Below are 45,526 nucleotides of genomic sequence, written 5' to 3'. Positions count from 1 at the left end.
TCCCCGATTTTGCCTTACAGCCGCCGGATTTCGCACTAGAAGATCTGTGCCGGATCAAGTTGGCTGTGCACTTGCCTTCGCTCCTGCCGAATCGGGACTCGAACCGGGCGCAGATTTGACAGATGACTGAGTGCAGGGCACATCTGCATCTGGCGTTCCCGTCCAGTGCCGAAAGCGCGGCCGGACGGTACTGTGAACTTGGAGGACCAATGCCAAACGACGACTTTCTCGCACGGCAGATGGGCGATCAACCGCCACTGCTGGCCGGTGGCCGCAAGCCGCCCGACAAGCGCGAGATCTCGTTGCGTTGGCTCTCCGGCACCTTCATGACCGGCATCACTTCCAGCCTGCTGATGGGCGTGGCGCTGTTCGGCGCCATGGAAGGGCGCGAGCAGCTGGCAATTCCCGCTGAGGCCCTGGCTTCGACCGACCTGAATTCAGGCGGCATTGGCGTCGTCGAGAAAGGTGACCGGCTGGTTCCCTCCGTGGTCACCGCCAAGCCGGCCGACAAGAGCATCATGGAAGTTTCCACCATGGTCCGTGACGGCGACCGTGACGTCGTCCGCAGGCAACCTTTCGCCCACGTCAAGATCGCACTTGCCGCCAACCATCCCAACGCCACGGCCAAGTCCTATCCGCGCTTCAATCCGCTCAAGATCTTCTCGGCCGGCGACGCGGAAGCTGCATCAAGCGTAAGGACCGGCGTCATCTACGGTGCCGAAGTCGATTCGGAAATCAGCCTGCGCACCATCGATTTCCCGCTTGAAGCGCCCGGCCATCCCTTTGCGGCCTCCATGTCGCTCGATGAAGCCGAGGAAACGGTCCGCACCAACGGGTCGGTGCTGACCGACGGTTCCGTGCAGTTTGCATCGCTCAACTATGTCGATCCACGCCGGTTCGGGTCCAACCGTCTCGAGCTCGACTTCAGTGCCAGCCTGAATGCCCGGGTCATCGCCGAGAATGTTTCTATCGCGTCCTACTCGCCGCAGGCCCAGCAGCGAACGGACTATGTCGATGACATCATCCCGGTGCGCAAGGCAGCAGCGCTCTCCGACATTCTCGACGGCGCGGGTTACACTGCGGAACAGTATCAGGCCGCACTCGACATGCTGGCGCAACAGATCAAGACCGACGAGGTTCCCACGCGGGCCGTCATCCGTGTCGGAATGGAACAATCCGGCGACAGCACGCGGATCATCCGCATGAGCGTCTACCAGTATTCGAGCCACATGATCACCGTTGCGCTTTCAGACAGCAACGGCTTTGTCATCGGCAACGAGCCGCCGCCGACACCGGCAATCCGCTCGGCCTTCGACGAAACCCAGGCACCGGTTGCCACCGCCCGCGACCTGCCCAACATCTATGACGGCATCTACCGCTCGGCCCTGTTGTACGGCATGTCTGCCGACATGGTCGGCCAGATCATCAAGATGCTGGCCAGCAATGTCGACTTCCAGTCGCAACTCCGCCCCTCCGATACGCTCGAGGCGTTCTTCTCTGTCACCGACGACAGCGGCATCGCGACGGAAGATTCCGAGTTGCTCTTCGTCAACGCCAGGTTCGGCGGCAACTCCATCCGGCTCTACCGCTTCCAGCACCCCGAAGACAATTCCATTGACTACTATGACGAGGAAGGCCGAAGCGCGCGGCAATTCCTGATCCGCAATCCGGTGCCGAACGGCAAGTTCCGTTCCGGTTTCGGCATGCGCCGCCATCCCATCCTGAAATACTCGCGCATGCATACCGGTGTCGACTGGTCCGCGCCAAGGGGCACACCGATCATTGCCTCGGGCAATGGCGTGGTCGAGAAGGCGAGCTGGGATTCCGGCGGATATGGCCGGCAGACGATCATCCGCCACGCCAATGGTTACAAGTCGAGCTATTCTCACCAGAACAGCATTGCCAAGGGCGTGGTTCCCGGCGCGCGCGTGCGTCAGGGCCAGGTCATCGGCACCGTCGGCTCCACCGGACTTTCGACCGGACCCCACCTCCACTACGAGCTGATCGTCAATGGCAACAAGGTTGACCCGATGCGGATCCGTCTTCCCGACGGCAAGTCGCTCAAGGGGGAGGCCTATGCCATGTTTGCCCGCGAACGTGACCGGATCAATGCCCTGCTCGACATCGAGATGTCCAACAAGGAACTTGCCAGCCGCTGAGTCCGGCCCATGCGCCCGTCAGGCAGAGGGCGGGGACTGAAACGACATCCGTTTCGCCTTGCTCAACCCATCCATCGCCATGGCATGGGACCGGCGCACGTAGTTCTCGCAATGCCTGCCTGTCCAGCGTCGACTCATCAAGCCCTTGCAGCCATTTCAATCCGCGGGACGCGAGATAGGGCGCAGGCCGCATTCCGGGGACGGATTTCAGCATCTCGAAACTCATAGGCGAGGCCTTGAAGGTTACCCGCATCTGGCCATCCGGATCCCTGATGAGAATGGCAAAGACCTTGCCGCCGACCTTGTAGACGTCGGAGCCGCCCCATTGCACCACATGTGTTGCCCCGGACAGGGACATGCAGAACGAATGCAGGTTGGATGCTTCCTCCTCCAAGCGGTCTAGGCTCCATTGCTCGATGCGCCACTGGCTGGACCGCAACATCGATCCCTGCCTCAACAAAAAGGCGGACCCGAAGATCCGCCTTTTCCGGCATTTGCATAGCTTAGGCGGCCTCGCCCTGGGGAGCCTCGGCCTCGGCCGGTGTCTCGTTCGAGACAGAGAACACCAACCGGTCGGAACCCGCGCTGACGGTGACATGAGCACCTTCGCCAACCTCGCCGAGAAGGATTTTCTCGGCCAGCGGATCCTGCACGTATTTTTGCACGACCCGCTTGAGCGGACGCGCGCCATAGGCGGGATCGTAACCCTTGTCGGCGAGCCAGACGCGGGCTTCCTCGTCAAGCGCCACATCGATCTTGCGGTCAACGAGCAGCTTGCCCAGCCGCTTGAGCTGGATATCGACGATCGCGCCCATTTCCGACCTGCGCAAGCGGTGGAACAGGATGATCTCGTCTATCCGGTTCAGGAACTCTGGACGGAACGACGCGCGCACGACGTTCATCACGTCATCACGAGCGGCATCCGCGTCCTGATCGTCGGTCAGCGCCGCCAAATATTCCGAGCCAAGGTTGGATGTCATGACGATCAGCGTGTTGCGGAAGTCCACAGTACGCCCCTGGCCGTCGGTCAGGCGGCCGTCATCAAGCACTTGCAGAAGCACGTTGAAGACATCGGGGTGCGCCTTCTCGATCTCGTCGAACAGGATCACCTGATAGGGCCTGCGCCGTACGGCTTCCGTCAGCGCACCACCCTCGTCGTAGCCGACATAGCCCGGAGGAGCACCGATCAGACGGGCCACCGAATGTTTTTCCATGTATTCCGACATGTCCATCCGGATCAGCGCGGTTTCATCATCGAAGAGAAACTCGGCCAGTGCCTTGGTCAGTTCGGTCTTGCCGACGCCGGTCGGGCCCAGGAAGATGAACGAGCCCATCGGCCGGTTCGGATCCTGAAGACCGGCGCGGGCCCGGCGGACAGCCTTGGAAACCGCCTGCACCGCTTCGCCCTGACCGACCACGCGCTTGCCGATCTCGTCCTCCATCCTGAGCAGCTTGTCGCGCTCGCCTTCAAGCATCCGGTCGACCGGAATACCGGTCCAGCGCGACACGATGTGAGCGATATGATCCGGCGTCACTGTCTCTTCGACCATGCCCGCCGCATCGGCTTCGCCATGGGCTTCGGCCTCTTGCAACTGGCGTTCGAGAGCCGGGATTTCGGCATAGGCAAGTTCGCCGGCACGCTGGTACTCGCCACTGCGCTGGGCGATGGCAAGATCGTTGCGCGCCGCTTCAAGCTTGAGCTTGAGATCAGCCGCCAGGCCGAGCTTCTGCTTCTCAGACTGCCAGCGTGCCGTCAGTGCACCGGATTTTTCCTCGATGTCCGACAATTCCTTGTCCAGCCGCTCGAGCCGGTCCTTCGATGCCTGGTCGGTCTCTTTCTTGAGTGCCTCGCGCTCGATCTTGAGCTGCATGATCCGGCGGTCGAGTTCATCGAGCTCTTCCGGCTTGGAATCGACCTGCATTCTCAACCGCGCCGCGGACTCATCGACCAGGTCGATCGCCTTGTCGGGCAGGAACCGGTCGGTGATGTAGCGATTGGACAGGACGGCAGCCGAAACCAGCGCCGAATCGCTGATCCGCACCTTGTGATGCTGCTCGTATTTTTCCTTGAGCCCGCGCAGGATCGAAACTGTATCCTCGACCGTGGGTTCTTCCACCATCACCGGCTGGAAACGACGGGCCAGGGCCGCATCCTTTTCAACATGCTTGCGGTATTCATCGAGCGTGGTTGCGCCAACGCAGTGCAACTCGCCGCGCGCCAGCGCCGGCTTCAAGAGGTTGGAGGCATCCATGGCGCCGTCGGCCTTGCCGGCGCCGACCAGCGTGTGCATCTCGTCGATGAACAGGATAATCCCGCCATTGTTGGCCTGGATTTCGGACAGCACGGCCTTGAGCCGCTCCTCGAACTCGCCGCGATACTTCGCCCCGGCAATCAGCGCGCCCATGTCGAGCGCCATCAGCTGCTTGTCCTTGAGCGATTCAGGGACGTCGCCATTGACGATCCTGAGTGCCAGGCCCTCCGCGATGGCGGTCTTGCCGACGCCGGGTTCGCCAATCAGAACCGGGTTGTTCTTCGTCCGGCGGGAAAGCACCTGAATGGTGCGGCGGATTTCGTCATCCCTGCCGATCACCGGGTCAAGCTTGCCTTCGCGTGCCGCCTCGGTCAGATCCCGGGCATACTTCTTCAGCGCATCGAAACCCTGCTCGGCGCCGGCGCTGTCGGCGGTACGGCCCTTGCGGATGTCGTTGATGGTCTGGTTCAGGGCTTGCGCGGTGACACCGGCATTCTTCAGGATCTTCGAGGTTTCCGCCGACGCCTCGATGACCAGCGCCAGCAGCAGCCGCTCGACCGTGACAAAGCTGTCACCGGCCTTCTTTGCAGCCTCCTCGGCGGACTGGAATACCTTGGCCACCGGCTGAGACAGGTAAAGCTGACCGTTGCCCCCCGTCACCTTTGGCAGTTTTGCAATTGCTGCGTCATTGGCGAGCCGCACATCTGCAGGGCGCCCGCCGGCGCGCTCGATCAGCGATGAGGCCATGCCCTGATCGTCATCCATCAGCACCTTGAGCAGGTGTTCAGGCATGAACTGCTGATGTCCTTCGGCAAGCGCATGGGATTGCGCTGACTGGATGAAACCGCGAACGCGTTCCGAGTATTTTTCAATATTCATGGTCTTCTCCTTTACATGTCCCACCCATTTGTGGCGCGGGACAGCGGGTCCGGATGAGCTCCCGATTGCGGCAAGCCCGATTAGATAAACCAGATATGGGTATTCACAGTTGCGTGAAAAAGGTCTTGTTCAACAATAAAAACCCCGGCTGCGACCAGCCGGGGTTTTCAGTCATTCGTTAAAGAGCGTCGCCTATTCGGCCGCAGCCGGCTCCGTCTGCTTGTCGGCACCGGAGGCCGCTTCCGCGCTTTCATCGGAGCGAACCCGCTTTGGTCGGCCGCGGCGGCGGGGAGCCGGACGCGGGCTTTCTTCCCCAACGGACGCGTCTTCTCCGATCGCAACTTCCGCCGGAACGCCGCTTATCTCGGGCTGTGGTGCATCCGCATCGAAGACGGGCTTGGGCTGCTGTTCCTGGCGCGGCTTGCGTTCTTGCCGTTCGCCGCGATCCTGGCGCTCGGTCCGGTCGCCACGTTCCTGGCGTTCAGACCTGTCCTGGCGTGACTGGCGTTCGGACCGGTCCTGCTGCTCGCCCCGATCGCCACGCTGGTTCTGTGCATTGGTGTCGTTGTCATCATCCGAATCGCGATCATCATCGTCCTGATCCTGCGATTCGCGCGCTTGTGACGAGCTGTCATCGCGCTGGAAGCGCTCCTGCATCTGCGCCTGCGCTGTCAGGATGATCCGGTTGTAGTGCTCGGCATGCTGCAGATAGTTCTCTGCCATCACGCGATCGCCCGAACTCTGCGCATCCCGCGCAAGGTTCATGTACTTCTCCGCCACGTGCTGGGCGGTTCCGCGGATCTTCACATCGGGACCGGAGCTGTCGTAGGAGCGCGACAGCGGGTTCTGGCCTTTGCGGTTGCCCCCACCGTTATTATTGCTTCCGCTGCGTCCGCGACCGCGCTTGTTTTGCTGTCCTGGCCTCATTCGATAGTCACCTGGTTGTTTTCCTGAAAAATCTGTTGGGCGCTTTGGCCAGAGCGTCTGGCTCGCAGGTTGCGCCGCGACATAGGATCATCCACTGATCCCGTCACCGTTATGGGTTCAAATTCAGATACCCGCGCCAGAGGCTTTCCTGCGAACCAGCGGCCAAAAATTTGGCGGGTTCCTAGAGCCGAGCCACATCGGATCGAATCTGTTTCAAGACTTGCTATCCGGCGCTGATCGGGAAACTAGCCATGTTTGCCTGTAATTCCAAGCCTTTTCTTGAAACGACGCTCAAAAGTCCCTGGTCACGGGTTTTGGTTCACCTTGCATCGTGAACAAGAGGACCCTTTCAACACCTCCGAGATCGCGAAACATCCCGGCTTCGGCAAAACCGTGCGCGGCAAAAATCATCGACACGGAGGCCCCCTGGCCTATCCCGAACTCGACAGCGAGATACCCTCCTCGAACAAGCCGATCGCCTGCCTGCGAGGCAATCGCCCGGTAGGCGTCAAGCCCGTCGGTCCCGCCATCGAGCGCTTGTACCGGGTCGTGTTCAGTCACCTCCCTCGAGAGGCCAGACAGATCAGCGGTCGGAATATAGGGCGGGTTGGAAACAATCAGGTCAAACTGTGCATCTATGCCCGACAGCCAGTTACCCTCGATAGCCCGGTAACGCATCGAAAGCCCAAGCTGACGTGCATTCTCGAGCGCCGTCTTCACTGCATCTGCAGAAACATCGACGCCGAGGCAGGTTGCTTGCGGGCATTCCGAAAGCAGCGCCAGCCCAATTGCGCCGGTTCCGATCCCCAGGTCAGCTATCGAGCAGGAGCCCGTTGCCGCTGCTTTTTCCCGGACCAGCGGCAGCACGGCATCGATCAGCGTTTCGGTGTCGGGCCTCGGCTCCAGCGTCGCGGCCGAAAGCCCGAGCGAGAGACCGTAGAACTCCCGGAAACCCAGGATGCGGTGCACCGGCATGCCTGCAAGCCTGTCATCCAGGGCTTTGGCCAGACGGCCACGCACCGTCTCTCCAAGCGGCGCATCGCCGCCTGTCACCAGTTGATGCGGCTCGACCCCCGCCAGCTTGGCCGTAAGCAACCGGGCATCGAGATCCGCGGTTTCGAGGTCTGCGGATCGGAACGCGCTGCGCAGCATCAGCCAAGCCTCGCCAAGCGTGGCGGCATCAGCCAGGTCAGGCCTTGCCATTGTCGCCAAGTGTGGCCAGCTGGCCGGCCTGATGATCCGAGATCAGGGCATCGACGACCTCGTCGATCTCACCCATCATCATCCGGTCGAGCTTGTAGAGCGTCAGGTTGATCCGGTGGTCGGTCACCCTGCCCTGCGGAAAATTGTAGGTCCGGATCCGTTCGGACCGGTCGCCCGAGCCGACCTGGCTGCGCCGTGACTGGGAGCGCTCGTCGTCGGCCCGCTGCCGCTCCATGTCGTAAAGCCGGGCGCGCAAGACCTGCATCGCGCGCGCGCGGTTCTGGTGCTGAGACTTTTCCGACGAGGTGACCACAAGCCCGGTTGGCAGATGGGTGATACGCACCGCCGAATCGGTGGTGTTGACGTGCTGGCCGCCCGCGCCCGACGCCCGCATCGTGTCGATACGGATATCCTCCGCACGGACTTCGATGTCAATGTCCTCCGCTTCGGGCAGCACCGCAACGGTTGCCGCCGAGGTGTGGATGCGGCCGCCGGATTCGGTTTCGGGGACCCGCTGCACCCGGTGAACACCGGATTCGAACTTGAGCCGCGCAAACACGCCCTTGCCCGACACGGTGGCAATGATTTCCTTGTAGCCGCCGGCTTCGCCCTCGCTTGCCGACAACACCTCGACACGCCATCCCTGGGAGGAGGCATAGCGTTCATACATGCGGAAAAGATCACCAGCGAACAGCGCCGCTTCCGAGCCGCCGGTTCCGGCGCGGATTTCGACAATGGCACTGCGCTGGTCGGCGGCGTCCTTGGGCAGCAGCATGATCTCGATCTGCTGTTCAAGCTTCTCGATCCTGCCCTTAAGCGCCTTCAGTTCGTCCTCGGCCATCTCCCGCATTTCGCGGTCGGTCGAGCTGTCTGCCAGCATTGCCGTGAGGTCGGCGCGCTCGGCCTCGGCTTTCGAAAGCGCCCTTATCTCGGCCACCAGCGGCTGCAATTCGGAGTACTCCGAGGCCAGCTTCACATAGACGTCCGGATCGGGGCCGGCCGACATACGCGCCTCGACCTCGTCGAAACGGCGCTCCAGTTCGCGGATTTTCTGGGTCGGCAATCGTGCCATGCTTGATCCTAGAGGCTCACACCATTGGCGTCGGCAAAGTCCATCAGGAACTCGCGAACGGTTTTTTCACTTCGCGTATCGGCAATGACCGGCAGCAGGGCTTCCTCAAGCTTGCCCAGATCCAACGACAGCAACATCGACTTTACCGGCCCGATCGCAGCCGGGGACATCGAGATGTTGCGGAAACCGATCCCGAGCAACGCCATCGCCGAGAGCGATTTTCCGGCAATCTCACCACAAAGGGTCAACGACGTGTTGGTTCGGTTGGCAGCTTCGACGATCTGGCGCAGCACACGCAGGAATGGCCGCCCCAGCGTATCGAAACGATCTGCCACGCGGGAATTACCCCGGTCGACCGCCATGACGAACTGGAACAGGTCGTTGGAGCCGACGGAGACGAAGTCGACTTCTTCCATCAACTCATCGAGCTGCCAGAGCAGGCTTGGCACTTCCAGCATGGCGCCAAACTGCAGGCTGCGCGGCAACTGGTAGCCGAACCGGGAAAGATGCCGGACTTCCTTGTTGAGCAGTTCGCGCGCCAGGCGAAGCTCATTGACCTCGGTGATCATCGGCAGCATCAGCTTCAGTTCGGCGCCGGCTGCTGCCTTCAGCAATGCTCTGAGCTGCGTGCGCAGCAATCCCGGACGGTCCAGCGAAAGCCGGACGGCGCGCCAGCCAAGCGCCGGATTCTCCTCTTCGGCGGAGCGGAAATACGGCACCACCTTGTCGCCGCCGATATCCAGAGTCCGGAAGGTGACCGGCCTGCCTCCCGCCTGCCGCAGCACGCTGCGATAGAGATTTTCCTGCTCGTCGACCTTGGGCATGGTCGAGGCGATCATGAACTGCAGCTCCGTCCTGAACAGGCCTATCCCGCTGGCCCCGGATTCGCTCAACTGCGGAAGGTCGACCAGAAGCCCCGCGTTCATCTGAAGCGTCACATACTGCCCGTCCCGGGTCCGCGGCTCGACCGTTCGCAGTGCCTGGTACTGTTCCTGCCGCTTCGCCCGGAACCTCACCTTGTCGGCATAGGCATTCTGCACATCGGTAATCGGACGCAGGTGAACAATGCCATCCTCGCCATCGACGATGATCGAATCTCGGTTTTCCGCCAGCGAGGCAATGCCGGGCACCTGGCCCACCACCGGAATGCCCATGGCGCGGGCAACAATCACCACATGGCTGGTAACCGCCCCTTCTTCAAGCACGAGACCGCGGATAGCCTCACGCGGATAATCAAGCAGTTCCGCAGCCCCCATGGCGCGTGCCACGATGATCGCATCCTGTGGCAAACCCTTGCTGCCCGGAACAAATCCCGTCAGCTGTCTGAGCAGGCGATTGGCGAGGTCGTCGAAATCGTGCAACCGCTCGCGCAGATAGGAATCGGTCATGTGGATCATGCGGGCGCGGGTGTCGCTTTGCACCTTCTCCACCGCCGCCTCGCAGGTCAGTCCGTTGCGGATCGCTTCCTCGAGCTTGCGCACCCAGCCGCGATCATGGGCAAACATCCGGTAGGCCTCCAGAACCGCCCGATGCTCACCCTCCATCGAAACGTCGCGCCGCGACAGCATGTCATCGATCGAGATCCTGAGGGATCCGAGCGCCTCTTCGAGCCGCTTGAGTTCGGATTCGCTGTCATCGTTGAGCAGTTCGGTGACCACGATCCGCGGCTCATGCAGGATGACATGGCCAAGGCCAATACCATCACCATAGGCATCACCCTCGATTGTCACCGGACGGTTCAGGTCCAGCTCGAGACCGGGCCGGGTGATCTGCTTGAGTTCGCCCGTGGCGATCATCTCGGCCAATACCATCGAGGTGGTTTCGAGCGCTTCGACTTCGTCCTCGCGGTACTTCCTGTGCGCCTTGTTCTGGACGACGAGAACCCCCAGCGACCGGCCGGCCCTGAGGATCGGCACGCCGAGGAAGGAGTTGTAGATCTCCTCGCCTGTTTCCGGCAGATAGGTAAAGGCGGGGTGGGATTGGGCGTCCGAAAGATTGAGCGAACGCGCGCTTGCCGCAATGGTGCCGACCAGGCCCTGACCCATTTTCAGTTGCGCCAGGTGGACCGAATCCTTGTTCAGGCCTTCCGTGGCGAACAGTTCCAGGGCACCATCGGCACGCAGCACATAGAATGAGCACACTTCAGCGACCATGTTCGCCGCAATCTGGCGGACAATCTGGTCAAGGCGTTCCTGCGGCTCAAGGGGCTCCGCCATCAACTCGCGCAGCCGCCTGAGAAGGACGCGCGGACCTGCGGAAAGGTCTCTCATCGCGCTTCATTCTCCCAATTCGTGTTGTCCGCCCGGGACACTCCCGGCCGGCTTACAGAGTTCGGCTTGTGCCGGCTTGTCTTGATCCCGTTGGCTAAGTCTTATCCAGACCGTAGACGGAATGCAAAGTCCTTACCGCGAGTTCGGCGTAGGCGCCGTCAATCAGGATCGAGATCTTGATCTCGGAAGTGGTTATTGCCTTGATATTGATCGACTTCTCTGCAAGCGCCTTGAACGCGCTCGCCGCCACCCCGGCATGGCTGCGCATGCCGATACCGATGACTGAAACCTTGGCCAGGCCTGATTCGCTCTGCACCACATCGTAGCCGACCAGCTCTTTCTGACCGGCAAGCACCGCCAGCGCCTTTTCCGCATCGCTCGAAGGCACTGTGAAGGTCATGTCGGTTCGCGACCCATCTTCGGAGATGTTCTGCACGATCATGTCGACATTGATGTGGGCATCGGCGAGCGGGCCGAAAATTGCCGCCGAAACCCCGGGCCGGTCAGCCAGCCGCCTCAGGGAAATCTGCGCCTCGTCCTTGGCGTAGGCAATGCCGGTAACGACTTCCTGTTCCACGATTTCTTCCTCGTCGCAAATGAGAGTTCCGGGCGGGTTGAGCAGATCGCCCATTCCTGGGGCGTCTGGGTCTTCGAAACTGGAGCGCACGAAGGTTCTGACCTTGTGCACCATGGCCAGCTCGACCGACCGGACCTGCAGCACCTTGGCTCCGAGTGATGCCATTTCCAGCATCTCCTCGAAGGCGATCTTCTTCATCCGCCGTGCCTTGGGCTCGATCCGCGGATCGGTGGTGTAGACACCATCGACATCGGTATAGATGTCACACCGGTCTGCCTTCACCGCGGCGGCAATCGCCACCGCGCTGGTGTCAGATCCGCCACGGCCAAGCGTCGCCAGCCGGTTGTCGGGCCCCACCCCCTGGAAACCGGCAACCACCGCCACCTGGCCGATTTCGAAGCGGCGGATCAGTTCGGACCCGTCGATGTCGACGATCCGTGCCGCCGCGTGGGCATTGTCTGTCTTCACCGGAATCTGCCAGCCCTGCCAGGACCGGGCGTCCACGCCCATCGATTGCAGCGCGATTGCCAGCAGCCCGCTGGTCACCTGTTCGCCCGAGGCAACGATCGCGTCATACTCGCGGGCGTCATAGAAAGAGGCGCTCGCACCGGCGACCTTCGGCATCTGCTGCACCCAGTTGACCAGTTCGTTGGTCTTGCCGGCCATTGCCGACACCACCACGGCGACCTCGTGCCCGGCGTCGACTTCACGCTTGACGTGCCGGGCGACGTTGCGGATCCGGTCCAGGTCGGCAACCGAGGTGCCGCCAAATTTCATCACTATGCGGGCCATGTTGATTTATCCGCTGACGAACCCGCTAACGGGCAAGAAAAACCGCCCCGGGTTGCGGAGCGGAAGGTGGCGGTCTCATAGCCAAAAAACTTGCGGCCTGCAACCGGATCGCAGGTGTGACATTGCCAACTCTTGACAAGGCGGGGCTGACGCCCGAGTTGATTGTCCTCAACAGAACTCTGGAGAGACCGATGAACCAAGCTGCCCAGACAACGATCGATCAGGACGAAGTCGAGCGGTTTTCGGCCATGGCGGCGGAATGGTGGAATCCGAACGGCAAGTTCCGCCCCCTGCACAAGTTCAACCCTGTGCGTCTGACCTACATTCGCGATCATGTGGCTGCGCATTTTGGCCGCGACCCGAAGAGCGACAAGCCGTTGCAAGGCCTTAGATTGCTGGACATCGGCTGTGGCGGCGGTCTTTTGTCAGAGCCCATGGCCCGGATGGGCGCCGAGGTGCTTGGCGCCGATGCATCGCGCACCAATGTCGAAGTGGCTTCGATCCATGCCGCCCAGAGCGGGGTCGATGTCAGCTACGAAGCCATAACGTCTGAAGAACTGGCCGCGCGCGGTGAGCGCTTTGACATCGTGCTCAACATGGAAGTGGTCGAGCACGTCGCTGACGTTGATCTGTTCCTCACCTCCTGCGCGGAAATGGTCAAGCCCGGCGGCCTGATGTTCGTCGCAACTATCAACCGGACAATGAAAGCCATGGCGCTGGCGATCATCGGCGCCGAATATGTGCTGCGCTGGCTGCCGCGCGGTACCCACCAGTACGAAAAACTGGTCCGCCCGGAGGAAATCGAGAGGCCGCTGTCAACTTCCGGGATGAATGTCATCGATCGTACCGGCGTGTTCTACAATCCGCTTCAGGACCAGTGGAACCTGTCCCGCGACATGGACGTCAACTACATGATGCTCATGGAGCGGCCAAAAGCCACCTGATCCATCCAGGCATCGCATTCGAAAAGACCTGCGTCTTCAACGAGCCGGAACTTGCCCGGCAGATATGGTCATGAACAGGGCGGCGTTCAGGGTCAGACAGGAAGATGCTTGAGTTGCTCAAGCAGATCACTTTGGCCCGGCGCGTTCGCTTCAATCAGGGCCTTGACGCGATCGCGATCAATTTCCAAAGGCGCGCCGTCCGGGCCGTAGGCCTGCTTGAAAGTGAAGGCACGCGGACCGGCTCCATGGTCATGCAGCCATTCCAGCCTTTCAGCCGCCTGCTCCCAGTCAGGCCGGCGCCCGGCCTCGAGCCACCAGAGCACCAGCGGCGGCCAGTCGTTCCTTGTGTTCCAGTTGCGGGCATTCTTCAGGGCCTCGGCATGAACACCGGCGTAGGAGAAGGCCATCAGGCTCTCGATATCCGCCCATACAGACAAGGAAGATGGTCCGCTGTCATGACCGCTGCCTTCGATGAACCGGGGGAAAACCTGGATACCCCAGCTCTTCGGGCCCGGCTCTCCTTCGTAGCCGGAGCGGGCAACGAATCCCGACGCCCTTTCAGCGGCGGCAAAATTCAAAGGCTCCCGTCTGAGAAACCCTTGCACCTCCGGCGCATCATAGGGCGCCACGTGCAGGCCGAAATTGTACATCCCAAGCTGAAAACCGGATGATTTCATCTCAACTCAGGTCATCCGGAAGATCAGGCAAGGGCGCAATTTCGATCCCCTCCTCGATCAGCGAACGAGCATCATCGCTCGAGGCCTTCCCAATGATGCCGCGCGCTTCGGCCTCGCCGTGATGGATCTTGCGCGCTTCATCGGCAAACCGCTCGCCGACATCCTCGGAGTTCTGCTTCACTGCCTGAACCATTTCCCGGATCTTGCGCATCATCTCGCGCCTTTCCGGATCCATCGCAAGAGGCCGCGCAGGGGCTTCCTTCGAAACTGCGACAGCCGGTGCCATCAGCGCCTTTCCGACCTGCCGCGAGCCACAGACCGGGCACTCGACCAGTCCCCGCTCAGCCTGATTGTCGAAATCCGTGCTCGAGGAAAACCATGCCTCGAACTCATGGTCCTTGTCACACTGCAAAGAAAAGCGGATCACGCCACTCTTTCTCCTCTTGCGTCCTGAACCCCGGCTTCAACCCTGTATTCCCGCGCATTCCTGAGATTGGGGATCTTCGACCGGGCAGCCTTGACCTCGTCAAGCGACAATGACGCGACAATCACGCCGGGCTCGTCATTGTCGGCTTCCGCAACGATCCGGCCCCAGGGATCGACTATGATCGAATGCCCGTAGGTCTCGCGTCCGTCTTCATGCACACCGCCCTGCGCCGCCGAAATCACGAAGGCGCCGTTCTCGATCGCCCGGGCGCGCTGCAAGACATGCCAGTGCGCTTCTCCGGTCTGGCGGGTAAACGCTGCCGGAGCGGTCAGGATATCGGCCCCGGCGAGTGCGAGGTCCCGGTACAGGTGCGGGAAACGGATATCGTAGCAGATTCCCATGCCGAGCTGAGCCACGTCGATGTCCACTGTCCGGGCGACGTCGCCGGGTTGGTACACGGCGCTCTCCCGCCAGCTTTCGCCATTGTCGAGATCGACGTCGAACATGTGGATCTTGTCATAATGGGCCAGAGCCGCGCCGTCGGGACCGAACACCACGCCACGATTGGCTGTCATCTCGTTACCGACATCGATCGCCGTGGAGCCGATATGCAGGTAGATCCCCAGTTCGGCGGCAAGGACGGATGCAGCCTTGAGCACGGCATCGTCGGCTTCGGTTCTGAGAATGCTGCGCAATCCGGCCCGGCTCTTCTGCACAGCGCCGGTCATCTCCGGAGTCTGCACGTAACGCGCACCGCGTCCGGCCGCTTCACGCACCAGGCTCTCCATTGCGGCGATGTTCGCATCGGGCGTCACACCCGACCGCATCTGGACTGCGGCGGCAACCAGCTCACGCATCTCTCAGGCTCCTGTCAGCATGGGATCGAGTTTGCCGGCGCGATCAAGGGCATGCAACTCGTCGCACCCGCCAACGTGAACACCATCAATGAATATCTGCGGAAATGTCGCGCGGCCATTGGCCTTGCCGATCATTTCCTGGCGCAGATCCGGAGAGAATGTTGCGTCATGTTCGGTGTAGGTGACGTCCTTGCTATCCAGCAGCCGCTTGGCCGCGGTGCAAAACCCGCAGAACTGTCGTGTGTAGATGATGACTTCTGACATGCGGTTCTCCGATTGCTTATGCGCTTGGACACTCTCAAGCATATAGGGTTTCACCGCCCTGGCTTGCAACCCTGGCAAAGGTCAGCACGTTCACCCGGGCCGCTCCCGCCTTCAGCAAGGCCCTCGTTGCAGCCTCGACTGTCGATCCCGTGGTCAGCACGTCATCCACCAGCAGCACTTTCATCCCGATGAAGTGCTGCGCCTGCTGGTTCGTCGTCAGGAACGCGCCGCGGACATTGTCCTGCCGTGCCCTCAGACCAAGCCCCACCTGTTGCCGCGTGGCCCTTACGCGCTTCAGCGCGCCCGGCAGGAACTGCTTGCCCGAGAGCCGCGCGAGTGCGCGGGCAAGCTCGGCCGACTGATTGTACCGCCGTGCAAACAGTCTTGCCCGGTGCAACGGGACTGCGATGATGACATCGCTGTCATCGACCACGTCTCGCCCGGCGCGCAGCATCCATGACGCCATCATGGCGGCCAGGTCGGCACGATCCGAATATTTCAACCCATGCACGAGCTTGCGGGCAACGCCGTCATGGAACACAGCCGCGCGGGCTCTCTCATAAGGCGGCGGCGCCGAGATTGCCTGCGGCGACACCAGCCCGTCGCCCCGGTCATGATCAAACGGCACGCCGGTAACCTCGCAATAGGGTCGCTCGATAAACCGCACATGCGTCCAGCATCCGCCACACAGCGCAGCTCTCCTGCCCACCATTTTCCCGCAGCCGGAGCAGACCGGCGGGTACACCAGCTCTGCAAGGCTCACCCCGGTGGACTGAAGAACAGCCAGCACCCGGCACCTGAAATGAACGAGATCAGATCGGTCCATCGGTTGACTTTACTGCCGTTCCATCCAACAAGCGAGCCGCTGCAGTGTGGACACGCCACCACGGCATTATGAACCCGGCAATGGACACCCGATCTTGGACCGTCTCTTCGATCACACTCTTCTGCATCAGCGCCGGTCGCGCGCTCTGGCCGCTTTCGAGCCGGGCGCGGACTTCCTGGTCCGCCGGATCGCCGAGGACATGGCGGACCGGCTATCGGTCGTCGAAAGACAGTTTGAGAATCCCGTCCAGGTCCATGGCGGCTTGCCGCTGGCCGCTGAGTTGATGAAAGCCACAGGCAAGGCCGCCGACTTCACCTATGTCGACATGTGCCCCGTGCCCGGAACAGCGGCCGGCAGCCAGGTTTTTGCTGAACCGGACCTTGTCCCGCTGGAACCAGCCAGCGCCGACCTCCTGGTCTCGCCACTTGCACTCCATGTGACCAACGACACTCCCGGCGCGCTTGTTCAGATGCGCCGGGCCTTGAAGCCCGACGGTCTGCTGCTTGCCGCAGTTCCCGGCTCGGGCACTCTGGGCGAGTTGCGGGAATCCCTGCTGGCAGCGGAAAGCGAACTGACCGGCGGCGCCAACGCGAGGGTTCACCCGTTCGCCGATATTCGGGATTACGGCGCCTTGCTGCAGCGCGCAGGCTTTGCCCTGCCCGTCGCCGATATTGACGACATAGTCGTCCGGTACGGTGACATGTTTGCTCTTCTCAGGGATCTGCGCGCCATGGGCATGACATCGATTCTGACCGATCGCAGCAGGAAGCCGTTGGACAGGCAGGTGTTTTTGCGCGCTGCACAGATTTATGCCGAACGGTTTTCGGATGCGGACGGTCGTATCCGCGCGAGTTTCCCGGTCATCCACCTGTCTGGCTGGGCACCGCACGAAAACCAGCAAAAGCCCCTGAGACCGGGCTCGGCCAAGGCACGGTTGGCCGACGCACTGAAAACGCCGGAACAGAAGCTTCCACGCTAGGACGTGGAGGCTCTACATCGAGTTCTTCAGATGATTTGCGGTGCTGTTCATGCTCGCGTCGAGAGCATTCCCAAGGATGGAAGCGCCACTGATCATTGCGGTCGCGATCAAGGCGGCAATGAGACCGTATTCAACCGCGGTGACCCCGGATCTGTCCTCAATGAACCTGCAAAACAAGGATTTCATAACTCTGTTCCGTTTCCGCTTGTAATTTCGGGATCAAATTTGCTCAGCAGTCGCCCGTCTTCCTGCCATCGCTACGAATGATGCAGAGCGCACCCGGGTTGTCCTGCAGGATCGATTTGCGAACGGTGTAAGAGCTGTTGCTCGAACGCTGCGGGATCGATCCGGTGGTGATATTGTCAAACTGGTCAGGCGCCCAGGCAATCCGCGCGGAAGGCGAGCGGTCTGCAACGACAGGCGTCAGGATTGCCGCGACAGCGATCGCGGCTGTTCCGAACAGGAGGGCGACGCGCACGGCACCGAAGCGTTTCGGCTGGTTCTCCTGCTCACCCCTGTCCATCACCGTCATCCAGAAATCGTCGTTGTTCATAACGCCTCCACACAGGATCGCGCCGGATCCGTCATTTTGGCCATTCTTGCGTGAAGGACATTGAGGTTTGATTAACGCTACCTCCAGCAATGGACGCAAATCGCGCCACATTTTGAGGCAGAAACTGTCGGCAGACAGGCCTAAAGCAGGTCGATCAGATAGGGAATGAGCGGCTCGTCGGCGGGCGGCATCGGGTAATCCCGCATGTCGCGCGGACGAACCCACTTGAGCGCCTGCCCTTCAAGCCCTCTCGCCGTCCCCTCGAACCGGCGACAGACAAACAGCGGCATCAGCAGATGAAACTCGTCATAACTGTGGCTTGCAAAGGTCAGTGGCGCCAGGCAGGGCTCTCTGGTGGTTATGCCGATTTCCTCGGACAGCTCACGTATAAGCGCGGCCTCGGGCGTTTCGCCAGGCTCGACCTTGCCACCCGGGAACTCCCAAAGTCCGGCCAGCTTCTTGCCCTCAGGCCTCTGGGTAAGGAGTACCCGGCCGTCCGCATCCACCAGGGCGCAGGCCGCAACCAGCAATATCTTCTTGTCGCCCATCGTGTCAGTATCCCGGTTTCTGGCGGTAGGCGTAGCGATAGACCTCGGCAAAGCCGAGCCCCTTGTAGAGCGCGACGGCTGCGGTGTTGGCGCTTTCCACCTGCAACCAGGAGGTCTCCGCACCGCGATGTCGCGCCCACCTGAGCGCGGCCATCACCACGTCCCGGCCATAACCATTGCGCCGCATGTCGGCTCGCGTTGCCAGCTCGAACAAGCCGGCAAGGTCGTTGTCATGAACGCACAGCGCCGTCGACACCGGTCCGGCAGTCTCGTCCTCCAGCACGAACAACCCGCTGGGCGGTCTGATCGAGTTCAGCACTTCCGTAAGCCCCGGCTTGAGCGACTGGTCGCGGCCGTGCACAGCTATCGAGGCATCGACATAGCGTCCGATGTCACGCATCGGCAGGTGATCCATACCACCATCTATGTCGAGATCGTCGATCGCTCCGGTCATGACGATGGTTTCATCGAAGCGAGGCCAACCGAGCGCATCGAGATAGGCTTCGAGCGGCGGCGGTGCCAGTGGCGACTGACGAAACACCAATGGACGGTCATAGGAATCGAAGCGGCGTGCAGCGCGCTCGACCCGGCCTTCGATCCCCTCATGGTCTGAAGGGTCGAGCGGATTGACCGAGTTGAGCCGTTTCGACGGATGTCCCGCCGTCAAGCGGATCTGCCAGCTGCCGTCATACTGGATCGACGCTGCGGGCCAGGCCCTGAATCCTACGGCCTCCAGCCGTCTGACGATTGCAAGATTAGGCAAGATAGACCCCGCCCCCTGTTCTGGCAGGCAAACCGCTCAGCTGCGGTAATCGCCATTGATTTCGACATAGGCCTTGGTCAGGTCACAGGTGAACACACGGGCCTTGCCACGGCCGATGCCGAGATCCACCCGGATGGCAATCTCGTCCCGTTGCATGACTGCCGAGGCTGCGGCTTCACTGTAGCCAGGATCGCGCTCACCATCGACTGCCACCCGGACATCGCCAAACCAGATGGCCAGCTTGTCGCGCTCGGCCTTTTCGCCGGCCTTTCCGACAGCCATGACGATGCGGCCCCAATTGGCATCCTCGCCGGCAACCGCGGTCTTGACCAGAGGCGAGTTGGCGATGGAACGGGCGATCCGCCCGGCGGACTTGGCGGACGCCGCACCGGTGACGGTGATCTCGACCTGCTTGCGCGCGCCCTCCCCGTCGCGAACGATCTGGATCGCCAGATCCTCCATCAACTCGGCCAGCGCCTTCGAAAAGCTTCTCGCCCGCGGATCCGATGCGGACCGGATTGCGCCCGCGCCCCGTTCGGCGGCAGCCCCGGTGGCAAAGACCATCAGAGTGTCCGATGTCGAGGTGTCGCTGTCGACCGTAACCGCGTTGAACGTCGAGCCGACATGGCGGCCAAGCATCGTCTGCAGCGCTCCCGGTTCGATATCGGCGTCAGTCACGACAAACGAGAGCATCGTTGCCATGTCGGGCGCGATCATACCCGCGCCCTTGGCCATGCCATTGAGCCTCACCGTCACGCCGTCAATCTTCGCTGTCCGGGTGGCGACCTTCGGATAGGTGTCTGTGGTCATGATCGCGCGGGCCGCATCCAGCCACCGGTCACCGCTGGCGGACCCGGCCATCGTCCCGAGAACGGAAGCAAACTTGCTCGCATCCAGCGGCTCACCGATGACCCCGGTCGATGCCAGGAACACTTCCGAGGGCTTGCAACCAACAGCTTCTGCCGCAGATTTTGCAGTAAGCTCGGTCGCCTCGCGCCCCTTTTTGCCGGTGAAGGCATTGGCGTTTCCGGAATTGACCACCAGGGCCCGGGCCTGCCCGCCGGCAAGATTTGCCCGGCAGAAGTCGACCGGCGCCGATGGACATTTCGACGTGGTGAAGACCCCGGCCACAGCAGCCGCCCTGTCAAACACCATGAGCATCACATCCGTGCGGTCCTTGTACTTGATCCCGGCCGCCGCAGTTTCGATCCGCACACCGGCGATCGGCGGCAACTGCGCATAGGACTTGGGAGCCAGGGGCGAAATTTCAGTGGCCATGAAGGGTTCCTTGAAGCGGCGAAGTCCGGCTCCTGAAGGCCGGCCTTATTGCTGGTCCTGGCTGATGGCGTCGTAGGCGCTTTTCAGATCCGGATCGAGCACATCGATTTCGGTTTCGCTGCGCGCGGTGCGGATAAGCTCGGCATAGCGCTCGCGCATGACCAGCTGACGAACCTGGTCGGCAACCTCCTCGAAGGCCGGCGGCGCTGTTTCGCGGCGCTCTTCGACCTTGATCACGTGCCAGCCGAACTGGGTCTTCACCGGCTCCTTGCCATATTCACCGGGCGTGATTGCAAAGGCAGCCGCCTCGAATTCCGGCACCATCCGGCCCTTGGTGAAGAAACCGAGGTCTCCGCCCTGGGCGGCACTTGGCCCCGTGGACTTTTCCTTGGCGAGTTCAGCGAAATCCTTGCCGGCATCCAGCTCGGCGATAACGGCATTGGCCGCCTCTTCGGTCTCGAGCAGGATGTGGCGCGCACTGATTTCCTCTTCCGGCGGAACGGCAGCGATCTCCTGCTCGTAGCGGGCCTTGATATCGTCATCGCTTACAGGATCGACCACATTCGCCTTGAAGATCGCGTTGTGCAGGGCGCGGTCACGCTGAAATGCCATCAGCCTCTTGAATTCCTCGGTCTCGTCGAGCGCTTCAGCTTCAGCCTTTCGCGCCAGCGTCTTGATGTCGATGACCGCAGCAAGGGCTGCAACGCGGCGCTGCTCATCCGGCAGACGGGCGAATTGCGGATCGAGATCTCCCTCGGCCAGTGTCAGCTCGGACGCACGAATTTCAACACCGGCGACTGTTGCCACCACCGGGTCGGCTTCATCGGCGGCGTGGCCGTGAACGGGCAGGAAGGCGACTGAAGTCAGGAAGAGTGTGGCTGCTAGCTGCGGAAGACGCATGAAGAGACCTTTCATTGTGAAGCTTTACGGGGTCAGCCACCCAAGTGCTCTTGGAATTTGGCAACCGTGAGACGGGCTTTCGCCGCCGTTGACATCGTTCGACCCCCCTCTTATCTGTCAGCCAACCGTCCGTCCAGACGGCTTTCAAGGGTTGAGGGTCTTCCGGACAGGGTTTTCCAACTGATCAACCGGTCGCAGGCCAGCGCCGGTTTCCATCACTGCAGACCGTGCAGCCTCAAGAAAGGACCATTGAAATGGTCAAGTTCGGCGCAATCGCCCGCAAGCTTTTCGGCTCATCAAATGACCGCCGGATCCGGGCCTATCAGCCAAAAGTTGACGCCATCAATGCATTGGAAGCCGAACTGTCGGCGCTCAGCGATGCCGACCTTGCGGCGCGCACCGTCCAGTTCAGGGAGCAGCTCGCCGCGGGAACCAAGCTGGACGATCTGTTGGTACCGGCCTTCGCTACAGTGCGCGAGGCAGCCCGCCGCGCCATCGGGCTCAGGCCATTCGACGTCCAGCTGATCGGCGGCATGATCCTCAATGAAAACGCCATCGCCGAGATGAAGACCGGTGAAGGCAAGACCCTTGTTGCAACCCTTCCGGTCTATCTCAACGCGCTTTCGGGCAACGGCGTCCATGTTGTTACCGTCAACGACTACCTGGCCCGTCGTGACGCCGAATGGATGTCGCGGATCTACGGTTTCCTCGGCCTGACCACCGGTATCATCACCCATGGCATGGACGATGACGAGCGCCGCCAGGCCTACGCCTGCGACATCACCTACGCGACCAACAACGAACTCGGTTTCGATTACCTTCGCGACAACATGAAATACGACCGCGCCCAGATGGTGCAGCGCGGCCACAACTACGCAATCGTCGACGAGGTCGACTCCATTCTGGTCGACGAGGCCCGCACCCCGTTGATTATCTCCGGACCGCTCGACGATCGCTCCGAGCTTTACAACAGCATCGACACGCTGATTCAGAAGCTGGAGGCCGACGACTACGAGATCGACGAGAAGCAGCGCTCGGCGACATTCACCGAATCCGGCACCGAAAAACTTGAGGCGATGCTCGCCGAAGCCGACATGCTCAAGGGTGAATCGCTCTACGATGTAGAGAACGTGTCCGTGGTTCACCACATCAACAACGCGCTGAAGGCACACCGCCTTTTCACCCGCGACAAGGACTACATCGTCCGCAATGACGAGATCGTCATCATCGACGAATTCACCGGACGCATGATGCCGGGCCGACGCTATTCCGAAGGTCAGCACCAGGCGCTCGAGGCCAAGGAAGGCGTCAAGATCCAGCCGGAAAACCAGACCCTGGCATCGATCACCTTCCAGAACTATTTCCGCATGTACTCCAAGCTTGGCGGCATGACCGGCACGGCCTCCACCGAGGCAGAGGAATTCGGCGACATTTATGGTCTGGAAGTGGTTGAAGTCCCGACCAATGTACCGATTGCACGTCTCGACGAGGATGACGAGGTCTACCGCACCGTCGAGGAAAAGTACCAGGCGATCATCAACGACATCAAGCAGGCCCGCGACAAGAAGCAGCCTGTTCTGGTCGGCACCACCTCGATCGAGAAGTCGGAAATCCTCGCCGACCTTCTGCGCAAGGGCGGCGTCAGCGATTTCAACGTGCTCAACGCCCGTTATCACGAACAGGAAGCCTACATCGTTTCCCAGGCCGGCGTCCCCGGCGCGGTCACCATTGCCACCAACATGGCCGGCCGCGGCACCGACATCCAGCTCGGCGGCAACGCCGACATGCGGATTGCCCAGGAGCTCGGCGACATGCCCGAGGGCCCGGAGCGCGAAGAGAAGACCAAGATTATCCGTGCCGAGATCCAGGCACTCAAGGACGAGGCGCTGGCCGCCGGTGGTCTGTATGTTCTGGCCACCGAGCGCCATGAAAGCCGCCGCATCGACAACCAGTTGCGTGGCCGTTCCGGCCGTCAGGGCGACCCTGGCCGGTCGAAGTTCTTCCTGTCGCTGCAGGATGACCTGATGCGCATCTTCGGCTCCGAGCGCATGGACGGCATGCTCAAGACGCTTGGCCTCAAGGAAGGCGAGCCAATCATCCATCCATGGATCAACAAGGCGCTTGAACGGGCGCAGAAAAAGGTCGAGGCGCGCAACTTCGATATCCGCAAGAACCTGCTCAAGTTCGATGACGTGATGAACGATCAGCGCAAGGTCGTTTTCGAACAGCGCAAGGAACTGATGGACTCCGAATCGATTTCCGAGACCATCGAGGACATGCGCCACGAAGTGATCGACGGCCTGGTCAAGCTCCACATTCCCGAACGCGCCTACGCCGAACAGTGGAACGTCGTGGAGCTGAAAAAGGGCGTACAGGCCTATCTCAATCTCGATCTGCCGATCGAGGAATGGGCAGCCGAAGAGGGCATTGCCGAAGACGACATCCATAGTCGGATCGTCGAGGCTGCGGACAATCTCGCCAGGGAGCGGGCCGAACGGTTTGGCCCCGAAGTGATGACCTATGTCGAAAAGTCCGTTGTTCTCCAGACACTTGACCACCTTTGGCGCGAGCACCTGGTCAACCTCGACCATCTTCGCTCGGTGGTCGGTTTCCGCGGCTATGCGCAGCGTGACCCCCTGCAGGAATACAAGTCCGAGGCGTTCGAACTGTTCCAGGCCCTGCTCGCCAATCTGCGCCAGGCTGTCATGGCGCAGCTGATGCGCGTCGAGGTCGTCCGCGAAGCCGCAACCACGCCGGAGCTGGAGCTGCCGGAGGGCATGGAAGCCCACCACATCGATGCCAGCACCGGCGACGATGAATTTGCCCGGGCGGACGTTGATGCGGCGCAGGGCGTCGTTGCGCCGGAAGACAGAAACCCCGAAGATGAATCCACCTGGGGCAAGGTTGGCCGCAATGAGGCCTGCCCCTGCGGCTCGGGCAAGAAGTACAAGCACTGCCACGGCGCGTACTGACCGAAAGACAGCAGCCACAAATCAGGCCGGGGACGAGCCATCGATCCCGGCCTTTTTGTGTCTGGAGCCATCCTCGGGTCAACGACAGCCAAACCGTTTCTTAACGTCGCCATGTCATTGTCACGGCACAATAAACGGATTGAAGCCCGACCATGACGTTGATCGAAACCGCTGGCAGACTGTTGCCGCCCCACTTTGTGGCGCGGCTGATGCCGGTTTTTGACCGTCTGTCAACGCTTGCGTCCGCTACCGACGAAACCAGCGCCGCCCAGCGGATGGCAATGATTGCCTTTGCCATCCGCGTTTGCAGCGCGGCCATTGCCTTTGTCTCCCAGATCATCCTCGCACGTCTTATGGGAGAGTTCGAATACGGCATCTTCGTTTTCGTCTGGGTCATCGCCATCATCCTGGGCAACCTCTCCTGCCTCGGCTTTCACACCGCTGTCATCCGCTTCCTGCCGCAATACCGCACGGCAGGTGCGGATGAAGCCGTCAGGGGCCTCGCCATCACCGCGCGCATCTTCGCGATGCTGTCCGCGACGCTGATTGCCGGCACCGGAATCGCGGCACTGCACTTCCTCGGCGACAGGATCGAATCCCACTACGTTCAACCGCTCTTTGTCGGCGCTTTCGTGCTGCCGATGATCGCCCTCGGCGATGTGCTGGACGGAACCGCCAGGGCCAATGGCTGGCCGGTTCATGCGCTCAGCCCGACCTATATCATTCGCCCCCTGCTCATTCTTGCCTTTGTCGCAGGCGCCATCTGGCTGGGGCGCATGGCCGATGCCAACACCGCGATCCTCGCCGCCCTGGCGGCCACCTATGCCACCACACTGACCCAGTTTCTGGTTGTCACCACGCGGCTCCGCAGGCGTTATCCCGCAAAGCGAGTCGAGATCCACTTCCGCACTTGGCTTCTGGTGGCATTCCCGATCTTTCTGATCGAAGGCTTCTATTTCATGCTGACCAATGCCGATGTGATCATCGTCGGCATCTATCTCCCGCCCGAAAAGGTTGCCGTCTATTTCGCGGCGGCCAAGACCATGGCGCTGGTCCATTTTGTCTACTTCGCCGTCAAGGCCGCAGCCGCGCAGCGTTTCTCTGCGCTTGTGTCTGACCCCGACCGGACTGCCCTGGCGTCGTTCGCACGCCAGACGGTGCGCTGGACGTTCTGGCCATCCCTGCTCGTCGGCGGACTTGTCATCGCCGCGGGCCCGTTCCTGCTCTCGCTGTTCGGCCCGGGTTTCCAGCAGGGTCACATGATCATGGTCATTCTCTTTGTCGGCATCATCGCAAAAGCCATGATCGGACCCGGCGAGGTGCTTCTGACCATGGCCGGTGAACTCAGAATCTGCGCAACGATCTATGCCGGCGCACTCGCCACCAATCTGGCCCTCAATGTCACGCTGATCCCGGTCTGGGGGCTGCATGGCGCCGCGACCGCGACTGCCGGAGCCATGGTGATCGAGGCCGGCCTGCTGCACCTGATCATCCGCCGTCGTCTGGGCATCGTCATGTTCATCGCCGCCTCGGACCCGGCGCGTCGCGTCGGACATTCTGCGGAGGCCGGGTAGTCATGGCGTCCAGTCCAATCATCCAGGATGAGGTGGCAAGCCAGGCCAACTCGCTGATCGGCGAATTTGCCGATGTCGAGACCGGTCGTCCATTGCCCGAACGCGAGACCGCCGTCGGTCGTCCCGGTCGGCATCTGGCGATCTACCCGGCCCGCGCCGGATACGACTTGCAGGAAGAGCTCGATTTCCTGACCAACCGCGCCCTCGAGCCCAATATCTTCTTTGCCGCCCGCTTTCTTGCGCCCGCCATGCCCCGGCTCGAAGACCGGGTGATCCGCCTCATGCTGATGCGCGACGAAGCCGACAACCGCTCCCGCATGCGAATGCTGCTGCCCTATTCGATCGAAAAGCCAGGCTTTTCGGTCGGCGCTTCCATCATCCGCGCCTGGGCCAATCCGTTCGGCCCACTGGGGACCCCGCTTCTCGACCGTGAAGACGCGGCTGAAACGCTCGACAACATGCTCGAAGCGCTGGCAAGGCCGGAACTGGGCCTGCCAGGCATTCTCGTGCTTCCCGACATGCGGCTTGACGGCCCGGTGGCTGGCCTGCTGCGTGCCGTTGCAATGGGCCGCAACCTCTCCGTCGCCGTGACCGATCAGGCCATGCGTCCGTTTCTTGACAGCAAACTCGACGCCGATGATTACCTCGCCAATTCGGTCTCATCCCATCACCGCCGAGAGATGCGGCGGCAATGGCGCCGATTGTCCGAGCATGGCGAACTCAGCTACATGGTCGCCCGCCAGCCCGAGGAAATCCGCTATCACCTCGAGGAATTCCTGACGCTTGAGGACACCGGCTGGAAGGGACGTCGAAAATCGTCAATGGTGTCAGATCGTTACCGCGCAGCCTTCGCCCGCGAAGCCATCAACAGCCTGGCCGAGACAGACAGCGTCCGCATCCATTCGCTTGCTCTTGATGGAGAGGCCATCGCCTCGATGATCGTTTTCGTGTCGGCTGGCGAAGCCTGGACCTGGAAGACCGCCTACAACGAGAATTGGGCCCGTTACTCGCCTGGAAAGCTGCTGGTCGACCGGCTTACCGAATGGCATCTCGACGATCTCAACATCCGCCGGACGGATTCCTGTGCAGTGCCCGATCATCCGATCATGAGCCGCATGTGGTCGGAACGCGAGACCATGGGCACTATGGTCATCGGGCTGGATCCGAAGCATGACCGTGATGTCCGCCAGGTGGCGACCCAGCTACACATCTACCGCAACACCCGCAACATCGCCCGGCTGCTGCGCGAGAAAATCCGCGGCATGGCCGGCCGCTGACCTTGTCTATGTGGATGTAGCGGCATCAGCCTCCGCGACGGCCTGGTCCCGCAGGATCCGCCGGATCACCTTGCCGGTTGTCGTCAGCGGCAGGCTGTCGACAAATTCGATTTCCCTCGGATACTCGTGCGCCGACAGCCGCGTCTTGACCCATTCGCGCACCGAGTCCGTCAGATCGGTGTCAGGCTTGATGCCCGGTTTCACCACGATGTAGGCCTTGACGATCTCGGTCCGCACCGGATCCGGTTTGCCCACCACCGCTGCAAGCGCCACCGCGGGATGGCCGGTCAGGCAATCCTCGATCTCGCCCGGTCCTATCCTGTATCCCGATGATGTGATGACATCGTCGTCGCGGCCGAAGAACGAGAAATAGCCCTCCGCATCGCGGACCCCCTGGTCACCGGTGACCATCCATTCGCCGATGAACTTGGCCTCCGTTGCCGCCTCGTTCTGCCAGTAACCGAGGAACATCACGGGATCGGGACGCCGCACGGCAATCTGGCCCGAGGTGCCGTCCGGAACGACATTGCCCTGATCGTCGATGACAGCGACCTCGTGCCCCGGCACCCGCTTGCCGATCGCACCGCCGCGGCTGACACCCAGCATCGCGCTCGACGACAGCACCAGGTTGCATTCGGTCTGGCCATAGAATTCGTTGATGGTCAGGCCCAGAACCTTCTGCGCCCACTCGTAGGTTTCGCGCCCCAGCGCCTCGCCGCCCGATCCGACCGTGCGCAGGTCGAGGCGGTGGCGTGACAGCGGATCCGCAACGCTGCGCATGATTCTGAGCGCCGTCGGCGGTATGAAGGCGTTGCGAACCTTCATCTCCGCCATGATCCGGTAAGCCAGTTCCGGATCGAATTTTTGCGCCTGCGACGAGACCACCGGAACGCCGAGCAGCAACCCGGGCAGCAGCACGTTGAGCAGCCCACCGGCCCATGCCCAGTCGGCCGGTGTCCAGAGCTTGTCACCCGGCTGCGGCATGAATTCATGGTGGGTCTGGACCCCGGGGATATGACCGATCAGCACCCGATGCCCGTGCAACGCCCCCTTGGGCGGGCCAGTCGTTCCGGATGTGAAGATCATCAAGCCCGGGTCATCCGCCCGCGTTTCGACCGCAACCGGCGTATCCGGATGGGCCTTTTCCAGTTCGACAAAACCGACGACATCATGCGAAACGCCTTTGGCGCCCTCATCTCCGCTGGCAACCACAATGGCCCTGAGATCGGCGAGGCGTTCACGGATTGCCGCGATTTTCTCAACGCCGCCGGGCGTCGTCACCAGAACCCTGGCACCCGACGCCGAAAGCCGGTGATCTACGGCCTCAACCCCGAACAACAGCGCCAGCGGCACCGCAATGGCGCCAAGCTTGTAGATCGCCACATGGGCGATGGCGGTTTCAAACCCCTGTGGCAGCATCAGCGCCACCCGGTCGCCGCGCTCCACGCCGAGCGACCGCAGGCCGCGGGCAAATGCATTGGAACGCCGGGCCAGGCCGTCATAGCTCAGCCGGTCGGGCGCACTGTCCGGATTGAAATGTTCGAGGCAGATCCGGTCCGGCTCGCGCGCCGCCCAGTCATCCGACACCGCCTTGCCGATGTTGAAGAACTCCGGCACCTCCCAGGAAAACCGGGACGCGATCTCTTCAATGGTTTCTCCGGCTGGCAACAACATCAAAAAAATCCTTGCTCAGATGCCCCATCACCATCGTTGCTGCCAAGCAGCAACGACCCAGGCGGGCCGCCAACTCCTATCAGGCGTCTGGTCCGGAATGAAGTGCCTGCCGAAAAATGCCGCAGTATGGGTATATGGGGTTTGACCAGCCCGGCTCCATCGCCCGAGAAGTGGGGCATGCCATGGAGCATACGTGAGGGATATAGGAACAGTGATGACCGGAGAGGCTCCGATAGCGCAGCGCCATGCACGGCACCACAGAGCGGTACATTATTCGGCACAAGAACAGATGATTCTATACACGGAACGGGTACCCAAGCCTTATGATCCGAGGGCTTCAACGAGCCGGTGGTGCCCCCTTCCGGACTCGAACCGGAACTCCTTTCGGAACCGCATTTTGAGTGCGGCGCGTCTACCAATTCCGCCAAAGGGGCATACCACGGCGAACAGTCCAATATTATCCAAGGAGGCGCCGGTCAAGATGATAGATTGGATAGCATGCAATCCGGCAGGATTCGGACAAATTCCCGCATCATTGAAAAAACTGCCCGCAATGGTGATGGAATGCGCTCGAACGCTCTGATAAGAACCCTGCCAGACTCGGCAATTGAACAGAGGCATGACTGCCATGACAGCGTTTGAAGCAGCGGCAAAACCGCGGGGTGCACTTGCCAAGATCGAGGCCATCCTGAAGCCGCATCTCCCCCCCCAAACACATTCTGCGGAGAATGCCGGCACGGAGGCGCCAAAAGCCACCATAAGCCTGGGTGCGCTCAGCGACCTCATGCAGGAGCGGGCCTTCGGGTTGCTGCTGCTGGTTCTCGCCCTGCCCTGCTGCCTGCCATTTGTCTACATCCTGCCGCAACTGGTGGCACTCCCGATGGTGGTCCTGGCCACGCAGATGGCCATGGGACGCCGCGCCCCCTGGCTTCCCGAGACACTGCGCAAACGTCAATTGCCAGTAGCCGGACTGCTTGATGTCGTCTCCCGGGCCAAGCGGTATGGCGGATGGCTGGAGCGATTTGCCCATCCACGCTTTCCAAGCTTCACCGGCGACCGCGCAAACCGCGTCATCGGCGCACTTTTGATCGTGCCTTGCCTCTCCATCCTCGTGCCGCTGCCGCTCACCAACACGGTACCGGGCATAGGCGTGGCCCTTGTTGCCGTGGGCCTGATTGAGCGCGATGCGCTGTTTGTGGTCATGGGACTGATCGCCGCGCTGGTATGGGTTGCCATTCTCGTCATCGGTGGACCTGCGCTGATCTATTTCATCATAAACTTCGCTCTCAACCGGAGCGCAGGCGCCTGACCCGGGTTCACCAATCCCGGATCATTTTTTGAACACCATTGGGGCGGACACCTGCCCCACATCGAAAAAACAGAGCACCGCCATGCAGACAGCCGACGCACAGACCCACCGCAGCCTCGCGGCACTCTTTCTTGCGGTCGCGATGACTGTGGTCGTCGGCTCGGCGCTGGGTTTCGAGCATATCGGTGGCTATATACCCTGTGCTCTCTGCCTCGAGCAGCGCACCCCCTATTACATTGGCGCGCCACTGATGCTTGTCGCAGCCATCATCTCGCGCGCCGGCGGCCCGTCCTGGGCCGTACGCGGTCTTCTGGCCGTCGGCGGTTTGCTCATGCTTTATGGCCTGGTGCTCGGCGTCTACCATTCCGGTGTCGAATGGCACTGGTGGGAAGGGCCCGCCTCCTGCGCCACATCCGCCGATGCGGTGACCACCGACGCGGGCTCGCTGCTCGGTGATCTCAGCTCGAAGAAGCCGCCATCCTGCGATGCGGCCGCCCTGCGCGTGTTGGGCCTCTCATTCGCCGGCTGGAACGTACTGGCCAGCGCCGCGCTTGCAGCCATCGCTTTCCGCGCTGCAGCCAAGGGCTGATCTCAGGTCACGGCTGCAGTTCGACATCCCAGTAGAGATAGTCCATCCAGCTTTCATGCAGGAAGTTCGGCGGAAACATGCGGCCATTGTTGTGCAGATCCTGCACGCTCGGCCGGTATGGCTTCTGCTGCGGAATCATTCCAGCCTGCCTGGGCATCAGCCCCCCCTTCTTCAGATTGCAGGGTGAGCAGGCCGCCACCACGTTTTCCCAGGTGGTTTGCCCGCCGCAGCGGCGCGGGATGACATGATCGAACGTAAGCTCGTTGGGTGATCCGCAATATTGACACTCGAAACGGTCCCTGAGGAAAACATTGAACCGGGTAAAGGCCGGGGAGCGGGACGGCTTTATATAGGTCTTGAGGCAGACAACGCTGGGAAGCCGCATCGAAAAAGACGGCGACGACACCGCATGATCATACTCGGCGACGATCTGGACACGATCGAGAAACACCGCCTTGACAGCATCCTGCCAGGACCAGAGCGACAGCGGATAATAACTCAGCGGTCTGTAGTCGGCGTTCAGGACGAGCGCCGGCAAGGACTGCGGGGATACAAAAATCGTCACGCGACTCTCCCGAGCGATTCTCTATCTGCACGCAACATATTAGGCCGGAGATGTCAGGAATGTGAAGCACCTGTTTTCGGGTGAAAATTCCAGCGCCAGCGACCCCGTATCAACCGTCAACGGGGGTGGCGTCCCTGCGCATCACGTCCGCATAATAGGCCCAGAGCAGACGAGCGGCGACCCCGCGCCAGGGGCTCCATTGCTCCGCCAGGACCGAGAGTTCCTTTGCAGAGGGCCGTTCTTCCATACCCAACGCATGGGCGACCGCACTCTGCAGCGCCACGTCGCCGGACGGAAACACATCCGGATGCCCGGCACAAAACAAGAGATAGACCTCTGCGGTCCAGGGCCCGACGCCCTTTATCGCGGTCATCGCGCGAACCGCCGCCCGCCCGTCGAGTGTGCACATGTGTTCAAGGTCGAGATCACCCTCAAGCACCGCCGACCCAACCCGGCGCAACGTGTCCGCCTTGGCACGGGACAGGCCGGCCTCGCGCAACACCTCGGGACTGAGTGCCAGGATGGCTGTCGGGCTGATCTCGCCCGCAGCCAGTTCCAGCTTTCGCCACAACGCGCGGGCGCTTGCCTTGGAAACCATCTGCGACAGGATGATTTCGGCCAGCGCTTCGTAGCCGGGAGGCTTGCGCCGCAGCGGTATGGGGCCCGACAGCTCCATCGCCCGCGCAAGCCGGCTGTCGCAATGCGCCAGCGCCTCAAGCCCTTCCGCCACATCATCGGCGCTGTCGATACGGCGCAATGCCAGCTCCCAGTCTTCTCGCATTCCTCTGACACGGGCAATATATCAGGCCCGGTGACGGCGCTTGCGAAAAATGACAAGAAACACCATGGCCGAAGACAACACCATCCCCGAATCAGGCTTTACCGAGCCGATTGTCCGATTCGCCCCCAGCCCGAACGGCCTGCTCCATGTCGGACACGCAAGGTCGGCGATGCTCAACTGGCGCTTCGCGGAGACCCGCGGCGGCACCTTCCTGCTGCGCATCGAGGACATCGATCTCACCCGTGCCCGGCCCGAATTCGAGCTTGCAGTCAAGGAGGACCTGGCCTGGCTAGGCATCGATTGGCCAGAGCCGGTTCGCCGCCAGTCCGAGCATTTTGGCGAGTATCAGTCGGCACTCGATGAGCTGCGCAGGCTCGGCCTGCTCTATCCGGCCTTCCTCAGCCGCGCCGAAATCGCAACAATTGTCTCCGAATTCGAAAGACGTGGCAGGGTCTGGCCGCGCGACCCCGACGGCGCACCACACTATCCCGGCCATGATCGCGCGCTTTCCATGTCCGAAAGGGACCACAGGATCGCTGCAGGTAAACCTCACGCCTGGCGGCTCGACATGCAGGCCGCGCTCGACGGTCTCGGCGAAAAGCTTTCATGGCGGGAGTCCGGGGCCGGACCGAAAGGCGAGACCGGACAAGTCGGAGCCGATCCGGGCGCCTGGGGCGATGTCATTCTGGCCAGGCGCGACGTTCCAGCCAGCTATCATCTCTCCGTCACCGTCGATGATGCGGTGCAGTCGATAACCGACGTGGTCCGCGGCGAGGACCTGTTCGCCTCGACATCCGTTCACCGGCTGCTGCAACATCTGCTCGGCCTGCCGGTGCCTGCCTATCATCATCACGGGCTGGTGCGGGATCCGGACGGACGCAAGCTGTCAAAGAGTGACGGGGCCACCTCGATTGCCGCCTTGAGGCAGCAGGGCGCGAGCCCGGCAGACATAATCGCGCTCGCAGGTCTGGCTGACGCCAGATAGACGGGCCTCGTCAGGCTTTCTGCAACGCCTTTTTCCGCATTTCGGCGCGCGCCCGAGCCTTGAGAATTGCCGCATTGATCTCCGCCCCCAGAATGAAGATCGCGGCAATGATGTAGAGAAAAACCAGCGCCACCATGATCGAGGCCAGACCGGCATAGGTCGACACATAGGTGGCGAATTCCTGCAGGTAGCTGGCAAACATCAGGGCGCCTGCCACCCAGGCGACCAGCGTGACACCGATTCCGGGAAGCACATCCTTCAGCCTCCGCCTGCCGTCGGGAAGCCACATGTGCGACATCACAAGACCGACGATCAGCACCGTCACTGCAATCAGAATGCGCCAGTTGTCGACGGCCGAGATCAGCGTTTCCATCCAGGGCGCGAACTGCCTCGCCAGCCGGAGCACCAGCGGCGCCAGCACCAGCAGGAAACTGATCGCCATGATCACCATCACCGCGATCACCACGAACCCGAGACTTTGCGCCCGTGTCACATACCAGGCCCGGGTTTCGGTCACCCGGTAGGCCCGGTTGAGCGAAACCCGCAGCGCCTCCACGCCGTTGGCCGAAAAGAAGGCCGCCGCAAGCACCGACAGGGTCAGCAGGCCGCCGCGTTCGATGGTCAGTACATTGACCACCTCGCGCGAGATCGGTGCGGCAATCGAATCCGGCCAGGTGTCGAAGATCAGATGCGAAGCGGTATCCGCATAGGCATGGGCACCGAGGAAACTCGCAAGCGATGTGCCGAAGATCATGAAGGGAAACAGCGCCATCAGGATCGACAATGCCACGTGGCTGGCCATGGCCCAGCCATCATCATTGTTGAAATGGGTGACCGCATCGAAGATGACTGCGCGGATGCGTCGCAATGTATGCTCCCTGACTGGTACAAGTTCCGGACCCGACCGGCATTGTCAGCCCAGGCCGAGTATGGGATTTGAATGGCTTCGACAACAGGTCAGATAATGCAATGAGCGGCAATAACCAACAAAAGACCATCCTGGTGACCGGCTGCTCGAGCGGAATCGGTGCCTATTGCGCCCGCGCGCTCAAGGCCGAAGGCTGGCATGTCATAGCCTCGGCGCGCACCGAACAAGACCTTGCGACGCTGCGCAACGACGGCATCGAAGCCTATCGGCTAGATTACGCCGAGCCCGAAAGCATCGCGTCCTTCTTCGAGGAGGCCATGGCTGCCACCGGCGGACGCTGCGACGCGCTGTTCAACAATGGCGGCTATGGTCAGGTCGGTGCCGTTGAGGACCTGCCGGTGGAAGCGCTTCGCGCCCAGTTCGAGGCCAATTTCTTCGGCTGGCACGACCTCACACGGCGGGTGATTCCGGTAATGCGAGCCCAGGGCCATGGACGCATCGTGCAATGCTCCTCCATTCTCGGCCTGGTCCCGATGCGGTTTCGCGGCGCCTACAATGCTTCCAAGCATGCTCTGGAAGGTCTGTCCGTTACACTGGCGCTGGAGCTCGAGGGAACCGGCATCCATGTCAGCCTGATCGAACCCGGCGCCATTGCCAGCCGGTTCCGCGCCAACGCCCTCAGGCATTTCCACCGCAACATCGACATCGCCGCCTCGGTGCACCAGCAGGATTACCAGGCCCAGCTTCGCCGCCTCGAAAAACAGGAACGCTCGGACAACGGAAAACTGCGGCCCGATGCCGTCCACAAGGTTCTGCAACACGCGCTCAACGCACCCCGCCCGCGCTATCATTACACCGTGACGCGCGAGGCCAGGCTGGGCGCCATTGCCCGCCGCCTTTTACCTGCACGACTGTTTTATCCCTGGCTCGCCCGTCAGGATTGAACCGGCGCAGCCGATGGACTTGTCAGCAAAACACCCTATGTTCCCAACCGAAATCCGCCATGAGGAAACCGCACGATGTCGTCCGTAACCTATGTTCTGTCCATCATCGTCATGCTGGCGGTCGCAGCCGTTCTCGTCCGCGGCCTGGTCAACATGGCCCGTGGCGGGTCGGGCAACCTGTCCAACAAGCTGATGCAGATGCGCGTCTTGCTGCAATTTGTCGCGGTGGTGCTGATTGTCGCCACCTTGTGGCTCACAGGCGGCGGACGGTGACCTTGTCAGTAATGCGCCACACACCTGCCTAGTCCGTTCAAGGAAGCTTCTCGATGGTCAAACTCAACAAGATCTACACCAGAACCGGCGACGACGGCACCACCGGCTTGGTATCAGGTGAACGCCGCCCGAAATACGATCTCAGGATTGAAGCCTACGGCACCGTCGATGAAACCAATGCGGTCGTCGGCACCGCGCGGCTTCACACGGCGGATATGCCCGAACTCGACGCGATGCTGATGCGGATCCAGAACGACTGCTTTGATCTCGGCGCTGATCTGGCGACCCCCGAGACCGGCGAGAAACTCGACTATGAACCCTTGCGCATCGTCGATGCACAGGTTGACCGCATTGAAGCCGATATCGATCGCCTCAATGCCGATCTCGAACCGCTGAAGTCCTTTGTCCTGCCGGGCGGAACTGCCGCGTCGGCCTATCTCCACCTGGCTCGCACGGTATCCCGCCGTGCCGAACGGCTGATGGTGGAACTTGCAGCCCATGACAACGAAACCGTCAATCCGGCGGCCATTCGCTTTGCCAACAGGCTTTCAGACTTCTTTTTTGTCGCCGCGCGCTGGGTCAATGATCACGGCCGCACGGATGTGCTTTGGGTTCCGGGAAAGAACCGCTAGTCTCCGTCATCGTTACGGCTCACAAGCCGCCCCGGCCAAACGGAACCCTCAGCGATGTTCATCCCCCTGCATGATTCCAACGACCTCAAGCACATAAAGCTGCAATGGGTAACCTGGTCGCTTATCGCCATCAACGCTCTCGTCTGGGGCATCACCGAACTTGCCGGCGCAAACAGCGAGTTCACCACAGCGGCCGTACTCGGACTGGGCTTCATTCCCTCGGTGGTCAACGATTTTGCGGAACTGCAGCCATCCCTGGTTCTGGTTCCGGAAGATGCGACCTACATCACCTACAGCTTTCTGCACGGCAACCTGCTGCATTTGGGCTCCAACATGATTTTCCTCTGGGTCTTTGGCGACAATGTCGAAGACGCCATGGGCCACTTCCGCTTCCTGATCTTCTACATGGCCTGCGCAGCGGCGGGCGCCTTTGCCCATGGCTTTCTCTTCCCCGATTCCGAAAGCCCGCTGATTGGCGCTTCGGGCGCAGTGGCGGGAATTGTCGCCGCCTACCTGATACTGCACCCAAAAGTCCGGGTCTGGGTGCTGGTGCTGGGCCGCATTCCGCTGCCGCTGCCGGCATTCATACCGCTGCTGTTCTGGGTAGTGTTCCAGTTCGTCATGGTCGTGACCGATCTCGGCGGGGAAGTGTCCTGGGCAGCGCATGTCGGAGGTATCATTGGCGGTGCCGTGCTGGTGCTGGTCTTGCGCCGTTCCGGCGTGCCGCTGTTTGACCGGAGGATCGAAAGCCCGCGGGCAGTGGTGCACAAGACCCCGCAAATTGTCCCGGAGGAACAGTCTCCACAGCCACCGCGGCAGAAGTGGGGACGATAGTGGAGAGGCAACCGAATTGACGCGGACGTAAACGTCATTTATCCCGCGTTGCAAAATCTCCTGTGCGGTTGCGATTGAATTTGGAGAAAAATCGCGTATCCATGTCGCCAATCGGCTATCCGGGTGGCGGCTTCACAGGCAAAATCCGGGTAAACGGCCTGACGCCGGGACCCTCGGACCGATCAGGACAGGGCCGAAACAGTGAGGCCTAGCAAAGTGAGGAAGGCAAACCGATGAAAATTCTCGTGCCGGTCAAGCGGGTTGTTGACTACAACGTCAAGATCCGGGTCAAGCCAGATGGCAGCGGCGTCGATCTCGCCAATGTGAAGATGTCGATGAACCCGTTTGACGAAATCGCCGTCGAAGAAGCCCTGCGGCTCAAGGAAGCCGGCAAGGCCACGGAAGTGATTGCCGTTTCCATCGGACCTGCCAAGGCCGAAGAGACCCTGCGCACCGCGCTTGCCATGGGCGCCGATCGCGCGATCCTGGTCGAGGCCGACACGCTGGTCGAACCGCTTGCCGTCGCCAAGATCCTCAAGGGTGTTGTCGGCGAGGAAAACCCGGACCTGGTCATTCTCGGCAAGCAGGCCATCGACGACGATTCCAACCAGACCGGCCAGATGCTGTCCGCCCTGCTTGGCTGGAGCCAGGCGACCTTCGCCTCGAAGGTCGAAATCGGCGATGGTTCGGCCGACGTCACCCGTGAGGTCGACGGCGGCCTTCAGACCATCTCGGTCAAGCTGCCGGCCATCGTCACCACCGACCTGCGCCTCAACGAGCCGCGCTACGCTTCGCTGCCCAACATCATGAAGGCCAAGAAGAAGCCGCTCGACAAGAAGAGCGCCGCTGACTACGGCGTCGACATTGCACCGCGCCTCGAGGTGATCAAGACCGAAGAGCCGGGCGGCCGCAAGGCTGGCGTCAAGGTCGGTTCCGTCGCCGAACTGGTCGACAAGCTCAAGAACGAAGCAGGCGTGCTGTAAGCGCGGGAAAGGGAGTTACAAACATGGCCATTCTCATCATAGCCGAACACGATCACGCTTCGCTGTCCGATCAGACCGCAAAGGCCGTCAGCGCCGCCTCCAAGATTGGAGGCGACGTCCACGTGCTGGTTGCCGGCAAAAACGCCAAGGCAGCCGCCGACGCGGCAGCCAAGCTCGACGGCGTCTCCAAGGTTCTTCATGCCGAAGGCGACGAATACGCCAACCGGCTGGCAGAACCGCTTGCCGCCCTGGTGGTTTCGCTTGCGGACGCATACGACACGCTGATGGCGCCTGCCACCACGTCGGGAAAGAACGTCATGCCGCGGGTCGCAGCCCTTCTTGATGTCATGCAGATCTCGGACATCATCGAGGTCATCGCCGCGGATACCTTCAAGCGCCCGATCTATGCCGGCAACGCCCTGCAGACGGTCAAGTCGAGCGACGCCAAGCGCGTCATCACGGTCCGCACCGCATCCTTCTCGGCAGCCGCTGAAGGTGGATCGGCTTCGGTTGAGAGCGTTTCCTCGGCCGGCGATCCAGGCCTGTCGTCCTTCGTCAAGGACGCGATCGCCGAGAGCGACCGTCCGGAACTGACTTCCGCCAAGATCATCATCTCCGGTGGCCGCGCGCTTGGCTCCTCCGAGAAGTTCCAGGAAGTCATCCTGCCGGTGGCTGACAAGCTCGGTGCAGCCGTCGGCGCATCCCGTGCCGCCGTCGACGCGGGCTACGCGCCGAATGACTGGCAGGTCGGCCAGACCGGTAAGGTTGTCGCGCCCGACCTCTACATCGCCTGCGGCATTTCCGGCGCCATTCAGCACCTTGCCGGCATGAAGGACTCCAAGGTCATCGTCGCCATCAACAAGGACGAGGAAGCGCCGATCTTCCAGGTGGCGGACTACGGACTGGTCGCCGACCTTTTCGATGCCCTGCCGGAGCTCGAAAAAGCACTATGATCCGTCACAAATTGACGGCATGATCAATGGCCGGGCTGGACGTCTCCAACCCGGCCATTTACGTTGAGGATCCGGGCAGGCTCACATCAATGCACCCGGCAGCATCCTAAATCAGTCAGGCGGGACAAATGGGCAACCAGATCAAGAGTGTGGGCATCATCGGCGCAGGACAGATGGGCGGCGGCATTGCCCATGTCTGCGCCATGGCGGGGTACGACGTTTACGTCCACGACATTTCCGCCGATACGCTTCAGGAAATGCTGGCCACCATCAGCGGCAACCTCGCCCGCCAGGTCGCCTCCGGCAAGACCACCGAAACCGAACGGGAAGCGGCCCTCGCGCGGATCAACTTCGCTCCCGACATGAGTGGCCTTGCAGCCATGGATCTCGTCATCGAGGCAGCCACCGAAGACGAAACCGTCAAGCGCAAGATCTACCAGCAGCTCTGCCCGCAGCTCAATCCGGAAGCGATCCTCGCGACCAACACCTCTTCGCTGTCAATAACCCGGCTGGCTTCCGCCACGGACCGGCCAGAGCGCTTCATCGGCATCCACTTCATGAACCCGGTTCCGGTGATGAAACTGGTCGAGCTGGTGCGCGGCATCGCCACCGAGGACCTGACGTTCAAGGCGGCCCGCGGTTTCATCGACTCCCTCGACAAGACCATCACGGTCACCGAGGACTTTCCGGCCTTCATCGTCAACCGCATCCTGCTGCCGATGATAAACGAGGCCATCTACACCCTGTACGAGGGTGTCGGCACGGTCGATGCGATCGATACCGCCATGAGGCTTGGCGCCAATCACCCGATGGGCCCGTTGCAACTGGCTGATTTCATCGGCCTCGACACCTGCCTGTCGATCATGCAGGTACTCCACGACGGCCTCGCCGATTCCAAGTACCGGCCCTGCCCGCTCCTGGTCAAATATGTCGAGGCCGGCTGGCTCGGCCGCAAATCCGGTCGCGGTTTTTATGACTATCGCGGCGAGACGCCCGTCCCGACACGGTAAATCCTTTGATGAACGCCAGTTCCCTCCGCCGCGGCATGAACCTGTGGCCGCCTCTGCTGTTTTCCGGCATTCGCATCCGTCATATCAGCGATGATTTCCGCGCCGTCGATGTCGAACTGCGCGAGCGTTTCTACAACAAGAACTATGTTGGCTGCCATTTCGGTGGCTCGCTGTTTGCCATGACCGACCCGTTCTGGATGATGATGGTGATGCGCAATCTCGATCGCAGCTACACCGTCTGGGACAAGTCTGCCGAGATCGACTTCCTGCGGCCCGGTCGGGGAACCGTCTTCGCAAGCTTCAGGCTGACGGACGGGGATCTCGACGACATTCGCGCCAATACCCGGTCCGAAGGTGACGTCTATCTCCGGGCGTTCCCGACAGAGATCCTCAACAAGGACGGCGATCCGGTCGCCCGTGTGACCAAGACCCTGCACATACGGCGCAAGCCGGACACCCGCAGCCGGATCGGTGGCTGATCTCTGTTCCCTTCGTCCTGCCCGCCTCGATTTGTTGATCACGCCATCATGCCTGATCATTTATATAAAACATATTGAATATAGAACTTTTAATTGCTATATATTCGCCATGGAGGCCGCTGGAACACCCACGGCGCGGGCGAAGCCCGATCGGAAACGAAGGAAATCGAAATGGCGCTTGATCGCATTATTCTGGCATTCGCAGGCTTCATGGTTCTCTTGTCGGTGGCGCTGGGTGTCTACGTATCACCCTACTGGTTCTTCCTGACCGTCTTCGTCGGCCTCAACCTGATCCAGTCTTCCTTCACCGGCTTCTGTCCCGCAGCGATCATTTTCAAGAAGCTCGGCGTAAAGCCGGGTTGCGCTTTCAACTAAGATCTCGACTTCCCGGGACGAACCGCAAGGGCGTGGACGGATGCCCCGTCCGCGCCCTTGGCGATTTAAATTCCCTTCAGAGCTCCGGTCAGCGCCTTGGCATCCTTGCTGGCCCATTCGGCCGGTCCATTCATGGCGCCCAGCATGCAGCCATCCTTGCCGATCATCAGCGTCACCGGAAGGCCAAAGGCCAGCCCTTCCTTCTTCAAAGTGTTGAACACGCCCATGCTGGCATCCCGGTAGAGACCCAGATTGGACACGCCGATCTCGTCGAGAAACGCCTTCGGCTTGGCGACGTCGCCAGTATCGATATTGATCGCCAGCACCTTGAAATTATCGTCACCCAGTTCCGATTGCAGCTCGGCCAGCGCCGGCATTTCCGCGCGGCAGGGCGCGCACCATGTCGCCCACAGGTTGACCAGGAGCGCCTGTCCGTTGAAATCGGCTAGCGTCAACGCATCGCCCTGCTCGGAGACAAAAGCCAGTTCCGGAAGAGCGATCGGCTCGTCCCGTACGGCCATCGCCGCCACCTCGCCCCTGGCCAGTGGCTTGAGGGCAGCCAGCATCTCCGGTTGCGCCGTGCAGGCGGCAACATCCGCGCCAGCCAGACTTTCCGAGGTCGGCGCATTGCCAGACGGCAACCCTTTCCAGTATATCCCGGCAGCCCCGACAACGGCGCCCAGGGCAATTGCGATTGCAGCAAGGGCACCGGTGGAAAGGCTTTTACGCGATTGGCTCATGACAAACTCCAAGGCAGGCTCATGTCGACAGATAAGGACAAACAGGCGTCAAACCAGATGTGGGGTGGCCGATTTGCCTCCGGACCAGATGCCATCATGGAGGAAATCAACGCCAGCATCGATTTCGACCGCAAGCTCTATGCCCAGGACATTCGCGGTTCCCTCGCACATGCGGCCATGCTTGCCAAGACTGGCATAGTTTCGAGCGAAGATTGCGACAAGATTACTCACGGATTGAACACGATCCTGTCAGAGATCGAGGACGGCAAGTTTGTTTTCTCGCGCCGGCTCGAAGACATTCACATGAACATCGAGTCGCGGCTTGCCGAACTGATCGGCCCCGCCGCCGGCCGGCTGCACACCGCACGTTCGCGCAACGACCAGGTGGCGCTCGACTTCCGCCTCTGGGTCAAGGAAGAACTGGGCCGCACCGAAGCAGCGCTGACAAGACTGATCACGGCCTTCCTCGACAAGGCCGAACAGCATGCCGACACGGTCATGCCGGGCTTCACTCACCTGCAGTCGGCCCAGCCGGTGACTTTCGGCCATCACTGCATGGCCTATGTCGAGATGTTCGGCCGCGACCGCCAGCGGGTGCGCCACGCCATCGAGCACATGGACGAAAGCCCGATCGGTGCCGCGGCGCTTGCCGGCACCGGCTTTGCGATCGACCGCGAGATGACCGCAAAGGCGCTCGGCTTCCGCGAACCGACCCGCAACTCGATCGACACGGTGTCAGATCGCGATTTCGCGCTCGAATTCCTCTCGCTGGCTTCGATCTGCGCGGTCCATCTGTCACGCCTCGCCGAAGAAATCGTTATCTGGTCGACGCCGCAGTTCGGATTTGTGCGCCTTTCCGACGCCTTCTCCACCGGCTCATCGATCATGCCGCAGAAGAAGAACCCCGACGCAGCCGAGTTGGTCCGTGCCAAGACCGGCCGCATCAACGGCTCGCTGATTGCCCTTCTCACCATCATGAAGGGGCTTCCGCTGGCCTATTCCAAGGACATGCAGGAGGACAAGGAACAGGTCTTCGATGCAGCCGAGAGCCTCGAGCTTTCACTGGCAGCCATGGCCGGCATGGTCAGCGACATGGAAATCCGCGCCGACCAGATGCGCAAGGCTGCCGGTTCCGGCTACTCCACTGCCACCGACCTTGCCGACTGGCTGGTGCGCGAGGCCGGCCTGCCGTTCCGCGACGCTCATCACGCCACTGGCCGAGCCGTGGCGATGGCCGAGGAAAAGCAGTGCGAACTCGCCGAGTTGTCGCTTCAGGACCTCCAGACCATCAACCCCGCAATCACCAGCGGCATCTTTGATGTGCTGACCGTCGACGCGTCGGTCGCCAGCCGCCAGAGTTTTGGCGGCACGGCTCCCTCTCAGGTCCGCAAGCAGATAGCTTGGTGGCGCGCACGTATCTAAAAAGTGGGTCTGTTGCAGACCTGTCCAATACCGCTGGTTTCAGCGGACAAACCGGGTGCACTTTGTGCCAAAAACTTGTATGCCGAAATCCTGTATTCAGGCCCCGGCGCCATCAACAGCGCACAGGCGATAGCGAGGAACAGAAAATGACGACCGGCTCATGGATCAAAACCATATGCGCTGTGACCCTGCTGAGCGCAGTCCTGACCGGGTGCGGACGCAAGGGCGACCTCGAACGCCCCAGTGTCACCGCTGCACCGCTGGCCACGGCTGAAGAGGCATCGTCCCCGGCAGTCAAGGAACGGCGTTTTATCCTCGATGGTCTTCTCGAATAGGCACACCCCGTGAACCACTTTGAATATCGTGATGGCGTTTTGCACGCCGAAGGCGTCAGCCTGCCCGACATTGCTGCCCAGGTCGGCACCCCGTTTTACTGCTATTCGACCGCCACCCTGAGCCGCCACTACAAGGTGTTTTCAGGCGCTTTCGCCGACATCGATTCGATGGTCTGTTACGCCATGAAGGCCAACTCCAACCAGGCTGTGCTCAGGACCCTGGCGCAATTGGGATCAGGCGTCGATGTCGTCTCCGAAGGCGAGTTGCGCCGCGCTCTGGCAGCCGGCATCCCTGCTTCGAAGATCATGTTCTCCGGCGTTGGCAAGACCTGGCGTGAAATGGATGCGGCGTTGGCTGCCGACATCTATTGCTTCAACATCGAATCCGAACCCGAACTCGAAGTGCTCAACGCCCGCGCGCTCGCGATGGGCAAGGTGGCGCCGATCTCCTTCCGCATCAATCCCGATGTCGACGCCAAGACCCATGCCAAGATCTCGACCGGCAAGAAGGAGGACAAGTTCGGAATCTCCTGGCAGCGCGCCCAGGCGGTCTACCGCCACGCCGCAAACCTCGAAGGTGTTCGAGTCACCGGCATCGACATGCATATCGGCAGCCAGATCACCGATCTTCAGCCGTTCGACGACGCCCTGAAGCTGATGGTCGAACTGATCGGACTGCTGCGCGCCGACGGCCACGCAATCGATCATTTCGACATTGGCGGTGGCTTGGGTGTTCCCTACCGCGACGACAATGCAACCCCGCCCGATCCGGACGCCTATGGCAACATGGTCAAGGCGCGGCTGCGCGATCTTGGTTGCAAGGTGATCCTCGAGCCCGGCCGCCTGATTGTCGCCAATGCGGGCGTTCTGGTCTCGGAAGTGATTTACATAAAGGACGGCGGCGACAAGACCTTCGTCATCGTCGATGCCGCCATGAACGACCTGATCCGGCCGACACTCTACGAAGCCTGGCACGAGGTCCGACCGGTAAAGCTGTCAGCCGCAAGCGCGCCACGTATTCGGGCCGACATCGTCGGCCCCGTATGCGAAAGCGGCGACTACATTGCCAGGGATAGGGAAATGTCGGCGTTGAAGGCCGGCGACCTGATCGCAATCGGTTCTGCGGGCGCCTATGGGGCGGTTCAGTCCGGCACCTACAACACCCGGCTGCTGGTGCCCGAGGTACTGGTCAACGGCGACCAGTTCCACGTTGTTCGCCCGCGTCCGTCCTACGACGATCTGATCGGACTGGATTCGGTGCCAGCCTGGCTTGACTGAGCCGGACTGCCTGCCCGGGCATGGCAACGCCTCGGATATTTTCCCTGGCGGCGGCAATCACGCTTCACTTTTTTGACGCAGGCCTCGCCTTGGCCGCAAAGACTGCTATCTTCTTTCCTGACGCTGAAGGAAAACGAGATGGCAACCACACCCGAAGCCAGGCAATCCTTATCCGAAGGCCGTGAGCCGGCAGACAGGAACATTGAAGTCCGGCGCTCTGTCAGCCTTGGCCGTCTGCGCATGCGGCTCAACCTGTCGATTGGCCGTCTTCTTACCCTTTCCGCCCCGCTGCTGTCGGTCGTCGCACTCTATTTCAGCTTCTCCTGGTTTGGGATTTTCCGCATCGTTCCCGACTGGTTCAGGCTGCTGCTCCTCGGTCTTTTCGGCCTTGGCGTGCTGGCGTCACTGTGGCCCCTGCTGCGCTTCCGCTCGCCCGGTCGCGCCGAGATCGATGCCCGTCTGGAGGCCGAGAACCGCATTTCCAATCAGGCCATTGCCACCCAGGACGACAAGATCGAGGCGGACGATCCTTTCGCCCGCGCGCTCTGGGAAGAACATCGGCGCCGCATGGCAAGCAAGATCGGCGCCCTGGAGACCGGCATCCCCCGCTCAAGCCTGCCGCAGCGCGATCCCTGGGGCATGCGCGTCGCCCTCGCGCTGCTGCTGTTTGTCGCCTTCGGCTATTCCTACTCCGGCAATGCCGGCAGACCGTCCGATGCCTTCCTCAGCCATTCCAGCGAACAATTGCCCGATATCCGCATCGACGCCTGGATCACGCCGCCGCCCTACGTCAATCAGGCGCCGATTTTCCTCACCGGGATCGAACGGCCTCAAGGAGAGCCCGTTGAAGCCATCGAGGGCAGCGAGATTACCATTCGCGTCGGCGGCGGCAGCGCCGACGCACAGGTGTTGTGGGGAACCGGTTCGGACACTCAGGCGGCCATCGAACCGGAAAATGCCGATACGGCAGCCGCAGCCACCCCCGCGGGAGCATCCACCTGGACATTCAAGCCGGGAACCGGCGGCGAACTGAAGATCAGCGCCGGAAGGTCTGAGGAAAACTTTGCAATCCGCTTGATACCGGACGAACCGCCCGTGGCAACATTCGTCGAAACCCCGCGCCGTGCAACCAACGGCGCACTGGAACTCGACTATACCCTCTTCGACGATCACGGAATTGCCAGTGCAGAAGCCGAGATCGTTCCGGCCGCCGAACCTGCAGCGAACGCCAGACCCTTGTTCGATCCGCCGAAGTACCGGCTGACCCTCCCCCGGCGCTCGTCTGCCGACAATCGCGCAGTCGCCAGTCATGATCTGACCGAGCATCCGCTGGCGGGACAGAGGGTTCGGATCACCCTTGTAGCCACCGACGGAGCCGGGCAGGAAGGCCGCAGCGAAACCCTCGAGACAGTGCTGCCAGGACGCCGGTTCTCCGAACCGCTGGCGGCCGCGGTGGTCGAACAGCGCGGCGTGCTGGCCCTCGATGCCAACAACCTGCGCAGGGTCTTCGACCTGCATGATGCGCTG

45 protein-coding genes and 1 tRNA gene (1 of these 46 only partly in view) are annotated in these 45,526 nt (G+C 61.5%); 22 read left to right on the top strand and 24 right to left on the bottom strand.

What is annotated here, in order from left to right:
* The first annotated feature begins 209 nt into the window (after window positions 1-209).
* Window positions 210-2,159: a M23 family metallopeptidase gene (locus SPHINGO391_RS24995; protein ID WP_152011393.1), complete on the top strand. Its 1,950-nt coding sequence runs from the start codon at window positions 210-212 to the stop codon at window positions 2,157-2,159.
* Here the strand turns inward: SPHINGO391_RS24995 and SPHINGO391_RS24990 are convergent.
* The 7 genes from SPHINGO391_RS24990 to SPHINGO391_RS24960 form a co-directional block, all read right to left on the bottom strand.
* The gene (locus tag SPHINGO391_RS24990) at window positions 2,107-2,601 is read right to left on the bottom strand and encodes an MmcQ/YjbR family DNA-binding protein (RefSeq protein ID WP_343200354.1); all 495 of its coding nucleotides are present in this window, start codon (window positions 2,599-2,601) and stop codon (window positions 2,107-2,109) included. The genes SPHINGO391_RS24995 and SPHINGO391_RS24990 overlap by 53 nt on opposite strands.
* 61 nt (window positions 2,602-2,662) lie before the next feature.
* A complete protein-coding gene (clpB, locus tag SPHINGO391_RS24985; RefSeq protein ID WP_152011392.1) occupies window positions 2,663-5,290 on the bottom strand; it encodes an ATP-dependent chaperone ClpB in 2,628 nt (875 codons plus the stop codon).
* A gap of 192 nt (window positions 5,291-5,482) precedes the next feature.
* Window positions 5,483-6,217 carry a DUF4167 domain-containing protein gene (locus tag SPHINGO391_RS24980; protein ID WP_152011391.1) on the bottom strand — a complete coding sequence of 245 codons (735 nt, stop codon included), beginning with the start codon at window positions 6,215-6,217 and terminating at the stop codon, window positions 5,483-5,485.
* A gap of 291 nt (window positions 6,218-6,508) precedes the next feature.
* The gene (gene prmC, locus SPHINGO391_RS24975; protein ID WP_244615361.1) at window positions 6,509-7,420 is read right to left on the bottom strand and encodes a peptide chain release factor N(5)-glutamine methyltransferase; all 912 of its coding nucleotides are present in this window, start codon (window positions 7,418-7,420) and stop codon (window positions 6,509-6,511) included.
* The gene (gene prfA, locus SPHINGO391_RS24970; protein ID WP_152011390.1) at window positions 7,407-8,492 is read right to left on the bottom strand and encodes a peptide chain release factor 1; all 1,086 of its coding nucleotides are present in this window, start codon (window positions 8,490-8,492) and stop codon (window positions 7,407-7,409) included. Before prfA ends, prmC begins: the two co-directional genes overlap by 14 nt.
* Window positions 8,493-8,500: 8 nt before the next feature.
* Complete coding sequence (gene ptsP / locus SPHINGO391_RS24965; RefSeq protein ID WP_152011389.1) at window positions 8,501-10,762, bottom strand: phosphoenolpyruvate--protein phosphotransferase; 2,262 nt, start codon at window positions 10,760-10,762, stop codon at window positions 8,501-8,503.
* A 94-nt stretch (window positions 10,763-10,856) separates the two neighbouring features.
* Window positions 10,857-12,131 carry an aspartate kinase gene (locus SPHINGO391_RS24960; RefSeq protein ID WP_152011388.1) on the bottom strand — a complete coding sequence of 425 codons (1,275 nt, stop codon included), beginning with the start codon at window positions 12,129-12,131 and terminating at the stop codon, window positions 10,857-10,859.
* A 191-nt stretch (window positions 12,132-12,322) separates the two neighbouring features.
* On the opposite strand from SPHINGO391_RS24960, the gene ubiG reads away from it, so the two are divergent.
* Entirely contained in the window at window positions 12,323-13,075 is a 753-nt protein-coding gene (ubiG, locus tag SPHINGO391_RS24955; RefSeq protein WP_152011387.1) for a bifunctional 2-polyprenyl-6-hydroxyphenol methylase/3-demethylubiquinol 3-O-methyltransferase UbiG, read from the top strand.
* 92 nt (window positions 13,076-13,167) lie between these two features.
* On the opposite strand, the gene SPHINGO391_RS24950 is transcribed toward ubiG, so the two are convergent.
* Genes SPHINGO391_RS24950 through SPHINGO391_RS24930 form a run of 5 tightly spaced genes read right to left on the bottom strand, consistent with a single transcriptional unit; the run spans window position 13,168 to window position 16,126 of the window.
* Window positions 13,168-13,752 (bottom strand): DUF3291 domain-containing protein, encoded by a 585-nt coding sequence (locus SPHINGO391_RS24950; RefSeq protein WP_152011386.1) that lies wholly within the window; start codon window positions 13,750-13,752, stop codon window positions 13,168-13,170.
* A 1-nt stretch (window position 13,753) separates the two neighbouring features.
* The gene (locus SPHINGO391_RS24945) at window positions 13,754-14,179 is read right to left on the bottom strand and encodes a DUF1178 family protein (protein ID WP_152011385.1); all 426 of its coding nucleotides are present in this window, start codon (window positions 14,177-14,179) and stop codon (window positions 13,754-13,756) included.
* On the bottom strand, window positions 14,176-15,036 hold the full coding sequence (locus tag SPHINGO391_RS24940) for a carbon-nitrogen hydrolase family protein (RefSeq protein ID WP_152011384.1): 861 nt from the start codon (window positions 15,034-15,036) through the stop codon (window positions 14,176-14,178). The genes SPHINGO391_RS24945 and SPHINGO391_RS24940 overlap by 4 nt, the downstream gene beginning before the upstream one ends.
* A 3-nt stretch (window positions 15,037-15,039) precedes the next feature.
* Window positions 15,040-15,300 (bottom strand): glutaredoxin 3, encoded by a 261-nt coding sequence (gene grxC / locus SPHINGO391_RS24935; RefSeq protein ID WP_152011383.1) that lies wholly within the window; start codon window positions 15,298-15,300, stop codon window positions 15,040-15,042.
* A gap of 34 nt (window positions 15,301-15,334) precedes the next feature.
* The gene (locus tag SPHINGO391_RS24930) at window positions 15,335-16,126 is read right to left on the bottom strand and encodes a ComF family protein (RefSeq protein WP_152011382.1); all 792 of its coding nucleotides are present in this window, start codon (window positions 16,124-16,126) and stop codon (window positions 15,335-15,337) included.
* A 94-nt stretch (window positions 16,127-16,220) separates the two neighbouring features.
* On the opposite strand from SPHINGO391_RS24930, the gene SPHINGO391_RS24925 reads away from it, so the two are divergent.
* The gene (locus SPHINGO391_RS24925) at window positions 16,221-17,105 is read left to right on the top strand and encodes a methyltransferase domain-containing protein (RefSeq protein ID WP_152011381.1); all 885 of its coding nucleotides are present in this window, start codon (window positions 16,221-16,223) and stop codon (window positions 17,103-17,105) included.
* Between the two features lie 12 nt (window positions 17,106-17,117).
* Here SPHINGO391_RS24925 and SPHINGO391_RS24920 read toward each other — a convergent pair whose 3' ends face one another.
* From SPHINGO391_RS24920 to SPHINGO391_RS24895, 6 genes are all read right to left on the bottom strand, one after another.
* Window positions 17,118-17,291 carry a Flp family type IVb pilin gene (locus SPHINGO391_RS24920; RefSeq protein WP_152011380.1) on the bottom strand — a complete coding sequence of 58 codons (174 nt, stop codon included), beginning with the start codon at window positions 17,289-17,291 and terminating at the stop codon, window positions 17,118-17,120.
* A gap of 43 nt (window positions 17,292-17,334) precedes the next feature.
* Window positions 17,335-17,658: a hypothetical protein gene (locus tag SPHINGO391_RS24915; RefSeq protein WP_244615357.1), complete on the bottom strand. Its 324-nt coding sequence runs from the start codon at window positions 17,656-17,658 to the stop codon at window positions 17,335-17,337.
* A 140-nt stretch (window positions 17,659-17,798) separates the two neighbouring features.
* On the bottom strand, window positions 17,799-18,206 hold the full coding sequence (mutT, locus tag SPHINGO391_RS24910) for an 8-oxo-dGTP diphosphatase MutT (protein WP_152011379.1): 408 nt from the start codon (window positions 18,204-18,206) through the stop codon (window positions 17,799-17,801).
* Window positions 18,207-18,210: 4 nt separating this feature from the next.
* On the bottom strand, window positions 18,211-18,969 hold the full coding sequence (locus SPHINGO391_RS24905) for a GNAT family N-acetyltransferase (RefSeq protein WP_152011378.1): 759 nt from the start codon (window positions 18,967-18,969) through the stop codon (window positions 18,211-18,213).
* A 36-nt stretch (window positions 18,970-19,005) separates the two neighbouring features.
* On the bottom strand, window positions 19,006-20,247 hold the full coding sequence (gene argJ / locus SPHINGO391_RS24900; protein WP_152011377.1) for a bifunctional glutamate N-acetyltransferase/amino-acid acetyltransferase ArgJ: 1,242 nt from the start codon (window positions 20,245-20,247) through the stop codon (window positions 19,006-19,008).
* 45 nt (window positions 20,248-20,292) lie between these two features.
* Window positions 20,293-21,147, bottom strand: coding sequence for a peptidylprolyl isomerase (locus tag SPHINGO391_RS24895; RefSeq protein ID WP_152011376.1), 855 nt, complete (start codon window positions 21,145-21,147; stop codon window positions 20,293-20,295).
* A 254-nt stretch (window positions 21,148-21,401) separates the two neighbouring features.
* Between SPHINGO391_RS24895 and secA the strand changes: the two genes are divergently transcribed.
* From secA to SPHINGO391_RS24880, 3 genes are all read left to right on the top strand, one after another.
* Window positions 21,402-24,119 (top strand): preprotein translocase subunit SecA, encoded by a 2,718-nt coding sequence (gene secA, locus SPHINGO391_RS24890; protein ID WP_152011375.1) that lies wholly within the window; start codon window positions 21,402-21,404, stop codon window positions 24,117-24,119.
* 152 nt (window positions 24,120-24,271) lie between these two features.
* Window positions 24,272-25,693 (top strand): lipopolysaccharide biosynthesis protein, encoded by a 1,422-nt coding sequence (locus SPHINGO391_RS24885; RefSeq protein ID WP_152011374.1) that lies wholly within the window; start codon window positions 24,272-24,274, stop codon window positions 25,691-25,693.
* Window positions 25,694-25,695: 2 nt separating this feature from the next.
* Window positions 25,696-26,970, top strand: a complete 1,275-nt coding sequence (locus SPHINGO391_RS24880) for a GNAT family N-acetyltransferase (RefSeq protein ID WP_152011373.1) — start codon at window positions 25,696-25,698, stop codon at window positions 26,968-26,970.
* A gap of 6 nt (window positions 26,971-26,976) precedes the next feature.
* On the opposite strand, the gene SPHINGO391_RS24875 is transcribed toward SPHINGO391_RS24880, so the two are convergent.
* Together SPHINGO391_RS24875 and SPHINGO391_RS24870 are read right to left on the bottom strand one after the other, a co-directional pair.
* Window positions 26,977-28,644 (bottom strand): AMP-binding protein, encoded by a 1,668-nt coding sequence (locus SPHINGO391_RS24875; RefSeq protein ID WP_152011372.1) that lies wholly within the window; start codon window positions 28,642-28,644, stop codon window positions 26,977-26,979.
* Between the two features lie 349 nt (window positions 28,645-28,993).
* A tRNA-Leu gene (locus SPHINGO391_RS24870) sits at window positions 28,994-29,078 on the bottom strand.
* Between the two features lie 194 nt (window positions 29,079-29,272).
* Here SPHINGO391_RS24870 and SPHINGO391_RS24865 point away from each other — a divergent pair.
* Both SPHINGO391_RS24865 and SPHINGO391_RS24860 read left to right on the top strand, forming a co-directional pair.
* On the top strand, window positions 29,273-29,953 hold the full coding sequence (locus SPHINGO391_RS24865; protein ID WP_152011727.1) for an exopolysaccharide biosynthesis protein: 681 nt from the start codon (window positions 29,273-29,275) through the stop codon (window positions 29,951-29,953).
* A gap of 82 nt (window positions 29,954-30,035) precedes the next feature.
* Window positions 30,036-30,542 (top strand): disulfide bond formation protein B, encoded by a 507-nt coding sequence (locus SPHINGO391_RS24860; RefSeq protein ID WP_152011371.1) that lies wholly within the window; start codon window positions 30,036-30,038, stop codon window positions 30,540-30,542.
* 7 nt (window positions 30,543-30,549) lie between these two features.
* On the opposite strand, the gene SPHINGO391_RS24855 is transcribed toward SPHINGO391_RS24860, so the two are convergent.
* Both SPHINGO391_RS24855 and SPHINGO391_RS24850 read right to left on the bottom strand, forming a co-directional pair.
* Window positions 30,550-31,107, bottom strand: a complete 558-nt coding sequence (locus SPHINGO391_RS24855; protein ID WP_152011370.1) for an HNH endonuclease — start codon at window positions 31,105-31,107, stop codon at window positions 30,550-30,552.
* A 109-nt stretch (window positions 31,108-31,216) separates the two neighbouring features.
* Entirely contained in the window at window positions 31,217-31,864 is a 648-nt protein-coding gene (locus SPHINGO391_RS24850) for a DNA-3-methyladenine glycosylase (RefSeq protein WP_152011369.1), read from the bottom strand.
* A gap of 88 nt (window positions 31,865-31,952) precedes the next feature.
* Here SPHINGO391_RS24850 and gluQRS point away from each other — a divergent pair, with 88 nt between their 5' ends.
* Window positions 31,953-32,873: a tRNA glutamyl-Q(34) synthetase GluQRS gene (gluQRS, locus tag SPHINGO391_RS24845; protein ID WP_152011368.1), complete on the top strand. Its 921-nt coding sequence runs from the start codon at window positions 31,953-31,955 to the stop codon at window positions 32,871-32,873.
* Window positions 32,874-32,883: 10 nt separating this feature from the next.
* On the opposite strand, the gene SPHINGO391_RS24840 is transcribed toward gluQRS, so the two are convergent.
* Entirely contained in the window at window positions 32,884-33,741 is an 858-nt protein-coding gene (locus tag SPHINGO391_RS24840; RefSeq protein ID WP_152011367.1) for a YihY/virulence factor BrkB family protein, read from the bottom strand.
* Between the two features lie 101 nt (window positions 33,742-33,842).
* Here SPHINGO391_RS24840 and SPHINGO391_RS24835 point away from each other — a divergent pair, with 101 nt between their 5' ends.
* The 9 genes from SPHINGO391_RS24835 (at window position 33,843) to SPHINGO391_RS24795 (ending at window position 40,224) form a co-directional block, all read left to right on the top strand.
* Window positions 33,843-34,685 (top strand): SDR family oxidoreductase, encoded by an 843-nt coding sequence (locus SPHINGO391_RS24835; protein WP_152011366.1) that lies wholly within the window; start codon window positions 33,843-33,845, stop codon window positions 34,683-34,685.
* A gap of 75 nt (window positions 34,686-34,760) precedes the next feature.
* A complete protein-coding gene (locus SPHINGO391_RS24830) occupies window positions 34,761-34,958 on the top strand; it encodes a twin transmembrane helix small protein (RefSeq protein ID WP_152011365.1) in 198 nt (65 codons plus the stop codon).
* 53 nt (window positions 34,959-35,011) lie between these two features.
* Window positions 35,012-35,590 (top strand): cob(I)yrinic acid a,c-diamide adenosyltransferase, encoded by a 579-nt coding sequence (locus SPHINGO391_RS24825; RefSeq protein WP_152011364.1) that lies wholly within the window; start codon window positions 35,012-35,014, stop codon window positions 35,588-35,590.
* Window positions 35,591-35,644: 54 nt separating this feature from the next.
* Window positions 35,645-36,424, top strand: coding sequence for a rhomboid family intramembrane serine protease (locus SPHINGO391_RS24820; protein ID WP_152011363.1), 780 nt, complete (start codon window positions 35,645-35,647; stop codon window positions 36,422-36,424).
* 233 nt (window positions 36,425-36,657) lie between these two features.
* A complete protein-coding gene (locus SPHINGO391_RS24815; RefSeq protein WP_152011362.1) occupies window positions 36,658-37,407 on the top strand; it encodes an electron transfer flavoprotein subunit beta/FixA family protein in 750 nt (249 codons plus the stop codon).
* Between the two features lie 23 nt (window positions 37,408-37,430).
* Window positions 37,431-38,360 (top strand): electron transfer flavoprotein subunit alpha/FixB family protein, encoded by a 930-nt coding sequence (locus SPHINGO391_RS24810; RefSeq protein WP_152011361.1) that lies wholly within the window; start codon window positions 37,431-37,433, stop codon window positions 38,358-38,360.
* A 128-nt stretch (window positions 38,361-38,488) separates the two neighbouring features.
* The gene (locus tag SPHINGO391_RS24805; protein WP_152011360.1) at window positions 38,489-39,370 is read left to right on the top strand and encodes a 3-hydroxybutyryl-CoA dehydrogenase; all 882 of its coding nucleotides are present in this window, start codon (window positions 38,489-38,491) and stop codon (window positions 39,368-39,370) included.
* Between the two features lie 8 nt (window positions 39,371-39,378).
* Complete coding sequence (locus SPHINGO391_RS24800) at window positions 39,379-39,849, top strand: DUF4442 domain-containing protein (protein ID WP_152011359.1); 471 nt, start codon at window positions 39,379-39,381, stop codon at window positions 39,847-39,849.
* Between the two features lie 171 nt (window positions 39,850-40,020).
* On the top strand, window positions 40,021-40,224 hold the full coding sequence (locus SPHINGO391_RS24795) for a DUF2892 domain-containing protein (protein WP_152011358.1): 204 nt from the start codon (window positions 40,021-40,023) through the stop codon (window positions 40,222-40,224).
* Between the two features lie 65 nt (window positions 40,225-40,289).
* Here the strand turns inward: SPHINGO391_RS24795 and SPHINGO391_RS24790 are convergent, their stop codons facing one another.
* Window positions 40,290-40,964, bottom strand: a complete 675-nt coding sequence (locus SPHINGO391_RS24790; protein ID WP_152011357.1) for a TlpA disulfide reductase family protein — start codon at window positions 40,962-40,964, stop codon at window positions 40,290-40,292.
* A 21-nt stretch (window positions 40,965-40,985) separates the two neighbouring features.
* On the opposite strand from SPHINGO391_RS24790, the gene argH reads away from it, so the two are divergent.
* The 4 genes from argH to SPHINGO391_RS24770 all read left to right on the top strand — a co-directional run.
* On the top strand, window positions 40,986-42,386 hold the full coding sequence (gene argH / locus SPHINGO391_RS24785; RefSeq protein WP_152011356.1) for an argininosuccinate lyase: 1,401 nt from the start codon (window positions 40,986-40,988) through the stop codon (window positions 42,384-42,386).
* Window positions 42,387-42,532: 146 nt separating this feature from the next.
* Window positions 42,533-42,721, top strand: coding sequence for a lipoprotein (locus SPHINGO391_RS24780; protein WP_152011355.1), 189 nt, complete (start codon window positions 42,533-42,535; stop codon window positions 42,719-42,721).
* Between the two features lie 9 nt (window positions 42,722-42,730).
* Complete coding sequence (gene lysA, locus SPHINGO391_RS24775; RefSeq protein WP_152011354.1) at window positions 42,731-43,999, top strand: diaminopimelate decarboxylase; 1,269 nt, start codon at window positions 42,731-42,733, stop codon at window positions 43,997-43,999.
* A gap of 138 nt (window positions 44,000-44,137) precedes the next feature.
* Window positions 44,138-45,526, top strand: partial view of a TIGR02302 family protein gene (locus SPHINGO391_RS24770; RefSeq protein ID WP_152011353.1) — the 5' portion only. 1,203 nt of this gene lie beyond the right edge of the window; the window shows 1,389 of its 2,592 coding nt (coding positions 1-1,389); the start codon lies at window positions 44,138-44,140; the stop codon falls past the right edge of the window.

Origin of the sequence: Hoeflea sp. EC-HK425 (assembly GCF_902498795.1) — a bacterium.
GTDB classification, from domain to species: domain Bacteria; phylum Pseudomonadota; class Alphaproteobacteria; order Rhizobiales; family Rhizobiaceae; genus Hoeflea; species Hoeflea alexandrii.
This window is presented reverse-complemented; position numbering and strand designations above follow the sequence as displayed.

Coding starts and splice junctions, on each gene's coding strand:
- SPHINGO391_RS24780 (WP_152011355.1), top strand. CDS start 42,533: ATGACGACCGGCTCATGGATCAAAACCATATGCGCTGTGACCCTGCTG.
- SPHINGO391_RS24915 (WP_244615357.1), bottom strand. CDS start 17,658: ATGAACAACGACGATTTCTGGATGACGGTGATGGACAGGGGTGAGCAG.
- SPHINGO391_RS24825 (WP_152011364.1), top strand. CDS start 35,012: ATGGTCAAACTCAACAAGATCTACACCAGAACCGGCGACGACGGCACC.
- gluQRS (WP_152011368.1), top strand. CDS start 31,953: ATGGCCGAAGACAACACCATCCCCGAATCAGGCTTTACCGAGCCGATT.
- SPHINGO391_RS24795 (WP_152011358.1), top strand. CDS start 40,021: ATGGCGCTTGATCGCATTATTCTGGCATTCGCAGGCTTCATGGTTCTC.
- SPHINGO391_RS24995 (WP_152011393.1), top strand. CDS start 210: ATGCCAAACGACGACTTTCTCGCACGGCAGATGGGCGATCAACCGCCA.
- SPHINGO391_RS24805 (WP_152011360.1), top strand. CDS start 38,489: ATGGGCAACCAGATCAAGAGTGTGGGCATCATCGGCGCAGGACAGATG.
- SPHINGO391_RS24830 (WP_152011365.1), top strand. CDS start 34,761: ATGTCGTCCGTAACCTATGTTCTGTCCATCATCGTCATGCTGGCGGTC.
- secA (WP_152011375.1), top strand. CDS start 21,402: ATGGTCAAGTTCGGCGCAATCGCCCGCAAGCTTTTCGGCTCATCAAAT.
- prmC (WP_244615361.1), bottom strand. CDS start 7,420: ATGGCAAGGCCTGACCTGGCTGATGCCGCCACGCTTGGCGAGGCTTGG.
- argH (WP_152011356.1), top strand. CDS start 40,986: ATGTCGACAGATAAGGACAAACAGGCGTCAAACCAGATGTGGGGTGGC.
- ptsP (WP_152011389.1), bottom strand. CDS start 10,762: ATGAGAGACCTTTCCGCAGGTCCGCGCGTCCTTCTCAGGCGGCTGCGC.
- SPHINGO391_RS24880 (WP_152011373.1), top strand. CDS start 25,696: ATGGCGTCCAGTCCAATCATCCAGGATGAGGTGGCAAGCCAGGCCAAC.
- SPHINGO391_RS24835 (WP_152011366.1), top strand. CDS start 33,843: ATGAGCGGCAATAACCAACAAAAGACCATCCTGGTGACCGGCTGCTCG.
- SPHINGO391_RS24950 (WP_152011386.1), bottom strand. CDS start 13,752: ATGAAATCATCCGGTTTTCAGCTTGGGATGTACAATTTCGGCCTGCAC.
- clpB (WP_152011392.1), bottom strand. CDS start 5,290: ATGAATATTGAAAAATACTCGGAACGCGTTCGCGGTTTCATCCAGTCA.
- SPHINGO391_RS24820 (WP_152011363.1), top strand. CDS start 35,645: ATGTTCATCCCCCTGCATGATTCCAACGACCTCAAGCACATAAAGCTG.
- SPHINGO391_RS24940 (WP_152011384.1), bottom strand. CDS start 15,036: ATGCGTGAGCTGGTTGCCGCCGCAGTCCAGATGCGGTCGGGTGTGACG.
- SPHINGO391_RS24810 (WP_152011361.1), top strand. CDS start 37,431: ATGGCCATTCTCATCATAGCCGAACACGATCACGCTTCGCTGTCCGAT.
- mutT (WP_152011379.1), bottom strand. CDS start 18,206: ATGGGCGACAAGAAGATATTGCTGGTTGCGGCCTGCGCCCTGGTGGAT.
- SPHINGO391_RS24860 (WP_152011371.1), top strand. CDS start 30,036: ATGCAGACAGCCGACGCACAGACCCACCGCAGCCTCGCGGCACTCTTT.
- SPHINGO391_RS24895 (WP_152011376.1), bottom strand. CDS start 21,147: ATGCGTCTTCCGCAGCTAGCAGCCACACTCTTCCTGACTTCAGTCGCC.
- SPHINGO391_RS24815 (WP_152011362.1), top strand. CDS start 36,658: ATGAAAATTCTCGTGCCGGTCAAGCGGGTTGTTGACTACAACGTCAAG.
- grxC (WP_152011383.1), bottom strand. CDS start 15,300: ATGTCAGAAGTCATCATCTACACACGACAGTTCTGCGGGTTTTGCACC.
- SPHINGO391_RS24865 (WP_152011727.1), top strand. CDS start 29,273: ATGACAGCGTTTGAAGCAGCGGCAAAACCGCGGGGTGCACTTGCCAAG.
- SPHINGO391_RS24885 (WP_152011374.1), top strand. CDS start 24,272: ATGACGTTGATCGAAACCGCTGGCAGACTGTTGCCGCCCCACTTTGTG.
- SPHINGO391_RS24875 (WP_152011372.1), bottom strand. CDS start 28,644: ATGTTGTTGCCAGCCGGAGAAACCATTGAAGAGATCGCGTCCCGGTTT.
- argJ (WP_152011377.1), bottom strand. CDS start 20,247: ATGGCCACTGAAATTTCGCCCCTGGCTCCCAAGTCCTATGCGCAGTTG.
- SPHINGO391_RS24960 (WP_152011388.1), bottom strand. CDS start 12,131: ATGGCCCGCATAGTGATGAAATTTGGCGGCACCTCGGTTGCCGACCTG.
- SPHINGO391_RS24920 (WP_152011380.1), bottom strand. CDS start 17,291: ATGAAATCCTTGTTTTGCAGGTTCATTGAGGACAGATCCGGGGTCACC.
- SPHINGO391_RS24790 (WP_152011357.1), bottom strand. CDS start 40,964: ATGAGCCAATCGCGTAAAAGCCTTTCCACCGGTGCCCTTGCTGCAATC.
- SPHINGO391_RS24800 (WP_152011359.1), top strand. CDS start 39,379: ATGAACGCCAGTTCCCTCCGCCGCGGCATGAACCTGTGGCCGCCTCTG.
- ubiG (WP_152011387.1), top strand. CDS start 12,323: ATGAACCAAGCTGCCCAGACAACGATCGATCAGGACGAAGTCGAGCGG.
- SPHINGO391_RS24990 (WP_343200354.1), bottom strand. CDS start 2,601: ATGTTGCGGTCCAGCCAGTGGCGCATCGAGCAATGGAGCCTAGACCGC.
- SPHINGO391_RS24980 (WP_152011391.1), bottom strand. CDS start 6,217: ATGAGGCCAGGACAGCAAAACAAGCGCGGTCGCGGACGCAGCGGAAGC.
- prfA (WP_152011390.1), bottom strand. CDS start 8,492: ATGGCACGATTGCCGACCCAGAAAATCCGCGAACTGGAGCGCCGTTTC.
- SPHINGO391_RS24930 (WP_152011382.1), bottom strand. CDS start 16,126: ATGGACCGATCTGATCTCGTTCATTTCAGGTGCCGGGTGCTGGCTGTT.